This is a genomic window from Terasakiella sediminum, assembly GCF_033100395.1.
GTDB lineage: Bacteria > Pseudomonadota > Alphaproteobacteria > Rhodospirillales > Terasakiellaceae > Terasakiella.
This window is the reverse complement of the sequence record NZ_JAWLVJ010000002.1, coordinates 172236-229906: the sequence shown is the minus strand read 5'-3', so window position 1 is coordinate 229906 and position 57671 is coordinate 172236. Positions and strand designations below refer to the sequence as shown.

Here is a 57671-nt window from a genome sequence, read left to right as displayed (position 1 = left end):
ACCCATTGGGGGCGTTTAAACACAATGATCGGCAGCTGCATCGCATTGGCGACGATATACGCATGTTGGGATATCTTTTCCGCAAACGGATGGGTCGCATCCACCAGATAGTCGATCTTGTTTTCGCGAATATAGGTCATCATGCCTTCCACCCCGCCAAAACCGCCAACCCGCACATTGCAGGGCAATTCCGGTTGATGGCCAGTAACCCCACTGTAAGAGACCGTCACATCCAGTCGATCCTGAAAACAGTCCATAACCAGTTTGGCAAGCTTGGCTGCTTCGCCTGTGCCACCTAAAATCAACAGCTTCTTAGCGGGCATGACCGACAATCTCTCCTTTACGGTTAATGAGGATAATTTCAATTTCACAATGACCGGACACCACGGCACGCGCAACTTCTTTTGCCCGTGTCGCGACCAGATCACCTAGCGGAATATCATGATCTCGTGCCAGTTCAATCACTTCCAGGCCTGTATTTGCCGTTTTCACTCGTTCCACCAGATCAGCGCCCCCAGCCTCCTCCATCCAGCCCGCAAGCTTGGATAAATCCACACGGGATCGGGAAGAATGCAAATCCATCTCGCCTTGAGCCAGCTTGCAGAATTTCGCAAAGCCACCGCACAGCGTCAGTTTGTCAATCGGCTGTTTGCGCAGATATTTCAACACCCCACCTGCAAAATCACCCATATCAATCAGAGCACTTTCTTCAAATCCATACATGGACACAGCAGTCTTTTCCGATGTGGACCCTGTACAGGCAGCGATATGATTAATCCCAGTCGCTTTGGCCACATCAATGCCGCGATGGATAGAATGTATCCAGGCCGCACAGGAATAGGGCACCACAATTCCGGTCGTCCCCAAAACCGATAATCCGCCGATAATCCCCAGGCGCGGGTTCATGGTTTTCTGAGCGAGCTTTTCGCCATTTGTGATGGACACGGTAACTTCCACGTCCGGATTTTCTTTCACCGCATTCAGATTATCCGTGATCATCTGGCGTGGCATGGGGTTGATGGCAGGTTCGCCGACATCCAAAGGCAGGCCCGGCTTGGTGACAACACCGACCCCGTCGCCATTTTTAAAAACAACACCGCTTCCGACAGGGAGTTCTTTAACTGAAACGAGGATTTCTGCGCCATGAGTGATATCCGGATCATCCCCTGCATCCTTGATCACACTGGCCCATGCTGTTTCCCCATCGCGCTCACAACGATTCAACACAAAGGCCGGGGTCTGGCCTTTGGGCAGGTAAATCGTCACGGGATCGGGGAATTCCCCGTTAAGCAAAGCCCGATAAGACGCGGTTGCCGCAGCCGTAGCGCAAGCACCCGTCGTCCAGCCTTTCCTTAAAGTTTTGTTTTCAGCATTCTTTGACATAATTCAAACATAACTATTTTACATAAATTGTCATCGACTCGTTTTTAGTTTAGTACCGCAGTTATGAATATTTCTTTTCCAAATTTTGATGATGGCAGTGTCTGGCTGGTCGGGGCTGGCCCCGGTGATCCCAAACTGCTGACCCTTTATGCCTGGCATGCAATCCAGAAGGCGGACATCATTGTCCACGATGCGTTGGTGGCAGATGAAATTCTGGCCCTTGCCCCTGAAACAGCCGTTCTGGAATCCATGGGCAAACGCGGCGGGGTAAAATCATCACCCAAACAAACCGATATCAGCCTGCGTTTAATCGAACTGGCAAAAACTGGAAAGAAAATTCTGCGCCTTAAAGGTGGTGACCCGTTTGTCTTTGGCCGCGGTGCTGAAGAAGCCAAAATGCTGATTGAACATGGTGTACCCGTGCGCATTGTCCCCGGCGTCACTGCAGGGGTGGCAGGTTCTGCCTATGCAGGCGTTCCGGTTAGTGACGGGGCGTCCAATCAGGTCATAAGTTTTGTGACTGGTCACGATAAAAGCGGGAACGTCCCGGCAGTTGACTGGCAGGCCCTGGCGAAAAGTTCCCCGGTGATTGTCTTTTATATGCCGATGAAACATATCGCCAAAATCCAAAGCGAAATGTTAAAGGCCGGACGCGATCCGAAAGAACAAATTTGTGTGGTATCCAATGCCACAACACCCAAACAAAAACGTTGCCTGACCACTTTGGAAAACTGCTTCGAAGAATTAGCAAAATCTGATATAAAATCCCCTGCCCTGCTTATTCTGGGCCCCACGGTGGGATTGGAAGCGGACTTGCTGGAGTGTTTTAACTAAATGGAACAAGAACTGCTGCTCATGACCATGCTGCAGGCCGGGCTGGCCCATTGCACCGTTGTTGTTGAAGATAACGGCAGCCTGCTGATCAGCCTTTTTGTCGCAGGTCTTCTGGGCAGTGCCACCCATTGTATGAGCATGTGCGCGCCTTTTGTTCTTTCCCAGGTTACGGCCCGGCTTGAAAATATCAAGCTGGACCAGATGTCCGAATTCAAGCGTCTGACGGGGGCGGCCCTGATCCCTTATCATCTGGGGCGCATGACGACTTATATCTTCTTGGGGCTGGCCGTTGGATTGCTGGCACAAGGGGCTATCCAGTTTGGCGGCATGAAATGGATTTCAGCCGCCCTGTTGATGCTGGCCGCGATCTTTTTCCTAGGATATGCGCTGAAACGTCTTGGTGTCAGCTTCCCCAACCTTCCCTTGTTTGGTGCAAACCAGAAACAGGAAAGCACGCTCTCAAATGGCCTTGGTAAAATCCTGAAACCGTTTTTTGCCCGCCCTACCGGAGTAAACGGATATTTTCTTGGCTTAGGACTTGGATTTCTGCCTTGCGGGCTCCTATATGGTGCATTGGCAGCGGCTGGGGCCAGCGCGGATTTTGTTGCGGGGGCCTTTGCCATGGCGGCTTTTGCGCTGGGGACCATTCCGGCCTTAATGGCAGTTGGACTGGCCGGACATATGGCCGGGCAAAAATGGCGCACGGTCATAACCGATCTTGCCCCTATTTTGTTGATTTTAAATTCGGGCGTTTTAGGCTACCTTGCCTGGACGCTGATAAGTTAGACAGGGACATAGAATTATGAATTCACGCGCGCGTATTTTGCTTTACTTCGCTGTTGCTGCCGTTTTCCTGATCGTCGGGATCACGGTCCGCCTGCCGCACTTACTGGAAGACCCTGTCGTCACAAATACGGGCGAAGTCGCCATCGGCGGTGCATTTGAACTGGTTGATCACAAAGGCAACACCGTCACTGATGAAGACCTGCACGGCAGCTACACGCTGGTGAATTTCGGTTACACCTTCTGCCCGGACGTCTGCCCAACGGGTCTACAGACCGCCGCCAGCGCACTTGAACTCCTGCCCATGCGTAAATCCAACAAGGTTATTTCCCTGTTCATCACGGTTGACCCGGAACGTGATACGCCCGAAGTCATGGCTGAATATATCAAACACTTCCATAAAAGCCTGATCGGCTTGACCGGGTCGCTTGATCAGATTAAACAAGCGGCCAAGGCCTATAAGGTCTATTACAAAAAAATCGTCGAAGATGGCAGTCCGGCGGATGAATATCTTATGGATCACAGTGCCTTCCAATATCTGATGGGACCGGATGGTAAATTCGTCACCCACTTCCGCCATGGCATCAGCCCTGAAGACATGGCCCAGAAACTGAAAGACAAAATCCGGTGACCACAAACGGACTGATCATTGCAGCACCTGCCTCCAACAACGGTAAAACCTTTGTAACCCTTGCCACCCTTCATGCGCTGCACCGTCGCGGGATAAATGTGGCGTCCGCCAAGGTTGGCCCGGATTATATCGATCCTGCTTTTCATGCTGCTGCTACCAAACGTATGTGCCCCAATGTGGATGGCTGGGCCATGCGTGATGAGACTTTGTCCAGCATTCTAAGCACCTTGTCTGATGCCTCGGACCTGATCATCTGCGAAGGGGTAATGGGCTTGTTTGACGGTGCAACTTTGCCTGCCAACAGCCGCTCCAACAAAGATGGGTCACCTGCCGATATTGCGCGACGCACGGGCTGGCCCGTCGTTCTGGTGATTGATGCCAACGCGCAAGCCGCATCTGCTGCTGCCCTGATCCACGGCTTTGCAAGTTTTGATAAAGACGTCCATGTCACAGGTGTGATCTTCAACAAAGTGGGTGGGCCCGGCCATATCCAGCTGTTGAAAAATGCCTGTGAAACCCATGTGCCAGACATCAAGGTCTTGGGGTTCATTCCACGTCAAACGGAACTTTCCCTGCCGGAACGTCATCTGGGGTTGGTCCTGGCAGAAGAACACCCGGAACTGGATGCCTTCCTGAACAAGGCCGCCGACTTTATCGAAGAACATCTGGACCTGGATGTGCTCCATCAGCTGGCAAGCGCCTCATCACTCGCCCCCAAACCATCCCCCGACAGTTTTTTTGCCCCCATCGGGCAACGCATTGCGGTGGCGCGTGACAAAGCCTATGCCTTTACCTATCCCGCCCTTCTGGATCATTGGCGAAAGGCGGGCGCTGAACTAACCTTTTTCTCCCCACTGGAAGACGAAACGCCGGACCAGCTGTGTGATGCCATCTATCTGCCCGGTGGTTATCCGGAACTTCATTGCGAAAAACTGGCTGCCAATAAAAACTTCCTAGGATCCTTAAAAGCCTATCACGATATCGGCACCACCATTTTTGGTGAATGCGGGGGCTATATGACATTGGGCAAGACCTTGGAAGACCGCCACGGTAATACCTATGAGATGGCAGGTATTCTTGATCTGGAAACATCTTTTGCCAAACGCAAACTGCATCTGGGCTACCGCGAAATTGAAGTCATGCATGACCTGCCCTTTACCAAGAAAGGGACAACCTTGCGCGGGCATGAATTCCATTATGCAAGCATCCTGTGTGAAAACGGCCAACAACCCTTTCATGCCAAGAATGCATCCGGTATGGATTTAGGCCCCATGGGACTGATGTCCGGCAGAACCACGGCCTCTTTCTTTCATATAATTGACCAGAACTAATCCACAACAAAACTCCGTATTTTCACCTAGGTATTAATACGAAATTAGTAATACTTTATAGCTAAAGTTAGTTCCCCTTCTCTCTCAAAAGTAAGTTACACTTTCTTCCAACAGGGAGAAACAAAATGACCGAGAATAGCTTAATCGAATGGAACCATGCTTTTGATTTGGGCGTCGAAGAACTGGACACGGATCATCAACAGCTGGTCGGTCGGATGAACCAGTTAAATGAACTGATCCGCAGCAATGCTGACACCCATAAAATTGCCGATACACTAGATGAAATTCTGGTTCATCTGCGTGCCCACTTTGGCCGCGAAGAAGCCATCCTGAAGAAAATTCAGGGTACTGACAAACTGCAAATGCATCAGGCCGCCCATGAAGATAGCTTCAATTACCTGAAAGGCATCCGCGAGCGTTATCGCAATGAACCGGACACCATCTCAGGGCAAGAACTGTTGAAGTTTCTGCACAAGTGGGTGATCAACCATATCTTCAATCACGATCATAAAATGCTTCCGGACCTGGAACGTGCAGGTCTAGTCACCAATAAAGAAGCGGAAACCAGCCTGCTGGAACGGCTGCTGGATCGATTTCGTCTCAGTACCCGGATTGCAGCCCTTGCCGTCATTCCCTTGATCGCGCTTTTGTATTTTGCCGGAACTGCCGTTTTGGAAAAGCGCGCAACGATGAGCGAAATGCACAAGATCGAACAGCTTTCTGAAATGGCAAAAGCTTTTAGTAATCTGGTGCATGAACTTCAAAAAGAACGCGGAGCCTCTGCTGGCTTTTTGGGGTCAAAAGGTAAATCCTTTGGTGACAAAGTCATTGCCCAGCGCAAAAACACCGATGAAAAATTAAACCCCATCCCCGATGCTCTGAAACTGGGTGAAAAACTCGGCCTTAAAAATGAGATTGAAAAAATTCGTGATCGTCTGAACCAGATGCCGAATATGCGCAAGAAAGTAGACGCGCAAGCTGTCACCGTTGCCCAGGAAGTTGGATTTTATTCCGCGCTGAATGCCGATTTGCTGAATTCCATCGCTGCCATGAGCAAGATTTCAAACGATCTGTCGCTGTCCAACCGAATTTCCGCCTTTGTAAATTTCCTGCAAAGCAAGGAACGTGCAGGCATTGAACGGGCAAAAGGATCGGTTGGCTTCGGCAGTGGCCAGTTCAACCCCGCCCTGTTGAAAGACCTGATCAGCCTGATCGCCATTCAGGATTCCTACATGAAAGTGGCGAGATCTTTTGCCACACCTGAAACCCTTGCCCTGATGGATAACACTATTTCAGGAGAAGCTGTGGATACGGTTGAAAAAATGCGTGCCATCGCCATTGCCAGCCCAGCCACAAACGATCTGAAAGGCATCACTGGTCCGCAATGGTTTGACACCATTACCCAAAAAATCAACAAGCTTAAGCAGGTTGAAAACACGATGGGTGAAAACCTGATTGAACAGGCGCTTGCGACTGAAGCCAAAGCAGAAACGGCCTTTATGACCTTACTTGTGATCTCATTGATCATTGCGGCCTTTATTGTCATCTTTGCCATGATCCTGATCCACAGTGTGGTCACCCCACTCAAACAATTACGTGCCTCCATTGAACGACTGGAACAAGGCCATACAGAAACCATGATCGCCGGACGTCACAAGTCAGATGAAATTGGTGAAATGGCCCGCGCGATCCAAAGCTTTAAAGAAGCCATCATCCGTCAGAATATGGAACAGGCCCAGCAAGGCATTGAACAAAGTGTCCGCGAACGCACCAGCGTGCGCCGCCTGCGTATCACCGAAGAATTCCGCGAAAATATCGCCCAATCTCTGGAAGGCTTATCCGGTGCAGCTGACAAACTGGAAGAAAATGCCGAAGCCATGTCCGGGGCGACCGAGACCGCGCGCAGCCAGTCTTCCATGGTCGCCTCTGCTGCCACTCAGGCCACCAGCAATGTGGAAACCGTCGCCAGTGCAGCTGAAGAACTTTCCAGCTCCATTCAGGAAATTTCAAGACAGGTGGATCATTCCACCCAGATCGCGACACAAGCAACCCAAAATGCCCATGACGCCCAGACCACCATTCAGGGCCTCGCCGATGGGGCAGAGAAAATTGGTCAGGTGGTTTCCATGATCACCGATATTGCCGAACAGACCAACCTTCTCGCCCTGAACGCAACGATCGAAGCGGCGCGGGCTGGCGAAGCTGGCAAAGGCTTTGCGGTTGTCGCAAGCGAAGTTAAAAACCTCGCCAACCAGACCGCCAAAGCCACCGATGAAATCACAAGCCAGATCAACACCATTCAGGATGACACCATGCGTGCCGTTGAAGTGATCGAAGGGGTGACCCGCACCATCACGGATATCAATGACGTTGCATCAAGCGTAGCTGAAGCTGTAAACCAGCAAGGTAGCGCCACACAAGAAATCAGCACCAATGTCAATGAGGCGGCAACCGGAACCCGCGATGTGTCCAACAATATCGAAGGGGTGGCTGAGGCAACCGAAGAAACCGGGCGGATGTCAGCGGAAGTCTTTAGTTCGGCCAAGCAGGTTTCTGACAATGCCAATGACCTGAATGCGCAGATCGATACTTTCTTGAAAGAAGTCTCAAAGGCTTAAGATAAAGTAGCATAAAAGCTCAGGCAGGCATCCTTGTCTGCCTGACAGCCACCCTCACACCACCAGTTTTCAATTTGTTTTAGCTGCTGACCAAGTTCGGGTCCGGCCACCGCACCCTGTTCAATCAGGTCCTGTCCCTTGATGGGAAACTTAACCGGATTTTCTTCCCAGGCATCAATGGTGCTAAGCACTGCCTGTTCCGCCGGGCCAATGCCACTAAACTGTTTTTCCGCCCAATAGATAAACAACTGATCCCGCGCACAGATCGCGCCATAACGATATAAAAAAGCACGCAATTCTTCCAGCGGCTGGGTCGGGATCAGATTTTCTTTATTGGCACGTGCGGCCATCAGGCGATCTTTTTGTTTATTAGACAGATGCCAGCGTTTAACGACTTCTTCCACTGCGCCAGGTGTTTCAGGAAGCAAAATGGCCAGACGACGCAACGCATCCGGTTTGTCTTCAAACGCACACATCATTTCCAGCGCATGGGAATCTTCAGCATCAGAAATCAAATGGGATAAAATCCCGCCACGTACCATCAGGCGTACCCATTTCGCCGGATTGGGCGCTGCCAGAAGCCTAAGCATTTCCTGTGAGATCCTTTCACCTGACAAGCCATCCAGACCGTCTGCCAGATCAGAACAAACCTGTAAGGTCGCACGACCCGGGGACCCTTTGCCGTAAAAGGCTGTAAAACGGAAGAACCGAAGCAAGCGCAGATAGTCTTCGCGGATACGGCTTTCTGCATCCCCGACAAAGCGCACGATGCCCAAGCGTAAATCCTTTACCCCATCAAACGGGTCATAAATATCCCCGTTGATATCCACACTCATGGCGTTGAAGGTAAAATCCCGGCGCTTGGCATCTTCCAACCAGTCATCACTAAATGCAACGGTTGCGCGGCGTCCATCAGTGGATACATCACTGCGCAAAGTGGTAATTTCAAAGGTACGCCCTTCACATACAGCCGTGATGGTGCCATGTTCAATCCCGGTCGGGATGGCCTTAATCCCCTGACCTTCCAGCAAAGACAAAGTAATTTCTGGCAAACTTGTCGTCGCGATATCGATATCGTGGACAGTGCGGCCACACAGGCTATCGCGCACACACCCGCCGACAAAGCGAGGTTCCGCCCCACCCTGGCGAAGGGCGTGCATCACACGCTGGCTTGCGCTTTCCTGAAACCAGCTTTGTTTAGAAATATCAATCGTCGCGGATAACATGGCCCGGAATTATCTTTCCATCCTGTAGAACAGGGGGTTGATATACACCACCGGGTGCTTCCCCTTCGACCTGGTTCATAATCACCAGACCTGCAGCTGTCAACACGAGACCAGCAGCAAACAGTTTAATCCAGGGGCCTTTTGTGAAATCAACCGTACTGTCTTCGCCTGCCTTGCGCTTGTGATACAAGCCCCAGATCAGATAAAGCGCAGCCGGAAAAGCCAGAGGCAGAATATATTGCAGGAAAATACGCATCGAAACCTCATTCTTCATTCAGAATCATATATAGGTTTCTCAACATCCCGGCGGTAGCCCCCCAGATAAAGTAATCGTGATAAGGCATTGCCCAGAAATGACGTTTCACCCCCTGAAAGATGCGTGAACATTTTTGATGATTGGCCGTATCCAGCAAAAAGGATAAGGGCACTTCGAAAACTTCGGCAACTTCATGCGGGTCCGGTTCAGTCGGATAAGGCACATCGATCAGCCCAACGATGGGAGTGACACGAAAACCTGTGCGCGTCACATAATCATTCATCTGCCCGATCACCTGGATATAGCTTGCAGGCAGGCCAACTTCTTCTTCGGTTTCGCGAAGGGCTGCATGTTCTGCAGTTTCATCCTCTTCTTCCGTATGGCCGCCGGGGAAACTGATTTGACCGGGGTGGTTGGAAAGATGATCTGTGCGTTTGGTAAAAAGAACCGTCAGTTCATCATCACGCTTGATGATCGGGACCAGGACAGCCGCTTCGCGGTTATCCGGTTTGGGTCTAAATCCGTTCAGGTCATGGTCGCCACGAATATCATTGGGGGCAGGTTGGAAATTTGCGAATTTGTCAATTAAACCCGCAGCCGTCAGTCGTCGTCCAGTTGTCCCAGTGGGAAGAATTCGTTGTTGCTCCATACGCCGAAAAAGACCTCATTATCAATTGTTTCTTCAACACCGCGGCTCACCAGTTCGTAAAACACAGCGCGATTTATTTTTGCCTCAATGGGGAACATCCCTTTGCCTGCGCGCAATGTCACATAAGGGGAAGGTTCATCCGTTACTGGATCATGTTCCACCCGGATGGGATTGTCCAGCCCAATAGAGACAACTTCGTCAATATTCGTGCGCACAGACAGTTTCTGATCCGCCCCGCAATCATTGATAAAAAGTTCCACCGCCACAAAAGGGGCATCTTCCACTTCGATACGCGCCTTTTCAACCGGGGTCTGCAACCAATATTCACCGAACTCATCGCGCTTTAAAACACTGGCGAATAAACAGACGAGTTCTTTGCGACCAATAGGACCACCTTCGTGAAACCAGGTCCCGTCCTTGGCAATGCGGATATCAATGTCCCCGCACATCGGTTCAATCGTTGGGGCGCTCGGCTGCGCCATTGCTGTATTCATTTGACCCTATCCTCCCCCGAGTTCAGAGATGTTTACAGGATTTTTAGTATCTTTTTAAAGATAAATGTTTGGTTTTAAGTCATTTCGATCATATCTTTGTCATATGGGTTGGTTACACTTCTCAAAATCAGGTCATAATTCACAAATAGTGTTTTGTTCTGTCTAAACAAGGGTGAATATCATTGAAAGACAATCCAAAAGCCGTCCAGGCACTTGAACAACTCAGCGCGCGCATGGGTAAAATCCATGATGAGGTCAATGGCATTATTTTCGGTCAGGACCGCGTCATCGAAGAAACACTGGTGACCATTCTATCCGGTGGTCATGTGCTGTTAATCGGCCTGCCAGGTCTTGGAAAAACCCGTCTGGTCGAAACGCTTGGCACCGTTCTCGGACTGGATGAACGCCGCGTCCAATTCACCCCGGACCTGATGCCCGGCGACATTATCGGATCAGAAATTCTGGATGAAGATGACGATGGCAAACGTCATTTCCGCTTTGTCAAAGGCCCGCTTTTCACCCAGCTTTTAATGGCAGATGAAATTAACCGGGCAAGCCCGCGTACCCAGTCTGCCCTGTTGCAGGCCATGCAGGAAAAACGAGTGTCGGTTGCCGGACATTACCATGACCTGCCCCAACCCTTCCACGTGCTTGCCACCCAAAACCCGCTGGAACAGGAAGGCACCTACCCTCTGCCGGAAGCCCAGCTGGATCGCTTCTTCATGGAAATCAGTGTGGACTATCCGGATCGCGATGCCGAACGCGATATTCTTTTATCCACCACCGGAAATGAAGAAAAAGTTCCACAGCGTATTTGCACCGCAGACGAACTTCTGGAAGCCCAGGAACTGGTGCGCAATGTCCCTGTCAGTGAAACAGTTTTAGAAGCCATCCTGACCCTGGTGCGCGAAGGACGACCAGAAACAAGCAGCCTCACCAGCATAAAAAAGCATGTTGCCTGGGGGCCAGGACCGCGTGCCAGTCAGGCCTTGATGTCCGGTGTGCGTGCCCGTTGTGTGCTGCATAAACGCTTAAGCCCGTCCATTGATGATGTAATTGCCCTGGCCGCCCCCATCCTGCGCCACCGCATGGCCTTGAATTTTGCAGCTCGCGCCGAAGGGGTATCACTCACCCATATCATTGATGAACTCATTACCCAGATCACAGCTTGAACAGGCGCCCATGAGCCAAAAAACCGCCATACATCTTGCTGAAGAAGCAGCCTCGAAACTTCCGCCTTTATTGGTGGAAGCCGAACGGGTGGCGGCAACGGTAGCCCAAGGGGTCCATGGGCGCAAAAAAAACGGACAAGGTGATAGTTTCTGGCAATTTCGCCCTTACCAACAAGGCGAGTCCACCCGGCGCATCGACTGGCGCCAATCAGCCAAGACCCAACATCATTTTGTGCGCGAGTATGAATGGGAAATCGCCCAGACCATCTGGATGTGGCGCGATGCTTCTGCCTCCATGCATTACAGTGCAGACCGGGCGCGTGAAACCAAAATGTACCGCGCTGAAATCCTGACCCTTGCCTTGGCTGCACTGTTAACTCGCGGCGGTGAACAGATCGCCCTTCTAGGAGACGCCAATCCACCGGGAGGCGGACGCGCCGCCCTTCATCGCCTCGCCAGTATCCTTCGCAACAATCGCATCAGTAACAGTACAACCAGCCTGCCCGCCCATGAGCATTTACCTCGTCATACTGAACTGGTGCTAATCGGCGATTTCCTCTCCCCCCTTGATGACATAAAAGAAGCCCTGAAGCGATACAGCCGCCGACATGTACGCGGTCACTTATTGCAGGTTCTGGACCCGGCAGAAGAAAGCCTGCCATTTGAAGGACGCGTGCAATTTGACGGGCTGGAAAATGAAGGCAGCATTTATTTTGGCAATGTCGCAGCCATTCGCGAAGAATATCAGGATAGGCTTTCCTCACGCCGCGCCGCCTTAAGTGAACTGACTCATGCCCTGGGTTGGAGCTTTCATCGTCATTCAACAGATAAGCCCGCCGAAAGTGCGCTGCTTGCGCTTTATCAGTCCATTACACAAGGGAGAAGTCGATGACAGCTCTTTTGGGTAATCTGTCGTTTGCGGCCCCCTGGGCCTTAGCCGCCTGTTTGTTGCTGCCACTATTATGGCAATTGCTGCGTGTCACCCCGCCCAAACCCATCATCATTCCTTTCCCCGCCATCCGATTGTTGCAGGAACTTTCAACCACACAACAACTGGCAACCAAAACACCCTGGTGGGTCCTGCTGTTACGCACGCTAATCGCGCTATGCCTGATCCTCGCCATGGCCCAGCCCATCCTTAATCAGCATCCCACAACCGAAGGTGATGATCGCCCGCTGGTCATTGTGCTGGATAATGACTGGTCGGTGATGGATCGGTTTGATAAACGCCGAACGGAACTTGGAAACCTGCTGGATCAGGCAAAGCTTTCCGATCAAAACATCCTGCTTGTCCAGACCGCCCTCAATGATTTCCCGGTCTTTGAAAGCGCCAGTGATGTACAGAAAAAACTAACCACCCTGTCAGCACAGCCCTGGCCTGCGGATCGAAAAGCCGCCCTAAACCATCTGACGGCACAGCTGGTCGAGCTGGGTCAACCCGCCAAAATCATCTGGATCAGCAATGGATTGACGGACGGGGAAAATACGTTCATCAACAACCTGCACCAACTGGGCGATGTTGAAATTGTGCGTGATCCAGAAGAAGCCTATCCGCAAGCCATCCGCGCCGTTAAACGCACTGACACTGGCTTTCAGGCGAATTTGTCCCAAGTCGAAGGTTTACCTCCACAAAAAGCCAGCCTGCAAATTCTGGATGATCAGGCCAATGTCCTCTATCAACAGGAACTTGAAGACAGCGATGCACCGCTTGACCTGATCCTGCCCGTGGAACTTCGCAACCGGGCCAGCCAGTTTCGTATCAAGTCAGCGATTAATCCGGCAGCCCAGTATCTGCTGGATGAAAAATGGCGCGACCGCCCGGTCGGGATTATTGATCGAAAAGATGAAAACACAGGCCTTCTGGATCCCGCCCATTATATCCTGAAAGCGCTTCGTCCCCACGCGCCCATCCTGAAAGAAGATTTACAAACCATCCTGTCACGCGACATGTCATTGATCTTTAAGGCAGGGGCAAAAAACCTGTCGTCCGAAGATCAACGCAATCTGGAAAACTGGGTGTCTAAGGGCGGTATCTTCATCCAGTTTGCCAATGCGGAATTGGCTCAAGACATTGATGGCCACCTTAATCCTTTACTGCCCGTGCAACTGCTGCAGGGCCAACGCACCCTTGGCGGTACACTCAGCTGGAAACGACCAACAAGCCTTGCAGGCTTTGCTGAAAACGGCCCCTTCACCGGTTTGAACATCCCGAACGACATCACCATCAAACGTCAAATTCTGGCACGGCCCGAAGCGAACTTAAGTGAAAAAACATGGGCGCGTTTGAAAGACGGCACGCCCTTGATCACCGCCAAACCCATCGGGCGAGGCTGGACCGTCCTGTTCCACGTCACTGCCATTCCCAACTGGTCGAACCTGCCGCTCTCCGGCACCTTTGAATTGATGATGATGCGACTTCTCACCCTATCGGCAGGCCACGCGTTTCCGGGCGAAGAACAGACGCTTTTGCCCTATCGTCTGTTTGATAAAAACGGCCATCTGGTCACCCCTTATGGCGAGACGGAACCCTTAAAACGAAGCAAGCAACAACAGCCCGGGGTAAGCGCAAAAAATCCACCAGGATTTTATGGGCCGGAAAATGCACTTTATGCCCATAACCTGGGTCCAACCCTACCCCCACTCATCGCCTTAAATGATATCCCGCTTGGCATCAGCGAACGGGGTTTTCAAATCCATCCACAGCAGTTGCTGGCACCGTGGTTTATGTTTGCCGCCCTTCTTCTCGCCCTCATCGACTGGGTTCTGTCTGTCAGATGGCTAGGCTTTGCAAAAACCGCCCCTGCCCTGATCGCCCTGATGATCATCAGCAGCACAGCACAGGCAAATGAACCGGATTGGGAAAAGGCATTGGCGGCCGCCAACGACATGCGGCTTGCCTATATGATGACGGGCGATGCGCAGATGGATAAAACGACGGAACGCGGGCTTAATGGCCTTGCGACCATCCTGCGTCATCGAACGGCTGTTGAACTGGCCCCTGCCATGGGGTTTGATCCAGAAAAAGACGATCCATCCCTTTTCCCCATGATCTACTGGCCCATCCACGACAGGCAAAATCGTTTAAGTGAGACAGCCGCCAAACGTCTGAATGATTTTATCAATGCGGGCGGATTTATCCTGATGGATACTATGGGGCAAAAGAACCCGCAACAATTGACCAAACTGACTGAAGGGATCGACATCGGCCCACTGCAACGCGTAGCAGAAAACCATGTTCTGACCCGCTCTTTCTACCTGATGAAGGAATTTCCCGGGCGATATGACTTTGATGATATCTGGGTGGAAGCCGCCGAAGACAGCGCGCGCGACCGGGTGTCATCCGTCCTGATTGGCAATAACGGCTGGGCGCAGGCCTGGGCCCGCGATGACAGTTTACGCCCCCTTTATGCGGTGGTCCCCGGAGGTGAATTGCAGCGCGAACAGGCCTATCGGTTCGGCGTTAATCTGGTAATGTATATCCTCAGTGGCAACTACAAGGGCGATCAGGTCCACCTGCCCGCCATTTTGCAAAGGTTGGGGTTATGAACGCCATTACCCTTGATCCCATCCTTGATGTTTACATCCTCCTGGCCTTAGGGGTGGTTATCCTGGTCCTTGGGGTGGATGCGGTTTTAAAAGCACCGCGCGGGGCGTGGTTTCGCCTGTCTGCGGCGCTTATCGTTTGGGCCAGTCTGTTTAATCCACAAGTCACCACAAAAGACACCCAGCCCTTAAAAGACATTGTCCTTGTACTGGTCGATAAATCTTCCAGCCAAAACCTTCAGGACCGGATGGATCAAACCGAACAAGCCCTTGCCCATATCAAGGAACAGACCGCGCTTTATTCTGATTTGGATATCCGCTTTATCGATATCACGGCAGACGGTAAAGAAGACAAGCTTGGCACCCGCGCCATCCGTTCGTTAAAACAGGCGTTGTCTGGCATTGATCCCAAACGGTACGGCGGGGCCATCCTGATCAGTGACGGACAGATCCATGATATGGATGAAACCACCGCCCTGCCCGGACCGCTTCATGTGTTATTGAGCGGTCACAAGAAAGATCAGGACCGCCGCCTTGAAATCATCGATGCGCCCCGTTATGGTCTGGTCGATCAAAACCTGAAAATTCGCGTGCGGGTACTGGATAACGGCGTAGTCAATCCAACCGCTCCGGTGCGCCTCGTAAAACCGGATGGCAGCCGGGTTGCCTTTAAAGCTGCAAAAGACGGCATTTTCGAAAGCAACTTCATCCCCAAACATGCAGGCGATACAGTTCTGGTTGTAGAAACCGATCCCATGGCAGGTGAGATCAGCCTCACCAACAACAAGTTTGCCCTCAGCATCAATGGGGTGCGGGATCGTCTGCGGGTCTTGCTGGTGTCCGGCCTGCCCCATCAGGGTCAACGTACCTGGCGTAATATCTTGCGATCTGACCCGGCTGTTGATCTGGTCCATTTTACCATTCTACGCCCGTCTGAAAAAGAAGATTTCACCCCGCTGACAGAACTGTCTCTCATCGCTTTTCCCGTGCGTGAACTGTTTGAAGAAAAGCTGCATGATTTCGATCTGATCATCTTTGATCGCTATTACAAACATAACGTCCTAAGCGAAGGCTATTTTGAAAATATCAATGACTATGTGCGTGAAGGCGGGGCGCTTTTGATCTCTGCCGGACCTGACTTTTCAGGGCCGCGCAGTCTGGCCCACACCAAACTGGCAAACCTTCTGCCCGTCAAATCCACAGGTCAGGTACAGCAGGATACGCCCTATCGCATCAAACGCACCCAAATAGGAAAACGCCATCCCATCACATCACAACTGGCAGGCAGCGAAAAAGACTGGGGGCGCTGGATGCGGCTGATCCAAACCGGGGAATTTGAAGGCCAAACCATTCTGGAAAGCGATGACAAACAACCGCTCCTCATCGTCAACCGGATTGAAGAAGGCCGGGTTGCCATGTTAATGAGCGATCACGTCTGGCTGTGGGCGCGTGGCTTTGACGGCGGTGGCCCCCACAGCGGGCTGGTGCGCCATGTGGTCCATTGGTTGATGAAAGAACCTGACCTGGATGAAGAAAAACTGACCCTTCAGGCGGCCGACAATGCCAAGCTCGCCATCAACCGTCAGAGCCTGTCTGGCACAGCGCCCGACGTTACCCTGACCCGCCCGGATGACACAGAAGAAACCATTAAGCTGAAACCCAAAGGCAATGGGCAATCTCATCTGCTGGTCGATGCCGCTATGCCGGGGATTTACCGTGCCAGTGACGGGGATCAAAGTGCCGTCACGACGGTTGGCAGTGCCAATCCCAAAGAGTTTCTCGACCCACGCGCGACCGAACAACCACTTAAAAACCTGATTGACCAAACGGGTGGCAGCCTCCATTGGATTGATGATGGACTGCCGCTGGTGAAACGCGTTTCTTCCAAAGGGAATCTATCGGGCAAAGGCTGGCTGGGCCTGCCGCAAAACCGGGCCGAGGCTGTGATTGGCAGCAAACAAACGCCACTTCTGCCCGCCTGGCTGATATTCCTTACCGCCATGGGGTTGTGGTCACTAGGGTGGTGGCGCGAAAGCCGATAGAATTATAATTTGGTATCCCAGGATGGGCATTGGTCAAACCAGCTTTTCAGGAAATCCACAAACAGGCGCACCTTGGCGGATAGATGTCGGTTATGGGGATAGACCGCATAGATATTCACAGGTTCTGGCTCATAGTCTTCAAGGATCAGTTCCAGATTGCCATCTGCTACATCGGGTCCAATAATAAAGGCAGGCGATACACCCACACCAGCACCCGCCAAAGTCATATGACGCCCCAGGTCACCATTGTTCATCTTGATATAACCATCAATTTTGACGCTTAGGTCCTTGCCATTTTCCTGAAAATGCCAATAGCCCACATCGCGCGACAGCGTATAGCCAATACAGCGGTGATTTTCCAGTTCACGCGGATGGGTCGGGCGGCCATGTTTATCCAGATAATCAGGTGATGCCGCAATCATCAGGCGGGATGATCCGATTTTTTTGGCAATCAATGATGAATCCGGCAAGCGCCCGATGCGGATCGCCATATCAAACCCTTCATCCACAATATCAACAAAACGGTCGTTCAAAGACACATCCACGCTCAGGTCATCATACTGCCCCATAAAGGTCGCAAGCGGCTTGCCCAGATGTTTGATCCCAAAGCTCATGGGCGCACTGATTTTTAAATGCCCGCGTGGTTCATCCTGAAGGCGTGTAATGGCAAGTTCGGCTTCCTCGGCCTCACTCATGATGCGTTCACAGCGTTCATAAAACACCTGCCCGATCTCGGTCAGGCTCAGCTTCCGAGTGGTGCGGTTGAGCAGGCGAACACCAAGGCGGTCTTCCAGATACGTGACCTTTTTACTGACCGAGGATTTCGACATACCCAGCGCATCTGCGGCCTTGGAAAAGCTGCCGGACTGGACCACCTGGGCAAAAACCATCATCCCTGTCAGATTATTCATTGTTCGCCTCGTGAAACAAATATTTTCAAAAAAACATCATTATCACTATACAGAAAACAGTGCATCCTACAACCATCACAAATTCAAAATGAAAGATCGACTTATGGGATTACTGGTAGACGGCACATGGCAGGACCAATGGTATGACACCAAGACATCCGGCGGAAAATTCAAACGTCAGGAAAGCCAGTTCAGAAACTGGATCAAAGCTGATGGTTCCACAGGCTTTACACCGGATATCGGGCGCTATCGCCTTTATGTGTCACTGGCTTGTCCCTGGGCGCACCGCACACTGATCTTTCGCAAATTAAAAGGACTGGAAAACGCCATTGATGTTGTCATTGTGCAAGCCCTCATGGGCGATAAGGGATGGATTTTACCCAACGGCGATCCGCTTCATACCATCTATACATCGGTTGATCCCCATATCACCACCCGCGTCACCGTGCCCATCCTATGGGATAAACAGACCGACCAAATTGTCAGTAATGAAAGCGCGGAAATCATCCGCATGCTTAATTCTGAATTTGGCGAGCATGGTACGGACTACTATCCAGAACATCTACGTCCCCAAATCGATGAGATCAACACTTTGATTTATAACAACATCAACAACGGCGTCTATAAAACCGGCTTTGCGACAACCCAGGAAGCCTATGAAGAAGCTTACACCAACCTGTTCAATGCCCTGGACCGTGTGGAAGAAATCTTATCTGAAAACCGCTATCTGGTCGGCGATCAGATCACCGAAGCCGACTGGCGTTTGTTCACTACACTCGTGCGGTTTGATGCGGTCTATGTCGGGCATTTCAAATGCAACAAAAAACGCATCATCGACTATCCCAACATCTGGAGCTACCTGCGTGAACTCTATCAGGTTGAAGGTGTGGCTGAGACTCTGGATATGGATCACATCAAAACGCATTATTACGGCAGCCACAAAACCATCAACCCCACAGGCATCATACCCGTGGGGCCGGAAATTGATTTTATGTCACCGCATGGACGGGGATAGTTTTCACCCTTTATCGTCATCCCGCACCCGTTGCGGGATAATGGTGGGACGCCGGAGCTCCTGCCCTTTCCCATTGCCCCGCAACGAGTGCGGGGTGACGGATTTATTTGAACAATTGAGGATATAAATCATCCCAATGCGGATTGGCCCGGGCGATTAAATTAAATTTCCAGTCACGCTTCCATCTTTTAAGCTTTTTCTCATGCGAAATGGCGTCTTCGGCGCGATCAAACGTCTCGTAATAAACTAGACGATGGATATCCTTTTGTTTGGTATATCCCTCAACTGCTTTTGATCGATGTTCATAGGCACGTTTTACCAAATCCGATGTCACACCGACATAGAGGGAACCAAACGGGCGATTACAAAGCATATAAACAAAAAACCTTTTCATAGTGCCATCTATGAAAAGGTCTGATGCATTTTTCTTACCAAGAAAACCGTCATCCCGCACATGTTGCGGGATAATGGTTGGACGCCGGAGCTCCTGCCCTTCCCCATTGCCCCGCAACGCGTGCGGGGTGACGGATGGTTTTATTCGGCCGCCTCATCGTCTATTTCATCGAGGCCGACGTCATCAGGTGGCGGCAACATCTTCTTTTGCTCTTCCGCCTCCTCATCAGCTTTACTGAGGGCATTGTTCATTTTTCCAAGCAAAGTGCCTACTGGCAGAAGATTCTTTGCACCTTCGCCAACATAGCTCGTGACTGTGAGCCACAAGTCACCGATACGTTCCAGCTTTATTTTTTCCGTATTCAATTCCTCTTCAAGAAGCTGAATTTTCTTTAGAATAGCTTCTTTCTTTGGGCTATCTGGAATATTGTTTCGAACAGTTGTCTTGATATGTTCAACATAAGTGAACAAACGATCTCGCCAAGGGCCATCAACAGTTAAAGAACCGCTTTCCATAAATTCAACAACTTCAAAATGGGCAGCCAATCGTTTCTCCGCTCTTTCCAAGTTTCTTATGGTGCTGTTAACACTCGCCCAATTAATGCCAACTTTACCTATTTCTGGTATCTGAAGTTTTTCAGCAAAGTAAACAATTTGATCAAGACCTTCATTACTATTTCTCGGAATATCCTTCGTCTTCTCAAGAAAAAACTCATACCGCTGACGTTCATTCATTCTTATTTTTATCCTTCAAGTTAAAACAAAAACCGTCATCCCGCACCTGTTGCGGGATAATGGGTGGATGCCAGAGCTCCTGCCCTTCCCCATCGCCCCGCAACACGTGCGGGGTGGCGGGTTTATGTGCGGGGCGACAGTTTTAAGTGTAAGCCTAGTTATCATTCGCCCTTGGTGTTTTATCCAAAGACGTACTCACCGGACAAGTGTTACAGCCGCAGACGGAGCCTTCCTGTGCGGCCGGGTACTGGTTGGTCCATTGGCCGTTCCAGCCGCCATGATCGGCACAAGTTTGGTTGCAGATGGCAGGTGCCTGACTGTTATCGGGAATGCTTTGTGTCGCCTGAATATCGCAGCCGCACGGGTAATTCTCCCGCGTGCCTGCCAAAATCTGATCTTGCATGGCGTCAAACCAATTGCGTGAATTTGAATCCAGTGCAAAAAGCGTCGCGTTGGAGTTTTCCACCATTTCCTTCATTTCCTGATACTTCGGGAAGGTCTGGCTGAGTTCATCAAATACGCTGGGGCGCACAGGCATCAAATACTGTGGATAGGCTGACCCATCGCCGGGGCCGATACTGTCGATAATCGTCTGACTATCGGCAATCACGTTGGACAATTGCACTGCCAAAGCCCGGTTGCCGCGCCCATTGGCAGATGGGTTCACCGCGATCAGATCGGAATAAAACATGGTTGGTGCATCCGCGTTATCAGAAGCCGGGAACGGTTTGATATGGGTGTCTGCGCGGGTAGCGGCATCCATGGCAGAAAAAGTTTCCGTATAACCCACAAAAATCCGGCCATAACCTTCGCTGTACCAGGTGCCCCGGTTATAGGTGTTGTCACCGGCTTCAGTGGCGTTTTCAAAGCTCGCCATATTCATCATGTTTTTCAGAAAACCCATGGCGGTCGGATCAATTTCTTCGGGCAGGCTGATGGGCCAGGTGTTCTGAATACCGGCCTCTGACTCAATATAACGACAGGCCGCGGTGGAAGCCCCCTGCATATCAATCATCAAGCCGCGTGCATCCGGCGGGATCATGCTGGTGTAGGTGCAAGTATTCAGCGTTTGACGCAGTTCCGTCTGTGTATTTGCATTCGCAATCGCCGTGTCATCCTTGTGATAGAAGATGATATTGGCGCAGCCCAGCATAGGCACGGCCAGATAAGTCCCATCCGGGTTCTTCACCCCGTCAATGGCGTAAGAAAAGAAATCCTGCGGGTTGCTGACTTCATTTGCGGCAAGCGTTTCAACCGAGCCAATGCTGTTGAAATAGTTCAGGAACATGGCGTCCATCACATAAACATCCGCATTGGATGGCGGGTTCATGTGATAGCCCCCGTCCCATTCTTCAGATGTCAGGAACACCAATTCCACATCGGGTTGGACTTTCGACCAATTTTCCCGGATGGAATCCTGAAACTGTTCAATTCTGGGCACCCATGGATAAAGCCCCACGGTTAGGCTTGAATTGGCTGCATAAGCGGGTACAGCTACGGCCGCGACCATCATGAGCCCGAGCAGGGCAAACACGCCCTGTTTGATCTTCCCTGTCATTACCGACCTCCCAATCAACATCTTTTTGATTTATTGATTGAGTATTACACGCTTTATAAGAGCTTTCAAGGTAGCAGGGGTTACGATGCTATTCACGCTCCGCCGTAAAGACCCAGTCGTTGCCTCTCGATAAGTCTTCGCGATAGACATAGCCGCTTTCCGTGAAATCTTTGATGGCTTCAGGCTGGTCAATGCGGTTCTGGATGATGTAGCGCGCCATTGTACCACGCGCGCGTTTTGCCATCAGGCCAATGGTCTTGGCCACACCGGATTTGATTTCTTTAAAGACCGGAGTGATGACCTCGCCTTTCAATGCTTTTTTATCGACAGCCTTGAAATATTCGTTGGATGCACAGTTAATCAACGCACCATCACCGTTCATCTCGTTAATCCGTTCTGCAATTTGGCTTCCCCAGAACTCATAAAGATTATTGCCGCGCGGGTTTTCCAAACGGGTCCCCATTTCCAGACGATAGGGTTGCATCAGATCAAGGGGGCGCAACAGACCATAAAAGCCGGACAGAATACCAAAATGATCCTGGGCGAAAGCAAAGTCATCCTTATCCAAGGTCTTTGCATCCAGCCCCACATAGGTATCCCCGCTAAAGGCAAGGGCCGCCTGTTTGGCATTTTCCGTATCGAAAGGAACGGAAAAGCCCTGGAAACGCGCATGGTTCAGATCGGCCAGTTTGTCGCTGATTTTCATCAGACGTGACAGGTCGGCGCGGCTCAGGTTTTTGGTTGTCTTTGAAAGCTCGACCGTATCATCCAGAAAGACCGGACCGGTATGATCCAATGCAGGGGCCGGGGTATCGTAATCGAGTTTTTTGGCAGGCGAGACAACGCAGAACATAAATGAATCCTAATTAGAAAAATCTTTAGACTTCTTCTAAATTATCGGCTTTCATCATTTTTGCAAGTCTCAGGTCTTCTTCTAATTGTTTCTGTTTGTGCTGGGCGTCCTGCAGACGTTCCAGCTTACCCAAAAGTTCCTGCGTTGGGCCTTCTTCTTCGAACCGCTTTTTAAGCTTCATCGCTTTGACTTCCAGGCCTTTCCTGCGTTCCTGAAGTTCTTCTTCGCTCAGTTGCGGTTTCATGGCATGCAGTTCGGCAATCTCTTCCTGAGCCAACGGTTCGGTCGGGCGTGCGCTATTGAGCGTATCCTTGGTCATCAGGATTGAGATATTAGAGATTTTGCCATTGACCTTCACATCCAGAATGGCCACAGAAAACCTTTCCCCATCCATGATCCCCAGCATACAGGGATGCGCCTTGGTATTCTTGAAATCAATAATGGCATTTATCATATGCAGCTGATGGCCCTGACGGTCGAGCCGTTCAAAGGTGCCGATGCAGCGATGCATGATCTGGTTCACGCCCACAATGGTCGGCTGGCTTTGACGCACAAAACAGACATCATCGGGACACAACATCTCTTCGATAGTTTTCAAGTCCCGGCGATTAAAAGCGTCGATATAGCTCTTTGTGACCTCTAGGGTTTTGACCCTGCTTTTCATTCTTTTCTCATGTACGTAGTTATCCGTATATACTTACAGATTTTATAATATTTTTCAAGAACATCCATTGCGTGCAAGGGCGTATAAAAAAAACGCCCTGCACATTTCCATGCAGGGCGCCTTTAAAGAAAGTCTGGTGTCTGACTTAAAGTGCCGGACCAGCAGCAACCAGATTTTTACCTTCTTCGTTGTCTGTGAAACGCTCGAAGTTTTCAACAAACATAGAAGCAAGCTTCTTGGCTTTTTCTTCCCATTCGGCCACATCAGCATATGTGTCTTGTGGGTTCATGATGCCTGGGTCGCAATTTGGCAGAGACTGAGGAACTGCCAGATTGAAGAATGGCAGCGCTTTGAATTCTGCATCTTCAATGGACCCATCCAGAATACCGTCAATGATTGCGCGTGTATCTTTAATGGAGATACGCTTGCCAGTGCCGTTCCAACCTGTGTTGACCAGGTAAGCTTCTGCACCAGATGCATTCATGCGTTCCACCAGAACTTTAGAGTAAGTCGTTGGGTGAAGTGTCAGGAATGCTGCACCGAAACAAGAAGAGAATGTTGGTGTTGGTTCTGTGATACCACGCTCAGTACCAGCCAGTTTCGCTGTGAAACCTGACAGGAAGTAATACTGAGTTTGCTCAGGCGTCAGTTTGGAAACCGGAGGCAGAACACCGAACGCATCAGCCGTCAGGAAGATCACTTTTTTGGCGTGACCAGCTTTAGAGACAGGCTTGACGATGTTATCAATGTGGTAGATCGGATAAGAAACACGGGTGTTTTCTGTTTTTGAGTTGTCGTCAAAATCGATCTTGCCATCTTCAGAAACAGTTACGTTTTCCAGCAGTGCATCACGACGGATTGCGTTGTAGATGTCTGGCTCGTTCTCTTTGGACAGGTTGATTGTTTTCGCATAACAACCACCTTCAAAGTTAAAGACGCCATTGTCGTCCCAGCCATGTTCGTCATCACCGATCAGCTCACGCTTTGGATCAGCAGACAGGGTTGTTTTACCAGTCCCGGAAAGACCGAAGAAGACAGCTGTGTCACCGTCTTTGCCAACGTTGGCAGAGCAGTGCATGGACGCGATGCCTTGCAGGGGCAGCAGGTAGTTCATCATGGAGAACATACCTTTTTTCATCTCGCCACCGTACCAGGTGCCGCCGATCAGCTGCATTTTTTCAGTCACGTTGAATGCAACGAAGTTTTCAGAGTTCAGACCTTGTGCTTCCCAGTTCGGGTTCACAGTCTTTGCACCATTCATAACGATGAAGTCAGGCTCGTAAGACGCCAGTTCTTCGTCCGTTGGACGGATGAACATGTTTTTAACGAAGTGTGCCTGCCATGCAACTTCTGTGATGAAACGCACTTTCAAACGTGTGTCTTCATTTGCCCCACAGAAAGTATCAACAACAAACAGACGCTTGCCGGACAGCTGTTCTGTCACAAGACCTTTCAGGTCATTCCATACGTCTTGTGTGATGGCTTTGTTATCGTTTTTGCCCTGATCAGCCCACCAAACCGTGTCTTTGGTGGTCTCATCTTTAACGATATATTTGTCTTTTGGGGAGCGACCAGTAAAAATGCCCGTGTCCACAGAAACAGCACCCAGTTCGGTGACAATTCCTTTTTCAAAGCCTTCGAGACCAGCTTTGGTTTCTTCTTCAAACAGTAGGTCGTAAGAAGGGTTGTAGACAATTTCTTGGGCGTTTTCGATACCGTATTTGGATAGGTCGATAGTCGTTTGTGTAGGGCTACTTTGAACAGCTCCAGCGTTTTGCACCGTCGTTCTCCTAGTGGGGCTTGTGTTGCAACTCCTGTTTGCACGCAAGCAGATTTATGATCCGGCTAATAAATACTTCACGACACGAACTGCTCAAAAAGCAAGCACCCCTGCCTTAAAGTGAGGCGGAGAATACTCCTAGAATCCCTTCAAAACAACCGCCTCATTGCATTTTTATTTCGTTTTTTTTGCAACTAAGAATTTAGGCACATATTTCGGCTGCTAAATTCAGCATTTCTTCTGGAGTTTTAAGCGGATTTTCAAAAGGATAGCGCAGGGTTTTAGAGGCCAGTTTCAGAACCATCCCATCAGCGTCAATACGCAACAGTTGCCAATTCTTCCCCCGTTGTTTGAGTAATTTTGTTGCGCAAATACGGGCAAGGTCGGGGAAATCGGCATTCAAATGCGTAATTAATTCCCCCTGCAGTTTAAAAAAGTTCAAGGAAGCTGCGGAGTCGCCCATATAGATTTCCCGTTCAACCCAAATTGCCCGGCCAAAACCGCCCACATAGTGCGCCTTTTCGACGTTCAGGCGATAAAAATTAAAATCACCAAAAGCTGCATACATTTTAGCCGATGGATGCTGCTGCAAAAATAATGTGCAAATTTCGTCATCCGTGATTTTTTCCACCCTCCCAACCAGGGTGACGCGAGGTCCAGCTTGCGGGTTTGAAAGGTGCGAGGCTTGTTCGCACAGAAACGAGACACCATCATCGATAGCGATATTCTGGGTGTGATCTGCCAGATCGGAAAACAGAAAAATCGGTTGCCCAAAAGCATCAGTGGCGAAAGCGCAAAAAGACACATAAGGCGTCTGTGCCTCCCGATCCATAGTCGCCAGCGCCCCGCTTTGACAGGCACGTGCGATCTTGCGGCATTCAAACCCAACATCGATGCCATCCAGATTTGCACGTCTCTGTTTTTCGATATCGCTCACGGCTATCCTCATGCTTGATCTTTAAATAATTGTCAGAAATCCTACATCTTTTACAACGGCATCGCATCTGGAAACTTGAACCATTTTTGCTGCAATGCTATCGCTTAAACAGAAACGTTTTTAATGACTGACCCAGGATAAATCTCGTGGCACATACGATTGCACTTGTGGATGATGATCGCAATATCATCACTTCTGTTTCCATCCTTCTTGAAGCCGAAGGCTATAGCGTTCGCACGTACCGCGACGGGGAAGAAGGCCTCGCCGGGATCATGAATAATCCACCGGACCTTGTGGTTTTGGACATCAAAATGCCACGTATGGATGGCATGGAAATGCTGGGACAGTTGCGCAAAGAAAGCCAGGTTCCGGTGATCTTTCTGACGTCAAAGGATGATGAGATTGACGAGCTTTTGGGCCTGCGCATGGGCGCAGATGACTTTATCCGCAAGCCCTTTTCCCAGCGGCTATTGCTGGAACGTATCCGCGTCCTAATCCGTCGTCAGGATGCCATGCGTCAGGACAAGAACAATTCCAACAACTCAGAAGATGTCATGCAGCGCGGACCGCTTTTGCTGGATGCAGGACGTCATCTGTGTGCCTGGAAAAAGGAACATGTCAATCTGACTGTAACTGAATTCCTGATCGTTGAATCGCTGGCACGCCACCCCGGTCACGTGAAAAGCCGCGATCAGTTGATTGATGCAGCTTACGGCGAACATATCTATGTGGATGATCGCACCATCGACAGCCATATCAAACGGGTGCGCAAGAAATTCAAACTGGTGGATAATGACTTCAACCAGATCGAAACCCTCTATGGTGTGGGCTATCGCTATAAGGAGACCGTAGAGTCCTAAGACGGGCTTTACCACATTGAAATGAACCTTCCCCTTAGCAATCGTTCTACCCGCATGTTCTCCCCCATAACGTTGCGTATTCTGGCCGTGAATATGCTGGCCCTTGGTATTCTTGTGGTCGGCATCCTTTATCTGGGGGAATATCGTCGCGGCCTGATCCTTTCAGAAATCACAAGCCTTGAAACACAGGGCGAGATGTTTGCCGCAGCCCTGGGTGAAGGCGCCTCTGCCAGTCACATCAATGAAAACAAGCAACTGGTCTTCAGTGCCGCGCGCCAAATGGTGCGCCGCCTGGTGCAGAAAGGCACCCGTGCCCGTCTGTTCGCCCTGGATGGATCGCTGATGGCTGATAGTGGGGAATTGATCCGAAGGTCGGCTGAAAATTCCATCCATGCCGATGAAAGCCTGATTGAAAAAGGCCTGCGTCTGGCACAGGAGTTTAGCTCCCGTGTGATTTTTGGTGAAGAAGACCTGCCGCTTTATATCGACCCGCCCATCCAGCGTGCCCAGCATTTCCCCGAAGCCGTCATGGCCTTGCAAGGTGAATATAGCGGCATGATCCGCGAAACGGTTGATGGTGGCATCATGACCAGTGTAGCTGTCCCTGTGACGCGCGAAGACCACGTGCTGGGGGCCTTGCTACTGTCCAAGGGATCAGAAGATATCGAAGCCGCCTTGTTTGACGTGCGCATCCATATCTTCAAAGTCTTTTTGATCTCATTTGCTGTGACCATCCTGCTGTCGCTTTATTTCGCCGGAACCATCGCCCGGCCATTGCGCAAGCTGTCCAAAGCTGCCCATACCATGCGCAAAGGGATGAACCAGCGTGATGAAATCCCGGATCTGACAAACCGCAAAGATGAAATCGGCGACCTGTCCCTTGCCATGCGCCAGATGACAGACGCGCTTTGGCACCGGATGGATGCAATTGAAAGCTTCGCTGCTGATGTTTCCCACGAATTGAAAAATCCACTAACGTCAATGCGCAGTGCGGTTGAAACAGCCGCGCGCGTGGATAACCCGGATGCGCAAAAACGACTGATGGATATTATCCAGCATGATGTGTCACGCTTGGATCGACTGATCAGTGACATTTCCGAAGCATCTCGCGTCGATGCTGAAATGTCGCGGGCGAAATCAGAAACCGTCGACCTGCATGCCATGCTCAACACCCTGGTTGATATTCACCAGACCCCACTGGAAGCAGACGGCAAAACCTCAAGCGCCCCACAGTTGGTGCTGAAAACAGATGGCGGGACAAACTTCAAAGTCGCAGGCATGGAAAGCCGCTTGGTCCAGGTCTTCCAGAACCTGATTGGTAATGCGGTCACCTTCTCGCCGGAAGGCGGGACCATTACCTTGTCGGCCAAACTGGAAAACAGCATCGTTACCATTGCTGTAGAAGATGAAGGACCAGGCATTCCGCCTGGCAATGAAGAAAAAATCTTTAAGCGGTTTTATACAGAACGCCCCGAAGCAGACGAATTCGGCAACCATTCCGGTCTGGGGCTTGCCATTTCCAAACAAATCATCGAAGCCCATGGCGGCACCATTGCTGCACAAAATATCATGGGTCCGAACAACACCATTAAAGGGGCACGTTTTAGCGTCGCCATGCCAATTACATGAGCCAACTTCACGCCACAGCCATCGCCGTTGACCAACAAGGTATCCTTTTGCGCGGCCCAAGCGGGGCGGGTAAATCCGACCTTGCCCTGCGCCTGATTGAACAAGGCGCCCAACTGATCAGCGACGACCGGGTCGAAGTCATGAAAAAGGGGGCAGACCTGATCGCCTTTGCGCCCCCCACCATCGCAGGTCTTTTTGAAGTGCGCCATCTGGGTATCATCAAGCTGCAACATTTGGATGCTACAGCTATCAAACTGGTAATTGATCTGTCGTCAGCACAAGAACTGGAACGCATGCCAGAAGACGAAACAACAGAAATTGACGACGTAACCTTACCTGTCGTGCGCCTCAATCCCTTTGAAGCAAGTGCAGCGGCCAAGGTCTCCCTCGCACTTGCGGTGAAACTGGGACACATTGAACGGGTTGAATGATGCAGAAAATCTTAATCGTAACAGGCCTGTCCGGTGCCGGGATCACAACCAGCCTGAAAATCCTGGAAGATATGGGCTATGAAACCATCGACGGGGTGCCGCTGTCCCTGTTGCCGCAACTGGTTGGCAGCGACAAGCCCATGGCTGTCGGCATCGACATCCGCACCCGCGGCTTTGGTGTTGATCCGTTACTGGTGGAACTGGATAAAATCAAAGAAGATAAAGCCCTTGATCTGTCTGTCGTCTTTCTGGATTGCGAAGATGAAATCATTGAACGCCGTTATGTAGAAACACGACATCGCCACCCGCTTGCTGATGAACGTCCGGTATCAGACGGCATTCGACACGAACGCCAAATTCTTGCACCGCTGCAGGATCGCTGCGATCTGGTGATCGATACCACCAATATGGCGATCAAGGACTGCAAGCGTATTTTGCAGGGTCATTTTTCGTTAGATGACAAAAAACCGCTGAGCATTTTTGTGACGTCTTTTTCCTTCAAAAAAGGAATCCCGCGCGAAGCTGATCTGGTGTTTGACGTGCGTTTCCTGCGCAATCCCTATTATGACCAGTCTTTGCGTGCCCTGACAGGCGAAGACGATAAAGTCGGGGCATATGTCAGCAAGGATGAAGGGTTCGACAGCTTTTTTAAGAATTTAAAAACCCTTATTCAACCTTTGCTTCCGCGCTACGCCGCAGAAGGCAAAAGTTACCTGACCATTGCCATTGGCTGTACAGGCGGGCAACACAGATCAGTTTTCATTGCCCGAAAACTCAATGAATGGCTGGAAAAAATCGGGGAAAATGCGCAATTGCAACATCGTGAGTTGACGAAAAGCTCTCACTGAACCAAGATAGCCAGCTTACAATTTTATGACGACCTAGGGGAAGAGAACGAATGATCGGTATGGTGCTGGTTACGCACGGACGTCTCGCTGATGAACTTATTGCTGCGCTAGAGCATGTTGTCGGCCCACAAGAAAATGTCTCATCTGTCTGTATTGGACCGGATGATGATATGGAACAACGCAGAAGCGACATTCTGGAACAAGTCTCCAACTGTGACAGCGGCGACGGTGTTATTCTCCTGACCGACATGTTCGGCGGGACTCCTTCCAACCTTGCGATTTCCATCATGGATAAAGCCACGGTCGAAGTCATCGCCGGGGTCAACCTGCCCATGCTGGTGAAACTGGCAAGTGTGCGTAAAAACGAAAGTCTTGCAGAAACGGCCGCACAGGGTCAGGACGCAGGTCGCAAATATATCAACATCGCCTCACATCTGCTGGGCCAAGACTAAGTACCAAATCTATGACGACTCCCCTTTCCCAGACCTTGGAAATCCAGAACCAGCGCGGCCTGCATGCCCGCGCAGCTGCCAAATTTGTCAAAACCGTTGCCGAATATGAAGGCACGACCATTCTTGTCTCCAAAGGCGGACAGGAAGTTTCCGGCAATTCCATCATGGGCCTTTTGATGCTGGCAGCTTCCATCGGCACCTCGATTGATGTCAAAACCGACGGGCCACGTGCCGAAGAAGCCATGGATGCCATTGCAACATTGGTAAATGATAAATTTGGCGAAGACTAAATCAGAACAAATCCTTGTGGGCCTTGGTGTTGCCCCGGGCATTGGATTTGGTGTCGCCCAGGTCCGTGAAAACGGATCTGTGGATATCGCTGAATATTTCATCAGGGAAGATGAGATTCAAAACGAAATCCAACGTTTTGAAGAAGCACTGAACCAGTCCATTGACCAGCTGGAAGCCCTGAAAGCCAAATCCAAAGGCTTGCCGGATGCGGCCGCTGAAGAACTTGGCTTCATGCTGGATGCGCATGTCCATATGCTCAAAGGGTCGCGCCTTGTGCGCGGGATTGAAACCTATATCCAGAACAATGCGGTCAATGCGGAAAGTTCTGTTCAGCATGTACTGCAAGAAATCGTGCAGGGTTTCAAAGCGCTTGATGATGCCTATATTGCATCACGTCAGTCAGATATCCATCAGGTCGCTGAACGTATTTTACGCAACCTCAGCAACACCGCCCCGCCCTTGCTACAGGACCTGGATAAAGATGCCATCGTCATCGCCGAAGAACTGACACCTGCAGATACGGCGCTGATGCACCCGGATACGGTTTTTGGTTTCTGTACTGCCCTTGGCGGACCGGAAAGCCACACCGCCATTATGGCACGTGCCCTTGGCATTCCGGCGGTCTTGGGAATTGCAGGTATTCTGGGCAAAGTATCCAACGGCGATGCACTGATCATTGATGGCACAGCCGGAAAGATCATCATTAATCCGACCCAGAAAACAAAAAACCATTATCAGGCCCTTGCCAAAACCAATCAGGAAAACCTAGCCGAACTAAATCATTTGCGTGACCGCCAGGCCATTACCAACGACGGGCTGAAAGTCAGCCTGATGGCGAACGTTGAACTGCCTTTAGAAGTCGATCTGGTCAAGAAAAATGGTGGAGAAGGCATTGGCCTGCTGCGCAGTGAATTCATGTATATGAACTGCGAAGATTTGCCCAGTGAAGAAGACCAGTATCAAACCTTCAAATCTTTGGTCACCGCCATGGACGGCAAGCCCGTCACTGTGCGCACGCTTGATATCGGCGGGGAAAAGACGGCGCGTTCCCTGATCGAAGATTTTGGCGATAGCATCTGTTCGCCTCTTGGTATGCGTGGTATTCGTCTGTCGCTGAACCGTCCGGACCTGCTGGAAACCCAATATCGCGCCATTTTGCGCGCGGCTGTTCATGGACCCATCCGTATTCTGCTGCCCATGGTCACCAGCGTGAATGATGTGCGCCAAGCCCGGCGTATCCTGCATAGTGTGGCGCATCGCATGCGCAATGACGGCATTGACCTGCCAGAATATCTTCCGCCCCTTGGTGCCATGATTGAAGTCCCCGGTGCTGCTTTGGCGGCGGACAGCCTCGCCCAGGTCTGTGAATTTTTCGCCATCGGATCGAACGATCTGACCATGTATACACTCGCCACCGACCGGGCCGATGAAACGGTTGCCCATCTTTATGAACCGCTGCACCCCGCTGTGCTGCGCTTGATCCAGTTTACCACTCAGGCGGCGAAGAAAAACAACATCCCCATCAGTGTCTGCGGGGAAATTGCGGGTAATCCAAAGTATACCGGGCTACTGATTGGGCTGGGCATCCGTGACCTTTCCATGGGGGCGTCCAGCATCCCCTGGGTGAAACAACGCCTTCTGGAAATGGATGGTACGGTTGAAACCGCGCGGGCCACAGAAATCATGGAACAAACCGACAGCGAACGTATCGGCATGCTGCTTGATAAAAACTGATCCGCCTTTTACGTATTTGCCCTAATAGACGCGCATATAAGATCAGTTCATACATTTTAAGTCATGTTATTTCGTGTTTTATCCATCCCTGGTTTTCACGTCATGATATAGATGAGTTCCTTTCTTCATCAATTTCGTGCGTTTATGATGTCCAAAATAATAAACATATTCGTTATTGGATTATTCCTGGTCGGTTTTTCCTCAGAAAGCCAGGCACAGGATAACGCGCAATCAGTCAAAGTTGCCGTCCCGCACATCAGCCAACTGGTGAAAAGATCAGACACAAATGGCTGGCATGGTCCCTTGATTGAGGCTTTAAACAAAATCGAATCGCACGCTGGGCTCACCTTTGAAAAAAGGGTCGTTCCCTTTAAACGCGCTGTTGCCATGACCAAAGAAGGGGCGGCCGACTTCGGTGTCTTTATGGAAAGCCCGAAACGTAACCAGATGGCCATGCCAGTTCTAAAAATCGGGGATGCGGTTTATGTGGTGGTCTCTTTAAAAGAAACGCCGATCACCTCCCTTGATCAATTATCGGGTAAGACCATCGCGCGCATCCGTGGTGGTGCCGGGATCAAATCGTTATCGGCCATTCCTGATTTGCACTACCATCAATTCAATAAACATGAAGACGGCATGCGCCTGTTGTTGGGTAAACGGGTTGATGCCCTGGTGACAGCCGATTTCCGCGTTCTGGAATCCATTGAAACACTGAAACTGTCTATTGATTCTTTTGCCAAAACAGTTCCCATTGAAAAACGTGAACTCTGGCTCTATTGGTCATGGAAATCCAAGGTGGATTTCAATCACATCCGCACCATCAAACAAACCCCGGATGTCCAGCTGGACTTCACCTCCGGACATGGCCTCTTTTAATTATTCATGAAAATGATCGTAGATGGTCTTGGCGATGGACTTGCTGATGCCATCGACATTTTCCAAGTCCGTTAACCCGGCCTGGGCCACGGCCTTTGCTGACCCAAAGTGATGCAGCAAAGCTTTTTTACGTTTTGCCCCGATCCCACCGATATTATCCAGAATGGACTGTTTCACTGCCTTACCGCGCTTGGCCCGATGTGTGCCGATGGCAAAACGATGGGCTTCATCGCGCAGGCGTTGGATGAAATGGTTCACAGGATCCGTATGACCCAACTGGAACGGGTCCTGGCCCGGCACCACAATTTTATCAAACCCGGCATTTCGATCCGGCCCTTTTGAAATCCCGGCCAGTGTCACATCATCAATGCCCAGTTCTTCAAAAACCTCAACCGCCACATTCAATTGCCCCATGCCGCCATCAACAATGATCAGGTCCGGCCATTGTCCCTTTTCCTTATCCGGGTCTTCTTTCATGGCACGGGTCAATCGTCGGCTCAGGACTTCGCGCATCATGGCGTAATCATCATCGCTTTGCGCCGTCTTGATGTTGAATTTACGATAGGCGTTCTTGATAAACCCTTCCGGCCCGGCAGCAATCATCGCCCCGACCGAATTGGTCCCTTGGGTGTGGGAGTTATCGTAGACTTCAACCCGTTCCGGCATATTTTCCATCTGCAGAACGCGCGCCAGCTCTTTCAACAGTTTGCGTTGGGAGGCACTTTCCGCCATGCGACGGCTTAAGGCTTCACGAGCATTGTTCAGCGCATGCGAAATCAGCTTGGTTTTATCGCCCCGCTTCGGGCACTGTACCTGCACTTTGCGTTCTGCCTTCACGCTTAAGGCTTCCTGCAAAATGGCAAGTCCGGTCAGATCGTGACTGACCAAGATGTTCTTGGGCGGATGCTTATCCGCATAGAACTGCCCCATGAAAGCTTCGATAATATCCGGCAGTTCTTCTTTCGATCCGTGGCTGGGATAATAAGCCCGGTTACCAAAATTGGCCCCGGCGCGGAAGAAAAACACCTGCACACAGGTTTGTCCGCCTTCCTGATATCCGGCGATCACATCAGCTTCTTCCAGACCGGCCACATTGATATCCTGCTTTTGTTGAATGCGCGCCATGGCGTTGATGCGATCACGATACATGGCGGCTTCTTCGAATTCCAATTCCTCACTGGCAATCGCCATTTTCTCGGCCAGTTCTTCCTGCAAGCCTTTGCTATCGCCACGCAGAAAACGTTCAGCCTCTTTCACCAGTACGCCATATTCCTTTTGCGAAATCCGATCCACGCAAGGTGCACTGCAACGTTTGATCTGATACTGCAAACAAGGACGCGTGCGCGCAGAAAAGATACTGTCCGAACAAGGACGCAACAGGAAGGCACGCTGTAAGGTATTCAACGTTTCATTCACCGCCCAGGCCGAGGCAAAGGGGCCAAAATATTTGCCTTTCCGGTTCTTGGCCCCGCGATGTTTCAGCACTTGCGGAAAGTCATGATCCCCCGTTACCAAAATCATCGGAAAGGATTTGTCGTCACGCAGCAGAATATTATAGCGCGGCTTCAGCTTCTTGATCAGATTGGCTTCTAAAAGCAACGCTTCAGCTTCGGTATGGGTGGTGATGAATTCCATGGCATGGGTTTCCGACACCATGCGCTGAATACGGATGGTCAGGCGCTGCGGCGTGGTGTAATTCGCCACCCGTTTATTCAGGTATTTGGCCTTGCCCACATAAAGCACATCGCCCTTTTCATTGAACATGCGATAGACGCCAGGCTTGGCTTCCAGCGTCTTGAGATAGCCCTTGATGACCTCCATCCCGCGAATGAGCGAGCCTTTGGGCGCACTTGTCGGGATTTCCAGACCGCTTTTCTGTTCATGGCGAATTTCATTCATGCTTGTTATTTGGAACATCTATTTACATTCGTCAACCAATGTTCATTGGCGGATGGATAAATGTCGGTTATAACATCTAAAAATTTCTTTCAGCGAAGAGCTTTAGCACCCATGGCGCGCGTCCCCCATCCCATCAAAAAACACCCGGCAATGACCTATAAGGAACCATTGCTCGTACGTGCGGGACGTTATTCCATGACCGGTTTGCTGATCCTGACCGTCCTGATCGTTCTTTACGTGATCGCATGGTTTGTCACCTCCATGAGCTTGCGCTCTGGCGTGCAGGACTGGTTTGAAGCACGAAAGGCGGAAGGGTACCTTGCAAGCTTTGATGAAAAGAAAGCCCGTATCAGCGGCTTTCCCTTTAGTGTCAAAGCGACCTTAAGCGGCGTCACCTTTGCCCCGCCTAAAGACGATCAGGGCAAACGCCCATGGATCTGGTCCCATCGCACGGTTGATTTCTCGGTTGTGCCTTTGCCGTGGTCTCTGCGCACCTTGAAGATTAACCTCGCCAAACAACAGAGTTTCCGTTCCGGCAAAGTCAGCTTCAACGGAACAGCGAAAGAATTCAATATTGAACTGGACTGGATGTCTGACGGATTGCCAGATCATCTGGACGTTAAGGTAAAAGACCTGAACCTGGAACCACAGACAACAGGGCGCGGCTTTGTTATCAAAGACTTCAGCCTAGGCGGTGAGCGCCTTTCCAGCGGCAATTATGATTATAACCTCCAAGGATCAAATATCACCCTGCCTGTCAGCATTGCGGGGCTGGGGCGTAAACTGGATGAAGTGGTTTTGCGCGGCTATTTCGATCAGAATTTTGCCCAGTCCGGACTTACAACAAACGATCTTGAAACATGGCGCGATGCAGGTGGCACACTGGAAGCCAAACGTGTTCAGCTGTCTTATGGAACCTTGTCTTTACAGGGGAATGGCACAATCGCCCTGGATGGAGAATTACAACCCGTCGGTGCCTTTACCGCCCGCATAAAAGGCTTCTTTGAAACGGTGGAGCGCATGCGCCGTGTCGGGATTATCCGTGGCCCCAACGCCAGTATGGCAAAAGTCGTTCTGGGTGGTCTCGCCAAACCTGCGACAAGTGGTGGTCCGTCAACCATCAGCCTCCCCCTGACCCTGCAGGATAAGGCCCTTTTTGCGGGACAGGTGCGCTTGGTAGAAATGCCCACAATTGAATGGTGACAATTCTCGGCTTGACGCTGTGCCCAGAATACCGTTTGATCAAATTAACAAGAACATTTCAAACGTCTGGATCAATCCATGTCCTTCAAGCCAAATTCCACCTCTGCCATTGATACGACCTATCATCTACACCCTTATACCAATCTGAAAGTTCATGAAGAACAAGGCCCTTTGGTGATCAGCCGGGGGGACGGTGTGCGCGTTTATGGTGAAGACGGCAAGGAATATATCGAAGGACTATCCGGTCTATGGTGTGCGTCGCTGGGTTTCAGTGAACCGCGTCTTGTGGCGGCTGCGCAAAAGCAGATGGAAACCCTGCCGTTTTATCACAGTTTCTCCAGCAAAGTGCCGGACATCACGGCCAAACTGTCGCAAAAGCTGGTCGAAGTGACACCAGAGGGACTAGACCGCGCGTTGTTCTGTAATTCAGGGTCTGAAGCCAACGATACCGCCATAAAGCTGGTCTGGTATTATAACAATGCACGCGGCAAGCCGGAAAAAAAGAAGATTATCGCGCGCAACAAAGCATATCACGGCGTCACCATTGCTGCTGGCAGCATGACCGGGCTGGCCTATGCCCAAAACGGGTTTGACCTGCCCGCGAGTGAACGCATCCTTCAGACCAACTGCCCGCATTATTATCGCTATGGCAAAGATGGGGAAAGCGAAGAAGACTTCGCCACCCGCATGGCTGAAGAACTGGAAGAGTTGATCATCGCAGAAGGCGCAGAGACCATCGGGGCGATGTTTGCAGAACCCATCCAGGGCGCGGGCGGTGTGATCCTGCCACCAAAAGATTACTTCCCGAAAATTCAGGCTGTTCTTAAGAAATACGATATCCTGTTAATCGCTGACGAAGTCATCTGTGGCTTTGGCCGTACAGGTAAAATGTTTGGATCTGAACTGCTGGGGGCAAAGCCGGACATGATGACACTGGCAAAACAGATGTCATCGGGCTATCTTCCCATATCAGCACTGATGGTTTCGGACCACCTTTATCAAACGGTGAAAGAACGCAGTCATGAACTGGGTGTCTTCGGTCATGGCCTGACCTATGGTGGGCATCCGGTGCCTTGCGCCGTTGCCCTTGAAGTGCTGAATATCTATGAAGAACGTGACATTTTGGGTCAGGTTAATGCCGTCAGTCCTTATTTTCAGGATCGCCTGCAATCCTATGCCAACCATCCGCTGGTCGGCGAAGTGCGTGGCGTCGGACTGATCGGGGCGCTTGAACTGTCAGCGGATAAAGCGACCAAAACACCGTTTGACCCGGCGCAAGCCATGGGACCAACGCTGGTTAAAAAATGTGAAAATCATGGTGTCATCCTGCGCGCCATGCCCGGTGACTGTATTGCCTTCTGTCCCCCACTGATCAGTGAACAGGGTGATCTGGAAGAACTCTTCAACCGCTTTGATAAAGCTTTGGCGGAGATGACATAAATGAAATGTATCGGCATGCTCGGCGGGATGAGCTGGGAATCTACACAAAGCTATTACAAAGGGCTGAACAAAGGGGTTAAGGACCGTCTGGGCGGCCTGCATTCCGCACGCATCAGCCTGCATAGTGTAGATTTTGCAGAGATTGAAAAACTGCAACACGCAGGGGATTGGGATAAAACTGCAAAAATCCTGACAGAAGCCGCCGTCGGTGTTGAAAAATCCGGTGCGGATTTCCTGATGATCTGCACCAACACCATGCATAAAGTGGCCCCTGCGATTGAAGAGGCCCTGACCATTCCGCTGTTGCATATTGCCGATGCGACGGGGCAGAAGCTTAAAGAAGACGGTATCAAACGTGTCGGTCTTTTGGGCACCAAGTTCACCATGGAACAGGATTTCTACAAAGGGTATCTGACCCAGCATCATGGGATTGAAGTCATGGTCCCAGATGAAGCCCAACGCGAATGGGTCCATCAGATCATTTATGATGAACTCTGCCTGGGTGAGATCAAGGAAGATTCCCGCAAACTTTACCTCGCCATCATCGAGGATATGGCCGAAGAAGGCTGTGAGGCGGTCATTCTGGGCTGCACCGAAATCGCATTGCTCGTGCAGCAGGATCAAACGGATGTACCCCTTTATGACACCACACAAATTCATGTAGAAAAAGCAATCGACTGGGCGCTAGACAATGGATAAATACATCATCAAAAAAGCAGAAATCGACGCGATGGAAGGGCTGCAAAAGACCCATTTCCTGAACGATAATGCCGTTCGCACAAATAAATCTTTAGGCGACCTGACAGGCCTTAAAGGTCTGGGCTTTCATATTATTGAGCTGGAACCGGGCCGGGAATCCACTGAATGCCATGTGCATTATTTTGAAGATGAATGTACTTACATTCTGGAAGGCACAGGCCAGGTCATTATTGATGAAGAACCCCACGATATCGGCCCCGGTGATTTTATTGGGTACCGCGCAGGCGGTCTGCCTCATACAATGGTGAATACAGGGAAAGAAACCTTAAAATGCATCGTGGTTGGTCAGCGTCTGGACCATGATGTGGCTGATTATACCCGTCTAAACAAACGGATTTTCCGCAACGAAGGCATGAGCTGGGACGTGGTCAATCACGACCAGATCCACAATCCCAAAAATGCGGGCAAGAAATAGAAGTTAAGATTATTTCCCGGCAATCCAGGCGTTCGCCGCAGCCAGACCTTCTTCCAGCAAAGCTGGAAGGGTGGGAACGATCGGTGCCACATCCGGGCCTTCGCCAGTAACAAGCTTGCGTTCAATAATCGCTGCATTTTCAGAAACGACTTTCAGACCAAGCGTACCGGAAGATGACTTCAGCGTATGAGCTTCCTTGCGCAATTCATCCATTTCACCCTGTGCCAGCAGGTCCTGCATGCGTGTTACACGTCCGCCTGCGTCATCGGCCAAATCACCGAGAAGCGTTTCAACAAGTTCGCTGCCCACTTGTTCGACCAATTCATTCAATGTGTCTTCGCAAAGAATATCCGACATCAACCTGTCTGCCCCATTTGTATGTTTTCCATACTATGAACCATAGGGCCAATTAATGCAATGTCGGTTTGTCAGTTTCTTCCTGCAGACCCGGCACCCGATCAAGGGGTGGCATCTGAATTTCAATAAAGGCTGTAGCCATCTTTTCAGGTTCCACATCATCCAGATGCAGGATCATGGCGCGACCAATTTGCAGCGATGCCGCCACCGCCCATTCCAGCTGGCTCAACGCATTTTGATCCCCATGAGCCTGAGCTTCTGGCAGGATGCGGTGCTGCAAAAATTGCGCAACCCCTGCAAAGCCGCGCGACGCCGCCTGCGCGCGACTTGCCAGCAAGGTAAAGGTACTGCCATGGTCCAATTGGTCTGCCGCTTGTGCCAGTTCTGCCATCATTGCATTGACTGTAACATCGCTTTTGTCCGTCTTGTTCGCGACAAAACGCAGAAACCCTGCGTAAAATTTGTAGTCTTTAGAAATTATCGTCATCGTCTAAATCGTCTTCATCATCTTCTATTTCGGTGCCGGGCAGTACGTTTGGCAAATCAAGCCAGTGCCAGTGACGGTAGGCCATTTCACGCGCACCTTCCAACTGATCCAGCAGGTCATCATCTTCCCCGCAGATGACATAACTGTCACCGTCTTCATTTTCAACCGCACAGGCCAGAAGCGTTTCCATCCCCATCGGCCCCTTTTCCACCTGGATCAGGGTGAATACCTCTTCATCCTCGCTATAGCCGCTGCCGTCGATATTCACAATCAAAATATAAGGGCCAACCTCAAACTGATCCTGAACGTCTTCACCTTCGCGATCAATAATGATATCGCGAATGCCAGCCAGCTTTTCAGCAACTTCTTCGATGTTCAATTCAGTCATCTCAATTTCCCTTTAGTGGCAGTCGGCACGTCACCACGGTTCCTTTCTGCGGAATGGAATCAAGTGTCACCGTCCCGCCATGTAATTCAATAAAGCGTTTCACCAGTGTCAAACCAAGACCAGCCCCGCCTTCACCCGTGCCATGGGTTTCGCCACGCTCAAAACTTCCGAAGATACGATCCTGATCGGCACGTGCAATGCCCTGCCCGGTATCGCCCACACTAAAGATCAACTGATCATTTTCCCTGAACGCACTTAAGGTCACGCTTCCTCCCGGCGGTGTATAGCGAATGGCGTTGGTAAGCAAGTTGAACATGACCTGCTTGAGCCTTTTTTCATCCGCCGTGATCCAGCCGATATCCTGCGGACATTCAAAATCAAGCGCGATTCGATTACGTTTGGCACTTTCTTTCACCAGAGAAAGGACGCTCACCATCATTGTCTGAACATCAATATTATCCAGTTCCAGGGCGACCTGCCCAGCCTCAATCGTTGCCAGATCAAGAATGTCAGATACCAATGTGCTGAGCTGACCCGCACTTTTCTGAATCCCTTGGGCATATTCCATCTGGCGCTTGTTCAGCTCGCCAAAATATTCTTCACACAGCAAATCAGCAAAGCCCACAAGGGTGGTCAGTGGCGTTCTGATTTCATAAGACACATTGGCAATAAATTCGGATTTCAACACGTCTGCTTCATGCTGCGCGTCCGATCGTTCGCGCAAGGCCTGTTCCACCACTGCACTGTCGGTCACATCCAGATAGGACAAAAGCGATCCGCCATCAGGCAAGGGAACGGAGGCAAATTCAAGGATGGAGCCATCACTGCGCATCAAACGTTGGGAGTTGGGTTCACGCATCATGATGCGCGCAACCAGTTGTTCTTTAAAACTCGCCCAGTCCTCGACGCCCTGATAAAAATCCTTACATTGTTCCACCACGGTCGTGATGCGCGGGGCACCGGATAGGAATTCGTGGGACAATTGCCAGATATTTGCAAAGGCTGGATTAAACAGACGGACCTTACCATCCGGGCCAAACACCACGACCCCTTCAAACAGATTGTCCAGCGTTTCACGTTGAACGGCGGCCAAGGCTTTGTTGGAACTTTCAAGTGCCAATGTATCACTGACATCTTCAAAAGTCATGACCAGACCACTGACCGGGTGTGGACTGACAATGGCACGCAGGGTCGAATTATCCGGTAAATGCAGACTGCTTTCTTCGGGGCGTTCCAGTTCAACAAACAGAGCCAGCTGTTCCTGACGGAACGCTTTGAAGTTGGCATATTCCGGTAGTTTCCGTGTTTCGCGCAGGCGATCCAGAATTTCCCCATATGACGGATGACTATCCAGCCAGCGCGGATCCAACCCCCATAGTCTTGCATACGCGGTGTTATAAAAGCTAAGCCGGGTATCGCCGTTAAAGATTGCGATGGCGGTAACCAGATTTTCAAGGGCAGCGCGCAACAGGCTTTCGCCACGTTTGGCGACCTCAATCTGCGCTTCGGTGGAAGAAACGTCATCAGCCAGACCAATAAAGCCTTCCCCCCCTGCCAGTGGGATTTCACAGACTTCAAACAAATGCGCATCCTGCCCCACAGGCAGACTTAGACGTTCGCGCACTTCCCGCCCGGCTTCCATCGCGCGTTGGGCGATGGTCTGACTGTGATCCCCATCTGGGGCGGCAGCATTGCGATAAATTATATGTCCGGCTGCATCACGCATCCAGATAGGTAAAGGCAAAGCATCCAAAACAGAAAGAAGACGATTACGTTCATGGGTCATGACGTTTAAGGATTTCGCCATAGGGCCATTGGCAACCACGGCTTCATTTGCCAGACGCATCCACAGCAAATCCACCAACGGTTGGCCGTCTTCGCTCAAGACCCGTTGGCCAACTGCCTGCACCACCCGGTCATCCCCACCTTTTAGAGGCAGGATCAGATCAAAACTTAGACCTTCGCGGTGAAGCTGATTAACCGATCCATCCAGCGTGCGCGCCGCGTCATCATCAAAACACTGCAAGATTTCACCATATCGTGACTGCGTACCCTTGGCGAGATCCAGCATCACAGCCATACGGGCAGAACAATTTTCCACCCCATTGACCACATTCCAGCGATAAAGCCCATCGGGCATGCCGACCAGTACTTCCTGCAACTGAATAATCTGCTGACCGAGTTTCTCACGTTCTTCAATAGCCGCCTTGTCTTTACGCCACAGCCAGACGATGGCCGGGATAGCCAACCCCGCCATTGCAATCACGCCCAACAGAAATGCGCCAAGAGAATTCATTTAAAACCAAGAAATAAGATAGAGAACAGATGCGATTCTACGCACTTTATATGCGATGCACAACCGTTTGAATATAGGCCAGATCAGCCATATGGGAAGCGTACCTTGCACTTTTAAATCACAAGTAGGACAACCTTTTCAAAATATAATACCAGAGTAGCCATCACACACTCGCGAAAAAGTGATGATTTTATTCGATAAATTTCCATTTCTGACATTGAAATACAAAAATTCAGCCTCACTTATATAAAAGAACATACCGAGGAAATGAGGCGTGCAAGCGTTCGACTAGGCCCATCGAAAAACGGTTCACGCCGAGAAAAGGAGCCTGATATGGAAGTGTTTGATCTATATTCGGAAATTTATGCTAAAGAACGCCAGGAAGAGATGTCCCTGCAGGAATATCTGCTGGGCTGTCGCGAAGACAAAATGATGTTCGCCACCGCGCCTGAACGTATGGTTCATGCCATGGGCGAACCGGAATTTTTAGACACGAATAACGACCCTGTTCTGGGCCGGATATACCAAAATCGAACGCTTAAAATCTATCCCTCTTTCAAAGATTTTTACGGGATGGAAGATACGATTGAACGGATCGCCGGATATTTCAATTATGCAGCACAAGGCCTGGAAGAAAGAAAACAGGTGCTTTATCTGCTTGGGCCTGTGGGCGGTGGTAAATCATCCATTGCAGAACGGCTGAAAAGCCTGATGGAAGAATGCCCGATTTACGTTTTAAAAGCGGGTAATGCCATCAGTCCGGTCTTTGAATCCCCCCTTGGTCTGTTCAATCCATCCAAATTCGGTGATCTGTTTGAAGATAAATATAATATCGCCCGACGTCGCCTAAGCGGCCTGATGTCGCCCTGGGCGTCCAAGCGGATGCAGGAATTTGATGGCGACATTTCAAAATTCAGCGTGGTGCGCCTGATGCCGTCCAAGCTGCATCAACGCTGTGTCGCCAAGGTGGAACCGGGCGACGAAAACAACCAGGATATCTCTACCCTTGTCGGTAAAGTCGATATCCGCCAACTCGAACATTTCAGTCAACATGACCCCGACGCCTATAGCTTTAGTGGCGGCCTAAACCGCACCACCCAAGGCATCATGGAATTTGTCGAAATGTTCAAGGCCCCGATCAAGGTTCTGCACCCGCTGTTGACCGCGACACAGGAAGAAAACTATCTGGGCACCGAAAGTTTTGGGGCGTTTCCTTATCAGGGGATCGTGCTTGCCCATTCGAATGAAAGTGAATGGACCCAGTTTAAAAACAACAAAAACAACGAAGCCTTCCTGGATCGGATTTGCATCGTTAAGGTGCCTTACTGTCTGCGGGTCAGTGAAGAAACCAAAATCTATGAAAAACTGCTGCAGTCTTCCAAGCTCAATGAAGCCACCTGCGCACCAGAAACCTTGCGTCTGATGGCTCAGTTCTCGGTCCTGACACGGCTTAAAGCCCATGATAATTCCACCCTATTTTCCAAAATGCGGGTCTATGACGGGGAAAACCTGAAAGATACCGACCCGAAAGCCAGAAGCGTGCAGGAATATCGCGATATGGCAGGCGTGGATGAAGGCATGACCGGGATTTCCACCCGCTTTGCCTTTAAGGTGCTGTCTCAAACTTTCAACTATGACACCGCAGAGATTGCTGCCGATCCAGTTCATCTGATGTATGTGCTGGAAATGGCGATCAAGCGCGAACAATTCCCGAAAGAACAGGAAGAAGAATATCTGGATTTCATCAAATCCGAACTGGCCCCGCGCTATGCTGAATTTATCGGTAATGAAATTCAACGTGCCTATCTGGAATCCTATTCCGAATATGGGCAAAACCTGTTTGACCGTTACATCGCCTATGCAGATGCCTGGATTGAAGAACAGGATTTCAAAGACCCGGATACAGGCCAGATGTTTGAACGCGAAATTCTGGATGGGGAATTGTCCAAGATCGAAAAACCAGCAGGCATCGCCAACCCCAAAGATTTCCGCAACGAAGTGGTCAAATTCGTGCTGCGTGCACGTGCCAACAACAAAGGCAAAAACCCCAACTGGGCATCTTATGAAAAACTGCGCGATGTCATTGAAAAACATATGTTCAATCAAGTGGAAGACTTGCTGCCGGTCATCAGTTTCGGATCGAAGAAAGATGGCGAGACCGAAGCCAAACATGGCGAGTTCGTCGAACGCATGAAAGAACATGGATATTCAGAACGGCAAGTCCGTCGGTTGGTGGAATGGTATATGCGCGTCAATAAAGCCGGATAAGAAAGGGGGCCTACATGCGCTATTTTGTGGACCGCCGCGAAAATCCAAAAGGCAAGAGCATGGGGAACAGACAACGGTTTGTTCACCGTGCCCGTGCCCGCATCAAGGAAGTCGTCAATAAATCGCTGAAAGACCGCAGCATCAAAGATTTGGCCAGTGGCGAAACCATCACCATTCCATCCAAAGGGATTGAAGAACCCAAATTCTTAAAAGATCCGCGTTCCGGCAAAAAAGACCGGGTCTTTCCGGGCAATAAAGAATTTGTGCCCGGCGATACCATCAACCGCCCACAACAAGGGGCTGGGGGACAGGGGAAGAAAGCGTCCGAAGATGGCGGTGGGGAAGATAATTTCAGCTTCACCCTGACGCGCGATGAATTCCTTGATCTGTTTTTTGAAGATCTGGAACTGCCCGCCCTTGTCAAGAAATCCCTGACCGATACCAAGAACTTCCAAACCAAACATGCAGGCTATCGCACCACGGGCAGTACTTCTAACATCACCCTTGTGCGCACCATGCGCCAATCCCTTGCCCGGCGCATGGCCTTGAAACGCCCCAAAAAGGATGAGATTGAAGAGCTGGAAGCAAAAATTGCAGAACTGGAAGCCAAAAAACGTCTGGGCCCGCGCCAGCAGGAACGGCTGGAAGAATTAAAGGCCGAGCTTGAAAAGCTGATGCGCAAACGCCAGGTGGTCGGTTTTATTGATCCCATCGATGTGCGCTACCACGCTTTTGAAAAAGTGCCGCAACCCAATTCCAAAGCCGTCATGTTCTGCCTGATGGATGTATCCGGATCCATGGGGGAACGGGAAAAAGAACTGGCCAAACGGTTCTTCCTGTTGCTCCACCTGTTTCTGGATCGCAAATATGAATATACCGAGATTGTCTTTATCCGTCACACCCATGTGGCTTCCGAAGTGGATGAAGAAACCTTCTTTTACGGACGTGAAAGTGGTGGCACAGTCGTCAGTCGCGCATTGGAAGAAATGATCAAGGTGCAGAAAAAACGTTATCCGGCAGATATCTGGAACATCTATGGCGCACAAGTGTCAGACGGGGACAATATCAATGGGGATTCCGAGGCCTGCATCAAGATGCTGAATGACGATATTTTACCGCTTTTACAATATTACACTTACATCGAAGTGGTTGATGAACGCGAAATGGACATTGTACGTAATGGTGAGGGAGGCTCCGCACTCTGGCGGTCATACCGTCAGGTGCGCGACGCCTGGTCCCTGTTTAAAATGGGCAAAATTTCTGAGCCCGGCGACATCTATGGCGTGTTCCGCGACCTCTTTGCCAAAGATATAAACGGGGTATCATAATGAGCAAAAAAACAAAGCCCCTTTTTGAAAGGTCCGAATGGACATTTGATCTGATGTCCAAGGCCTATGACGCCATTGAAGAGATTGCGCGCGAAGAACTGCATCTGGATACCTACCCCAATCAGATCGAGATCATATCGTCTGAACAAATGCTGGATGCTTATTCTGCCATTGGTCTGCCGTTGATGTATAAACACTGGTCGTTCGGCAAACGGTTTGTCCAGGACGAACATAGTTATCGGCGCGGCTATTCAGGTCTGGCCTATGAAATCGTCATCAATTCCAGTCCCTGTATCAGCTATAATATGGAAGACAGTTCCATGGCGATGCAGACCCTTGTCATGGCGCACGCTGCCTTCGGCCATAACCATTTCTTTAAGAACAACTATCTTTTTCAGCAATGGACCGATGCGGAAGGCATTCTGGAATATCTGTCTTTTGCCCGTGACTATATCGCCAAATGCGAAGAACGCCATGGCCGCGAACGGGTGGAAGACATTCTGGATGCTGCCCATGCCTTGATGGATCAAGGCGTCTTTCGCTACCGCCGCCCACCCAAACTGTCCAAAGAAGCGCTTCATAAAAAGAATAAAGAGCGCGAGGAATATGAAGAACATACCTATAACGATCTCTGGCGCACAGTGCCCATCAATGAAGAAGACGACACTGAACCATCCGAAGACGAGATCGAAAAGAAAAAACGCCGCGACACCTTCAAACTGCCGGAAGAGAATCTGCTTTATTTCCTGGAAAAGAACAGCCCGATCCTGTCAACGTGGGAACGCGAAATTTTACGGATCGTGCGCAATATCTCGCAGTATTTCTATCCGCAAAAACAAACCAAAGTGATGAATGAAGGCTGCGCCACCTTCGTTCATTACACCATCTTCAACCGCCTGTATGACAAGGGATTGATTACCGAAGGGGCCATGCTGGAAATGCTCCACAGCCATACCAGTGTGGTCTTCCAGCCGGAATTTGATGATCCCCGCTACAACGGCATCAACCCTTATGCCCTTGGGTTTAACATGATGATGGATATCAAACGCATGTGTATGGACCCGACCGACGAAGACCGTGAATGGTTCCCGGACATTGCAGGCAATGGGGAATGGCGCGACACCTTGCTGGACGCCTGGGCGAATTACCGCGATGAAAGCTTCATCCTGCAATATCTCAGCCCCCATCTGATGCGTAAAATGCGACTCTTTTCCATTCATGACGATGCGAGGAAGTCTGCTCTGGAAGTCAACGCTATCCATAATAATGCAGGCTATCGCGATGTGCGCAACGCCTTGGCTGATACCTATAACCTGTCCTTGCAAGAACCGGACATTCAGGTCGTCGATGTGAATATGCGCGGTAATCGCACCCTCTATTTGCGCCATCGCATCAAAAACGATGTGACACTGCATGAACCCTACTGCGATGAGGTGCTGAAACATCTCAAAGTGCTCTGGGGCTACGACATTGTGCTGAAGGGTCGCGACCAACAGACGGACGAACTGCTCTACAGCTTCACCACCAAGGTAAAGAAAGAAAAGGAAGTCCACGAATTGGCTTGAGAGACGATATTCTTCTAGTGTCAGCCCGCAGACGCGCTGTGGGCTAATGGGTTAAAACCATCCTTCGACATAAACCCATTATGACGCAACGCGTGCGTCATGGCACTCAATAGGATTGAATGCGCCGCCACACAAGCTCATGCCAAGCATTGCTGCCATAAGCCGCGACTAAATTGTTATTAACCTTTTTCCAATATTCATCGCAATCTTGATCAAGCCCAATCACTTTGATGAAATCATCCTTCACCACCATAAACTGGCGCTTATATGGGAGCAGATACATATCAGGATTTTCTGCCAGATAAATTTGAGCCTCATCATAATCTGCAAACCAGTTATTTAACAAAGCCGTACATTGACCAGAATACCACATTTTACCCATGTCACTGTCCGGTGTCGACATACCCGACAATGTAATTTTGGCGTGGTTCCAATCGATAAATCCGACCTGTTTGGCAATTTGGTTCAAACAGGTTTTACGCCTTAGATCTTGTGCGGCAGACACATCTAATTTAAAAGCAGACAAGATTTCAGACTCGCCAGCATTCAATCGTTTTTGCAATTTTTTTGCACGGATTTTCAGTTCATCAATTGATCTATACATGATCAAAAATACTCCTAAATCTATCGACAGACCCGCTTGCCAACTTAAAAGTAATTTTGAAAATTTAATCTATATTTCGTTAGATCATTAAGGGTGACACCGTCTTTTGCGGGAAGGCAGCCCTGACTACCTGTCAAAGAGATATCATTGTCAGCCTGGGATTTCAAGCATATGCTTTACTCAATGAATGCATGTTTCTCCAGCGCAGCAATCAATTGATCACGCGTATAGGGTTTAGTCAGGATATCGTTGATGCCAACACTGAAGAACGTATTTTTCTGTTCTTCAAAAGCTTCAGCTGTCAGCGCGATAATGGGAATTTCCGCCCCGCCATTTTCCCGGATCAGCTTTGTTGCCGTGATCCCGTCCATTTCCGGCATCTGAATATCCATCAAGATCAGATCGTAGGTCTGTTCGCTTGCCGATTGCACAGCCGCACAGCCGGTTTTGACCAGATTATGGGTGCAGCCGAGCTTGTCCAGATAGTTCATAATGACTTGCGCATTTATGTGATTATCTTCAGCTACAAGGATGTTCAGCTTGGCGAAATCTTTTTCACTCTCTTTACCTTTTTGGAACGGCAAGGCCTGTGAATAGGCTTGCGAGATCGCCAGATCAAATGTCATGGCAAAGGTGGTGCCACATTCCTGCTGGCTTTCAACCTTCAAACTCCCCTCCATCAATGAACAGAGTTTGTTCACGATGGACAACCCTAACCCACTGCCGCCATACTTACGGCTGATGGAATTATCTTCCTGCGTGAAAGGTTCAAAGATACTGTCCAGTTTATCCGAAGCAATCCCGATCCCGGTATCGGAAACAGAAAGGTTTACACGTACACGCTCGCCCCCATCCAGAACCCGCCCGGAAACAGTCACTTTGATCTCGCCTTCCTGGGTAAATTTAATCGCATTACTGACCAGATTCCAAAGCACCTGAGAGATGCGCAACTGATCGCCAACAAAAAACTGCGTTGATAGCCCGGTGATATCCGTCCTGAGTTTCACCTTACTTTCGTTGATAGAATGTCTCGCATTATCGACTACGCTATTGACCAGTTCAATCAGGTCGAAATCGGCATATTCCAGTTCCAGATGATCGCTTTCGATCTTTCCCATATCCAGAATATTGTTCAGGATGCTTTGTAACACATCACCGGAATGCAAGATCGTCTGCACATATTTACGCTGAGTTTGATCCAGCACCGTGTCGTTCAAATGGTTCGCAATCCCCAAAATGCCGTTAAGCGGCGTGCGGATTTCATGGCTCATGGTCGATAAAAACTGGGTCTTGGCCGCATTGGCTTTATCGGCCAGCACCTTTGCGTCAAAGGCCGCTTTCTCGGCCGCTACCCGTTCAGTGATATTGGTTGCGACCCCCAGATAGCCCTTCAACTCCCCTTCTTCATCACGGATGGGGGTGACACCCAGATTGACTTGAATGTGCGTTCCGTCTTTACAGATATAGGTCCATTCGCGTTCCTCATAGCCACAGCGGAGAGCTTCGACAACGAAGACCTCAAACCCTTCGATAGGGCGACCATATTGTTCGGTGAGTTCTGCCCCGCGTTCAATGACTTCATCAAGCAAATGAATGATCGCAGGCGTCTGCTTGCACACCATTTCTTCGGCAGAATATCCCAGCATCCGTTCTGCACCAGGGTTAAATACGGTGATCACCCCGTCAATATCCGTTGAGATAATAGACACCAGCGAGGCCGCATCCAGCAGGCGACTCAGATGTTCATATGTAATATATTGCTTGGACATTTATGCGACATGCTTCCTGAAGTGAAGTCCCTGTTCTACCTTATATTGGGTCGCATTTCAAAATATCCAGCGATTGAATAAGGTTGTATGCCACATAAACGATAAGGCGCATTTAGTTTCTTTTGAAATTATTTCACTTGAAATTAATTTGGAATTCCTCCAAACTATCTGAATTAGATTTAGAAACTGAGGATTATTGTGTATCTAACCATCGCACAGTGGCTTTCAAAAAGCATCAGAGGAATTTCCGGGTCCCCGCCTGCATGAATGGCTGTTTTACAACCATTCACGACATATTAACGGAGATCTCTAAATGACTGATCTATTTGAAAACCCAATGGGGTTAGAAGGCTTTGAGTTTGTGGAATTCGCAGCACCCGAAGCAAACGTAATCGAGCCTGTTTTCGAAATGATGGGCTTTACCAAAGTCGCAACACATCGCTCAAAAGACGTGGATTTGTATCGTCAGGGCGATATCAATTTTATTCTGAATAAAGAACCCAAAAGCCTGGCTGCCTATTTTGCCGAAGAACATGGCCCCTCCCCCTGTGGCCTGGCATTCCGTGTACGTGATTCTCACAAAGCCTACGCACGCGCGCTAGAACTGGGTGCACAACCCATTGATATCCCGGCAGGCCCCATGGAGCTGAAACTCCCTGCCATCAAAGGTATTGGTGGTGCCCCGATCTACCTGATTGATCGCTATGAAGAAGGCGTATCCATTTACGATATTGATTTCGAATTCATCGAAGGGGTAGATCGCAAACCGGAAGGATGCGGCTTCCACGTCATTGATCACCTGACCCACAATGTCTATCGCGGTCGTATGGAATTCTGGGCCAATTATTATGAGAAACTGTTCAATTTCAAAGAACTGCGTTATTTCGACATCAAGGGTGAATATACCGGGCTGAAATCAAAAGCCATGACCGCACCGGATGGCAAAATTCGTATCCCCCTCAATGAAGAAGCAACGGGCGGCACAGGCCAGATCGAAGAATATCTGATGGCATTTAACGGAGAAGGCATCCAGCACATTGCGCTTTTGTGTGACGATCTGATCGCCTGCTGGGACAAGCTGAAAGAAAAAGGCGTGCCCTTTATGACCGCCCCACCTGATGCTTATTATGAAATGCTGGACGAACGCCTGCCCGGTCATGGCGAACCTGTTGGTGAACTGCAAAGTCGTGGCATTCTGCTGGATGGATCCACCAAGGATGACGATCCGCGTTTGCTCTTGCAGATTTTCTCAAACACCCTGATGGGACCTGTCTTCTTTGAATTTATTCAACGCAAAAAAGATGAAGGGTTCGGGGAAGGTAATTTCAAAGCCCTGTTTGAATCCATTGAACGCGACCAGCTGAGCCGTGGTGTCATTGCTGCTGATTAAACCAGGCAAAAAAGCCCTGCATCTTCCAATGCAGGGCTTTTTCTAACTGCAAACCGTCTGAAACTTAGTAACGATAAGCTTCTGGTTTGAACGGACCATTGACGGAAACGCCGATGTAGTCTGCTTGTTCCTGTGACAGTTTGGTCAGCTTCACGCCCAGTTTTTCCAGGTGCAGAGCAGCCACTTTTTCGTCCAGGTGTTTCGGCAGGACGTAAACTTGCTTTTCGTATTTGCCGTCTTCGTTGTTTTTGAACAGTTCGATCTGCGCCAGAACCTGGTTGGTGAAGGAGGCAGACATCACGAATGATGGGTGACCTGTTGCACAACCGAGGTTAACCAAGCGACCTTCTGCCAGCATGATGATCTTGTGGCCATCCGGGAATTCAATCTGGTCAACTTGTGGCTTGATGTTTGTCCACTTGTAGTTTTTCAGCGCAGCAATCTGAATTTCGTTATCGAAGTGACCGATGTTACAAACGATCGCGCCGTCTTTCATGCCATCCATATGTTCTTTACGGATGATGTCGAAGTTACCAGTTGTTGTTACGTAAATGTCACCTTCTGGCAGGGCATCTTCAACAGTTACAACCTCGAAACCTTCCATGGCAGCTTGCAGCGCACAGATTGGGTCGATTTCAGTAACCAGTACACGACAACCGGACGCACGCAGAGATTCCGCAGAACCTTTACCAACGTCACCATAACCACAAACAACAGCAACTTTACCAGCCATCATCACGTCAGTTGCACGGCGGATACCGTCAACCAGGGATTCACGACAGCCGTATTTGTTGTCGAACTTGGACTTGGTTACAGAATCGTTTACGTTGATCGCAGGGAACAGCAGTGTTTCTTTCTGCGCCATTTCGATCAGACGGTGAACACCTGTTGTTGTTTCTTCGGTCACACCCATGATGTCTTTAGCGGCTTTTGTGTACCACTGTGGGTCAATTTCGATATGCTTTTTAATCGCAGCAAACAGAACTTCTTCTTCTTCAGAACCTGGATTATCCAGAACGGACAGGTCTTTTTCAGCGTCTTGACCAAGGTGCAGCAACAATGTCGCATCGCCACCATCATCCAGGATCATGTTTGGTGTTGTGCCGTCGTGCCAAGCAAACAGACGGTGTGTGAAATCCCAGTATTCTTCCAGTGTTTCGCCTTTATGTGCAAAAACAGGAATACCAGCCGCAGCGATTGCAGCCGCAGCGTGGTCCTGTGTCGAAAAGATGTTACAGGAAACCCATCGCACTTCTGCACCCAGCGCAACCAGTGTTTCAATCAGGCAAGCTGTTTGAATGGTCATATGCAGGGAACCGGCGATTTTCGCGCCTTTCAGTGGCTGTGATGCGCCGAACTCCTCGCGCAGAGCCATCAGGCCTGGCATTTCAGCTTCCGCCAGTGTCAGTTCTTTACGGCCCCAGTCGGCCAAGCTCATATCAGCAACCTGATAATCGGTAAATTCACTCATATTGAGTTTCTCCACTTTGTACTGCGCTTGTTCAGCGCGTCTAAAAAACAAGCAGCCCGACGGATCGCCAAGATGCCCTATAAAACCTGAATTACAATATAAAGAAATCTTTATATGTTTATCAAGTAGTATTTTTAGAAATCTTCATTTTTCTGGCACGGCTCCTGCTTAACTAATTGGTAATACCAATTTCATATACTGTCTTATAGACGAGGAGAAATGCCATGACTTACGCACAACAACGCACCTATCGCAACCGGGACTACCAGGCCGATTTCGCCAAACGCCTTGTAAAAGCAGTGGGTTTTGATGACGCCATCAAGGAATGCTACGAAAACCAGTGGCTCGGCACCCTAATCCATATCCAGCATCTAAGGCACCTGCACCAATTATAAGAAGCGGCAATAAATGCCTAAGCTTTGCTCTCTAGCTGTTTCAGCAAAGCTTCCAATGTGCGCGTCAGGCGCTCAAGGTCGTGATCTTCGCTGAGACGGTGATCGCCATTTTTGATAAATGTGGTTTCCACATCATCGGATGTAATCATCTGTTCAATCTTTAAGGCTGTCGCCCAAGGCACATCTTCGTCTTTTTTGCCATGAAGCAGGCGCACCGGAACATCCAGCGGGATGGGTTTGCGCAAAACCAGATTTTCCCGGCCGTTATCCAGCAGCGTTTTTGAGATCACATAAGGTTCATCCCCATAATCGGACGGGATTTCCACATAGCCCTGTTCCTGAATGGTGTGATGCTGTTCATGCGTCAGATCATCCATCATCAGGTCTTCGGTAAAATCAGGCGCTGCAGCAATGCCGATCAATCCGGCGATTTTTTCCGGGCGTTTCATGGCAGAAAGCAGCATATTCCAGCCCCCCATAGAGGATCCGATCAGGATTTGCGGACCTTCGCAGACCTTATCCAGCATATCCACGGTATCATTGGACCATCTTTCAATCGTTCCGTCCTTGAAATCGCCATCTGACTGGCCGTGGCCCTGACAATCAAAGCGCAAAAAAGCCTGACCACGTTTTTTGCAATATTCTTCAACGGCTAAGGCCTTGCCGCCATCCATATCTGACATTAAACCATGAAGAAAAACTACACCGGGTGCTGCCCCTGCGCTATAGTGATACGCGATTCTTTCACCATTTTCTTGTGTTAAGAAGGATGGTGCGCTATTTCCTGTAGGAAGATCGGTTGTCATAGGTTAGAACCACCAAATAAGAAGCCATAAAAAGATAAGAAGCATGATTGATAGCACCAATCCCACAGACCCGCAAACCCCCGAGTTATCCAGCCGCCGCGCAACCGTTTTACAGGTGCTGCCCGCGATGGTGACAGGTGGTGTTGAACGTGGCACCGTTGAAATGGCCGAAGCCATCGTCAATGCCGGGGGACGTGCCCTTGTGGCCTCTGCTGGTGGACCCATGGTTCATGAACTGACCCGCGTGGGCGCAGAACATATCGAACTGCCCGTGGATTCGAAAAACTTCTTCATCATGCGCAAAAATGCAACGCGTCTGGCCAGACTGATCCGAAAAGAACGCGTTGATCTGGTTCATGCACGATCGCGTGCCCCGGCCTGGAGTGCTTATTGGGCAGCCAAACGCACCAACCGTCCGTTTGTCACCACATTCCATGGCACATACAGCCACGGTAATCCTTTTAAACGCTGGTATAACTCGGTTATGACCAAGGGTGACCGTGTGATTGCCATTTCCAGCTTTATTGCCGGACATATGCGCAAAATCTATGGCGTGCGCCGCGAAATCATCCGCCTGATCCACCGTGGTGTCGATCTGTTCCGTTTTGATCCAGACAAGGTCACAGCCGAGCGTCTGGTCAAGCTGACCACCCAATGGAATATCCCGGACGGTGTGCCCGTGATCGCCTTGCCCGGTCGTTTGACGCGATGGAAAGGCCAATTGGTCTTTATTGATGCAATTGCCAAGCTGAACCGGACCGATATCTGCTGTCTGTTGATCGGGTCTGATCAGGGTCGCACAGAATATCGCAAACTGCTGGAACGCAAGATCAAGGAAAACAATCTACAAGGCATCGTTACCATTGTGGATGAATGTAATGACATGCCGACAGCCTATATGTTGACTGATCTTGTTGTTTCTGCTTCCACCGATCCGGAAGCTTTCGGTCGCGTGGTCTGCGAGGCCCAGGCCATGGGCCGCCCGGTTGTAGCAACCGATCATGGTGGGGCGCGCGAAACCGTGATTGAAGATGAAACAGGCTGGCTCTGTAAACCGGGGGATGCTGGTTCCATGGCAAAAGCCATTGAAAAAGGCCTGAACCTGTCAGCTGACAAGCGTGAAAAAATGGCCCAGAAAGCCAAGGCACATATTGAAACAGAATTTTCAAAAGAAGCCATGTGCGCAAAAACCCTTGAAGTCTATAACGAAGTTCTAACCATCGGCTCCTGACCCTAATGCCCAATTCAAACGACAAGCAGGAACGTATCCTCGTCATCAAGCTAAGTGCCCTTGGTGATTTTGTGCAGGCCTTGGGCCCAATGAAAGCCATTCGCGATCATCACCCCGAAGCCCACATTACGTTACTGACGACCAAACCCTATATGTCTTTGGGTAAGGCTTGTGGCTATTTTGATGCCGTCTGGCAGGATGCGCGCCCCAAGGCTTGGCAGGTTCGGCGCACGTTGAAACTTCGCCAACAGTTAAAAAGCGGCAATTTTGATCGGGTCTATGACCTACAGACCTCTGATCGCTCTTCCGGCTATTTCAAGCTGATGGGATCAAAGGTCAAATGGTCGGGCATTGCACGTGGCTGTTCCCATCCCCATGCCAATCCTCAACGTGATTTTATGCACACCATTGATCGTCAGGCGGAACAGCTGGAAATGGCAGGCATCTTTACAACACCGCTGCCTGATCTTTCCTGGGCTGAGGCAGACCTGTCGCGTTTTGACCTGGATAGCCATTTCGCCCTGCTCGTCCCGGGTGGTGCGCCACACCGTCCCGACAAACGCTGGCCTGCTGAAAAATACGCTGATCTCGCCCATTGCCTGATTGAACGCAATATCCAGCCTGTCATGCTGGGCACGGCCAAAGAAGGCGACGTGTTGGATGCGATTCTGGATCGTTGCCCGCAGGTTTGTGATTTATCCAGCCAGACAGATTTCATCGAGATCGCAGCGTTAGCAAAAAAAGCCCGTGTTGCAATCGGCAATGATACAGGGCCGATGCATATCATTTCACTGGCCGGATGTCCTTCCATTGCGCTTTATTCCAATGCGTCTGATCCACAATTATGTGGACAGCGAGGTCCAAATGTTACGATATTACGAGAAGACAGTCTAAATACGTTAGACGTTGATCGTGTTCTTGCTGCAATCGAGTAAAAGCCATGCTGACATTCATGGACTGGCTGATGTTTATTCCAGCCTCTATCCTTATCTCTCTGAGCTTCGGGCCAAATAACTTTATGAGTGTGGTCAATGGCATGCGTTTTGGCCCTGTGGCTGCGACCAAAGCCTGCACAGGCCGCGTCATCGTTTTTGCCGCCATGGTTGTCATTACGGCGGCCGGACTTGGCATTCTTCTTGCCACCTCGAAAACAGCTTTTGAAGTGATCAAATGGTGCGGAGTTGCCTACCTTGCCTATCTCGGGATCAAAATCTTTATGGCAAAAAGCGATGAGTCACTTTTGCCGTCAAACGGTGAGAAGTCCGTTTATCGCGGCTCCCTACCCCTTATGAAAAAAGAATTTATGATCGCTGCGGCCAATCCCAAGGCAATCCTTGTTATGACCGCTGTTCTGCCGCAGTTTATCAGCATGGATGGCGACTATTTCCAGCAATTCATGATCATCGGCGTAACATTTCTGGCTACCGAATTTATTGCGGCCTGGACCTACGGGATGGCTGGACATTTTGTTGGTACCCGTAATTTTGGCGCTGCCATGCAGCAGAAAATCAACCATGCAACAGGCGGAATGTTTCTGATTTTTGCAGCATTGCTTGCTTTTGCCGAACAGGAAAGCTAAGACCATCATATGCTTTGGAACGTACCAAATATCCTGACCGCCTCGCGCATTCTGATCATCCCTGTGTTGATCGGTCTTTATATGGTGGGTGAACCGGAAGGCAACTGGATGGCCTTCTCGTTGTATGTCTATGCCTGTATCACCGATTTCTTCGATGGCTGGCTGGCGCGCAAGATGGATTTGCAGTCCGCCCTTGGTCGTTTCATGGACCCTATCGCTGATAAATTATTGATCGCGACCCTGATCGTGATGCTGATCGGCTTTGGTCCCATCGATGGCATCCATGTGCTGGCGGCAGGTATTATTCTGGTGCGTGAACTGCTGGTCTCAGGCCTGCGGGAATTTTTGGCAGAAACCAAAATCAGTGTGCCTGTCACCCTGCTTGCCAAATGGAAAACCACCATTCAAATGCTGGCTCTGGGTTTCCTGATCGTGGGCAATGCCGGTCCATATCTGTGGATTGCAGAAACCGTGACGGTGGGCTATGTCGGATTGTGGATAGCCGCCATTTTGACCCTGATTACCGGGTACGACTATTTGCGGACTGGACTTAAACATATGGTGGATTAAACTACCGCCCATGAAACAGATTTTTGGCATCGTCGGTAAAAGCGGCAGCGGTAAAACCACCCTTCTGGAAAAGCTCATCCCGGCCCTTCGCGCCCATGGATTGACCATCTCCACCATCAAACATACCCATCATCAATTTGATATGGATAAACCGGGCAAAGACTCCTTTCGTCAGCGCGAAGCAGGCGCAGGTGAAGTCATGCTGGCTTCCAGCCATCGCTGGGCATTACTCCATGAAAATAATGGCGCGGATGAGCCAGAGATCGAAGAATTGCTGACACATATGAGCGATGTTGACCTGGTTTTGGTGGAAGGGTTCAAATTCCACAAACACCCGAAACTGGAAGTCCATCGCCCCGCCCACGGCCGCCCGCCCCTCTGGCCCAATGATGACACGATCCTTGCAATTGCCAGCGATGAACAAATTGATTGTGGCGGGCGAAACTTGATCGACCTCAATGACGTTGAGGCCATCGCAGACCTAATTATTTCACACCTGAAACTGGAGATCACAACATGACA

At 50.2% G+C, this 57671-nt stretch carries 56 protein-coding genes (2 of these 56 cut by a window edge); 33 read left to right on the top strand and 23 right to left on the bottom strand.

The features are described 5' to 3' along the window. Nucleotides 1-323: the start of a cobalt-precorrin-6A reductase gene (locus RYZ26_RS02385; protein WP_317681539.1), read on the bottom strand. The gene continues 433 nt to the left of window position 1, outside the view; only the first 323 of its 756 coding nucleotides appear in the window; it begins with the start codon at nucleotides 321-323; the stop codon falls past the left edge of the window. Next, nucleotides 313-1383, bottom strand: a complete 1071-nt coding sequence (locus tag RYZ26_RS02380) for a cobalt-precorrin-5B (C(1))-methyltransferase (protein WP_317681538.1) — start codon at nucleotides 1381-1383, stop codon at nucleotides 313-315. Before RYZ26_RS02380 ends, RYZ26_RS02385 begins: the two co-directional genes overlap by 11 nt. 63 nt (nucleotides 1384-1446) lie before the next feature. Here RYZ26_RS02380 and cobA point away from each other — a divergent pair, with 63 nt between their 5' ends. The 5 genes from cobA to RYZ26_RS02355 all read left to right on the top strand — a co-directional run bounded on the left by cobA (nucleotide 1447) and on the right by RYZ26_RS02355 (nucleotide 7580). Continuing rightward, nucleotides 1447-2217, top strand: a complete 771-nt coding sequence (gene cobA / locus RYZ26_RS02375; RefSeq protein ID WP_317681537.1) for a uroporphyrinogen-III C-methyltransferase — start codon at nucleotides 1447-1449, stop codon at nucleotides 2215-2217. Further along, on the top strand, nucleotides 2218-3003 hold the full coding sequence (locus tag RYZ26_RS02370) for a sulfite exporter TauE/SafE family protein (RefSeq protein ID WP_317681536.1): 786 nt from the start codon (nucleotides 2218-2220) through the stop codon (nucleotides 3001-3003). Between the two features lie 16 nt (nucleotides 3004-3019). Next, nucleotides 3020-3631, top strand: coding sequence for an SCO family protein (locus RYZ26_RS02365; RefSeq protein WP_317681535.1), 612 nt, complete (start codon nucleotides 3020-3022; stop codon nucleotides 3629-3631). Beyond that, nucleotides 3628-4962 (top strand): cobyrinic acid a,c-diamide synthase CobB, encoded by a 1335-nt coding sequence (locus RYZ26_RS02360; RefSeq protein ID WP_317681534.1) that lies wholly within the window; start codon nucleotides 3628-3630, stop codon nucleotides 4960-4962. Before RYZ26_RS02365 ends, RYZ26_RS02360 begins: the two co-directional genes overlap by 4 nt. Before the next feature lie 125 nt (nucleotides 4963-5087). Beyond that, entirely contained in the window at nucleotides 5088-7580 is a 2493-nt protein-coding gene (locus RYZ26_RS02355) for a nitrate- and nitrite sensing domain-containing protein (RefSeq protein WP_317681533.1), read from the top strand. Here RYZ26_RS02355 and RYZ26_RS02350 read toward each other — a convergent pair. From RYZ26_RS02350 to RYZ26_RS02335, 4 genes are read right to left on the bottom strand one after another with little or no spacing between them, the layout of a single operon-like run. Beyond that, nucleotides 7577-8806 (bottom strand): CCA tRNA nucleotidyltransferase, encoded by a 1230-nt coding sequence (locus RYZ26_RS02350; protein WP_317681532.1) that lies wholly within the window; start codon nucleotides 8804-8806, stop codon nucleotides 7577-7579. The genes RYZ26_RS02355 and RYZ26_RS02350 overlap by 4 nt on opposite strands. Further along, nucleotides 8787-9062, bottom strand: coding sequence for a DUF6111 family protein (locus tag RYZ26_RS02345; RefSeq protein ID WP_317681531.1), 276 nt, complete (start codon nucleotides 9060-9062; stop codon nucleotides 8787-8789). Before RYZ26_RS02345 ends, RYZ26_RS02350 begins: the two co-directional genes overlap by 20 nt. A gap of 7 nt (nucleotides 9063-9069) precedes the next feature. Next, the gene (locus tag RYZ26_RS02340) at nucleotides 9070-9711 is read right to left on the bottom strand and encodes a CoA pyrophosphatase (protein ID WP_317681530.1); all 642 of its coding nucleotides are present in this window, start codon (nucleotides 9709-9711) and stop codon (nucleotides 9070-9072) included. Continuing rightward, nucleotides 9663-10205: a DUF1285 domain-containing protein gene (locus RYZ26_RS02335; protein WP_317681529.1), complete on the bottom strand. Its 543-nt coding sequence runs from the start codon at nucleotides 10203-10205 to the stop codon at nucleotides 9663-9665. The genes RYZ26_RS02340 and RYZ26_RS02335 overlap by 49 nt, the downstream gene beginning before the upstream one ends. Before the next feature lie 233 nt (nucleotides 10206-10438). Between RYZ26_RS02335 and RYZ26_RS02330 the strand changes: the two genes are divergently transcribed. Genes RYZ26_RS02330 through RYZ26_RS02315 form a run of 4 tightly spaced genes read left to right on the top strand, consistent with a single transcriptional unit; the run spans nucleotide 10439 to nucleotide 16962 of the window. Beyond that, the gene (locus tag RYZ26_RS02330; protein WP_317681564.1) at nucleotides 10439-11377 is read left to right on the top strand and encodes an AAA family ATPase; all 939 of its coding nucleotides are present in this window, start codon (nucleotides 10439-10441) and stop codon (nucleotides 11375-11377) included. A 10-nt stretch (nucleotides 11378-11387) separates the two neighbouring features. After that, nucleotides 11388-12269 (top strand): DUF58 domain-containing protein, encoded by an 882-nt coding sequence (locus RYZ26_RS02325; protein WP_317681528.1) that lies wholly within the window; start codon nucleotides 11388-11390, stop codon nucleotides 12267-12269. Continuing rightward, nucleotides 12266-14923 carry a DUF4159 domain-containing protein gene (locus RYZ26_RS02320; protein ID WP_317681527.1) on the top strand — a complete coding sequence of 886 codons (2658 nt, stop codon included), beginning with the start codon at nucleotides 12266-12268 and terminating at the stop codon, nucleotides 14921-14923. The genes RYZ26_RS02325 and RYZ26_RS02320 overlap by 4 nt, the downstream gene beginning before the upstream one ends. Then, complete coding sequence (locus RYZ26_RS02315) at nucleotides 14920-16962, top strand: DUF7408 domain-containing protein (RefSeq protein WP_317681526.1); 2043 nt, start codon at nucleotides 14920-14922, stop codon at nucleotides 16960-16962. The genes RYZ26_RS02320 and RYZ26_RS02315 overlap by 4 nt, the downstream gene beginning before the upstream one ends. 2 nt (nucleotides 16963-16964) lie before the next feature. Here RYZ26_RS02315 and RYZ26_RS02310 read toward each other — a convergent pair whose 3' ends face one another. After that, the gene (locus RYZ26_RS02310) at nucleotides 16965-17873 is read right to left on the bottom strand and encodes a LysR family transcriptional regulator (protein ID WP_317681525.1); all 909 of its coding nucleotides are present in this window, start codon (nucleotides 17871-17873) and stop codon (nucleotides 16965-16967) included. 103 nt (nucleotides 17874-17976) lie between these two features. Between RYZ26_RS02310 and RYZ26_RS02305 the strand changes: the two genes are divergently transcribed. After that, entirely contained in the window at nucleotides 17977-18888 is a 912-nt protein-coding gene (locus RYZ26_RS02305; protein ID WP_317681524.1) for a glutathione S-transferase family protein, read from the top strand. A 103-nt stretch (nucleotides 18889-18991) separates the two neighbouring features. Here the strand turns inward: RYZ26_RS02305 and RYZ26_RS02300 are convergent, their stop codons facing one another. The 7 genes from RYZ26_RS02300 to RYZ26_RS02270 form a co-directional block, all read right to left on the bottom strand. After that, the gene (locus tag RYZ26_RS02300) at nucleotides 18992-19342 is read right to left on the bottom strand and encodes a GIY-YIG nuclease family protein (RefSeq protein ID WP_317681523.1); all 351 of its coding nucleotides are present in this window, start codon (nucleotides 19340-19342) and stop codon (nucleotides 18992-18994) included. 80 nt (nucleotides 19343-19422) lie between these two features. Beyond that, complete coding sequence (locus RYZ26_RS02295) at nucleotides 19423-20016, bottom strand: hypothetical protein (protein ID WP_317681522.1); 594 nt, start codon at nucleotides 20014-20016, stop codon at nucleotides 19423-19425. 154 nt (nucleotides 20017-20170) lie between these two features. Further along, the gene (gene bcmE, locus RYZ26_RS02290) at nucleotides 20171-21574 is read right to left on the bottom strand and encodes a thiamine pyridinylase (RefSeq protein ID WP_317681521.1); all 1404 of its coding nucleotides are present in this window, start codon (nucleotides 21572-21574) and stop codon (nucleotides 20171-20173) included. 88 nt (nucleotides 21575-21662) lie between these two features. Next, nucleotides 21663-22427, bottom strand: coding sequence for a peroxide stress protein YaaA (yaaA, locus tag RYZ26_RS02285; protein ID WP_317681520.1), 765 nt, complete (start codon nucleotides 22425-22427; stop codon nucleotides 21663-21665). Nucleotides 22428-22452: 25 nt separating this feature from the next. Then, nucleotides 22453-23091, bottom strand: a complete 639-nt coding sequence (locus tag RYZ26_RS02280; RefSeq protein WP_317681519.1) for a hypothetical protein — start codon at nucleotides 23089-23091, stop codon at nucleotides 22453-22455. A gap of 145 nt (nucleotides 23092-23236) precedes the next feature. Next, nucleotides 23237-24871: a phosphoenolpyruvate carboxykinase (ATP) gene (gene pckA / locus RYZ26_RS02275; RefSeq protein WP_317681518.1), complete on the bottom strand. Its 1635-nt coding sequence runs from the start codon at nucleotides 24869-24871 to the stop codon at nucleotides 23237-23239. A gap of 202 nt (nucleotides 24872-25073) precedes the next feature. Next, nucleotides 25074-25808: a HugZ family pyridoxamine 5'-phosphate oxidase gene (locus RYZ26_RS02270; protein ID WP_317681517.1), complete on the bottom strand. Its 735-nt coding sequence runs from the start codon at nucleotides 25806-25808 to the stop codon at nucleotides 25074-25076. A 146-nt stretch (nucleotides 25809-25954) separates the two neighbouring features. Here RYZ26_RS02270 and RYZ26_RS02265 point away from each other — a divergent pair, with 146 nt between their 5' ends. The 8 genes from RYZ26_RS02265 to RYZ26_RS02230 all read left to right on the top strand — a co-directional run bounded on the left by RYZ26_RS02265 (nucleotide 25955) and on the right by RYZ26_RS02230 (nucleotide 32929). Further along, nucleotides 25955-26668, top strand: a complete 714-nt coding sequence (locus tag RYZ26_RS02265; protein ID WP_317681516.1) for a response regulator transcription factor — start codon at nucleotides 25955-25957, stop codon at nucleotides 26666-26668. Between the two features lie 21 nt (nucleotides 26669-26689). Then, the gene (locus tag RYZ26_RS02260; RefSeq protein ID WP_317681515.1) at nucleotides 26690-28297 is read left to right on the top strand and encodes a stimulus-sensing domain-containing protein; all 1608 of its coding nucleotides are present in this window, start codon (nucleotides 26690-26692) and stop codon (nucleotides 28295-28297) included. Next, nucleotides 28294-28728, top strand: a complete 435-nt coding sequence (locus RYZ26_RS02255) for an HPr kinase/phosphorylase (protein WP_317681514.1) — start codon at nucleotides 28294-28296, stop codon at nucleotides 28726-28728. Before RYZ26_RS02260 ends, RYZ26_RS02255 begins: the two co-directional genes overlap by 4 nt. After that, on the top strand, nucleotides 28725-29576 hold the full coding sequence (rapZ, locus tag RYZ26_RS02250; protein WP_317681513.1) for an RNase adapter RapZ: 852 nt from the start codon (nucleotides 28725-28727) through the stop codon (nucleotides 29574-29576). Before RYZ26_RS02255 ends, rapZ begins: the two co-directional genes overlap by 4 nt. Nucleotides 29577-29626: 50 nt before the next feature. Further along, nucleotides 29627-30028, top strand: coding sequence for a PTS sugar transporter subunit IIA (locus tag RYZ26_RS02245; RefSeq protein ID WP_317681512.1), 402 nt, complete (start codon nucleotides 29627-29629; stop codon nucleotides 30026-30028). A gap of 11 nt (nucleotides 30029-30039) precedes the next feature. Beyond that, a complete protein-coding gene (locus RYZ26_RS02240; protein ID WP_317681511.1) occupies nucleotides 30040-30318 on the top strand; it encodes an HPr family phosphocarrier protein in 279 nt (92 codons plus the stop codon). Continuing rightward, complete coding sequence (ptsP, locus tag RYZ26_RS02235) at nucleotides 30305-32053, top strand: phosphoenolpyruvate--protein phosphotransferase (RefSeq protein WP_317681510.1); 1749 nt, start codon at nucleotides 30305-30307, stop codon at nucleotides 32051-32053. Before RYZ26_RS02240 ends, ptsP begins: the two co-directional genes overlap by 14 nt. 147 nt (nucleotides 32054-32200) lie before the next feature. Then, nucleotides 32201-32929 carry a substrate-binding periplasmic protein gene (locus tag RYZ26_RS02230; protein ID WP_317681509.1) on the top strand — a complete coding sequence of 243 codons (729 nt, stop codon included), beginning with the start codon at nucleotides 32201-32203 and terminating at the stop codon, nucleotides 32927-32929. Here RYZ26_RS02230 and uvrC read toward each other — a convergent pair whose 3' ends face one another. Further along, nucleotides 32930-34750, bottom strand: coding sequence for an excinuclease ABC subunit UvrC (gene uvrC, locus RYZ26_RS02225; protein WP_317681563.1), 1821 nt, complete (start codon nucleotides 34748-34750; stop codon nucleotides 32930-32932). A gap of 189 nt (nucleotides 34751-34939) precedes the next feature. Between uvrC and RYZ26_RS02220 the strand changes: the two genes are divergently transcribed. The 4 genes from RYZ26_RS02220 to RYZ26_RS02205 all read left to right on the top strand — a co-directional run bounded on the left by RYZ26_RS02220 (nucleotide 34940) and on the right by RYZ26_RS02205 (nucleotide 38645). Beyond that, nucleotides 34940-36031 (top strand): DUF2125 domain-containing protein, encoded by a 1092-nt coding sequence (locus RYZ26_RS02220; protein WP_317681508.1) that lies wholly within the window; start codon nucleotides 34940-34942, stop codon nucleotides 36029-36031. 78 nt (nucleotides 36032-36109) lie between these two features. Next, nucleotides 36110-37471, top strand: coding sequence for an aminotransferase (locus RYZ26_RS02215; protein WP_317681507.1), 1362 nt, complete (start codon nucleotides 36110-36112; stop codon nucleotides 37469-37471). Continuing rightward, nucleotides 37472-38170 (top strand): aspartate/glutamate racemase family protein, encoded by a 699-nt coding sequence (locus RYZ26_RS02210; protein ID WP_317681506.1) that lies wholly within the window; start codon nucleotides 37472-37474, stop codon nucleotides 38168-38170. Continuing rightward, complete coding sequence (locus RYZ26_RS02205) at nucleotides 38163-38645, top strand: cupin domain-containing protein (protein WP_317681505.1); 483 nt, start codon at nucleotides 38163-38165, stop codon at nucleotides 38643-38645. Before RYZ26_RS02210 ends, RYZ26_RS02205 begins: the two co-directional genes overlap by 8 nt. A gap of 9 nt (nucleotides 38646-38654) precedes the next feature. Here the strand turns inward: RYZ26_RS02205 and RYZ26_RS02200 are convergent, their stop codons facing one another. From RYZ26_RS02200 to RYZ26_RS02185, 4 genes are read right to left on the bottom strand one after another with little or no spacing between them, the layout of a single operon-like run. After that, complete coding sequence (locus RYZ26_RS02200) at nucleotides 38655-39002, bottom strand: Hpt domain-containing protein (RefSeq protein WP_317681504.1); 348 nt, start codon at nucleotides 39000-39002, stop codon at nucleotides 38655-38657. Between the two features lie 52 nt (nucleotides 39003-39054). Continuing rightward, nucleotides 39055-39489, bottom strand: coding sequence for a hypothetical protein (locus RYZ26_RS02195; RefSeq protein WP_317681503.1), 435 nt, complete (start codon nucleotides 39487-39489; stop codon nucleotides 39055-39057). After that, nucleotides 39473-39877: a hypothetical protein gene (locus RYZ26_RS02190; RefSeq protein WP_317681502.1), complete on the bottom strand. Its 405-nt coding sequence runs from the start codon at nucleotides 39875-39877 to the stop codon at nucleotides 39473-39475. Before RYZ26_RS02190 ends, RYZ26_RS02195 begins: the two co-directional genes overlap by 17 nt. A 1-nt stretch (nucleotide 39878) precedes the next feature. Further along, nucleotides 39879-42173: a sensor histidine kinase gene (locus tag RYZ26_RS02185; protein WP_317681501.1), complete on the bottom strand. Its 2295-nt coding sequence runs from the start codon at nucleotides 42171-42173 to the stop codon at nucleotides 39879-39881. A gap of 333 nt (nucleotides 42174-42506) precedes the next feature. Between RYZ26_RS02185 and RYZ26_RS02180 the strand changes: the two genes are divergently transcribed. From RYZ26_RS02180 to RYZ26_RS02170, 3 genes are read left to right on the top strand one after another with little or no spacing between them, the layout of a single operon-like run. Continuing rightward, nucleotides 42507-44441 (top strand): PrkA family serine protein kinase, encoded by a 1935-nt coding sequence (locus RYZ26_RS02180; RefSeq protein ID WP_317681500.1) that lies wholly within the window; start codon nucleotides 42507-42509, stop codon nucleotides 44439-44441. A 14-nt stretch (nucleotides 44442-44455) separates the two neighbouring features. Continuing rightward, nucleotides 44456-45769 (top strand): YeaH/YhbH family protein, encoded by a 1314-nt coding sequence (locus RYZ26_RS02175; protein ID WP_317681499.1) that lies wholly within the window; start codon nucleotides 44456-44458, stop codon nucleotides 45767-45769. Beyond that, entirely contained in the window at nucleotides 45769-47334 is a 1566-nt protein-coding gene (locus tag RYZ26_RS02170; RefSeq protein WP_317681498.1) for a SpoVR family protein, read from the top strand. The genes RYZ26_RS02175 and RYZ26_RS02170 overlap by 1 nt, the downstream gene beginning before the upstream one ends. Nucleotides 47335-47440: 106 nt before the next feature. On the opposite strand, the gene RYZ26_RS02165 is transcribed toward RYZ26_RS02170, so the two are convergent. Continuing rightward, on the bottom strand, nucleotides 47441-47938 hold the full coding sequence (locus tag RYZ26_RS02165; RefSeq protein WP_317681497.1) for a hypothetical protein: 498 nt from the start codon (nucleotides 47936-47938) through the stop codon (nucleotides 47441-47443). 176 nt (nucleotides 47939-48114) lie between these two features. After that, nucleotides 48115-49707, bottom strand: coding sequence for an ATP-binding protein (locus RYZ26_RS02160; protein WP_317681496.1), 1593 nt, complete (start codon nucleotides 49705-49707; stop codon nucleotides 48115-48117). A 313-nt stretch (nucleotides 49708-50020) separates the two neighbouring features. On the opposite strand from RYZ26_RS02160, the gene hppD reads away from it, so the two are divergent. Then, on the top strand, nucleotides 50021-51097 hold the full coding sequence (hppD, locus tag RYZ26_RS02155; RefSeq protein WP_317681495.1) for a 4-hydroxyphenylpyruvate dioxygenase: 1077 nt from the start codon (nucleotides 50021-50023) through the stop codon (nucleotides 51095-51097). 64 nt (nucleotides 51098-51161) lie between these two features. Here hppD and ahcY read toward each other — a convergent pair whose 3' ends face one another. Then, on the bottom strand, nucleotides 51162-52568 hold the full coding sequence (gene ahcY / locus RYZ26_RS02150; protein WP_317681494.1) for an adenosylhomocysteinase: 1407 nt from the start codon (nucleotides 52566-52568) through the stop codon (nucleotides 51162-51164). Between the two features lie 224 nt (nucleotides 52569-52792). Here ahcY and RYZ26_RS02145 point away from each other — a divergent pair, with 224 nt between their 5' ends. Then, the gene (locus tag RYZ26_RS02145; RefSeq protein WP_317681493.1) at nucleotides 52793-52963 is read left to right on the top strand and encodes a hypothetical protein; all 171 of its coding nucleotides are present in this window, start codon (nucleotides 52793-52795) and stop codon (nucleotides 52961-52963) included. Nucleotides 52964-52980: 17 nt separating this feature from the next. Here RYZ26_RS02145 and RYZ26_RS02140 read toward each other — a convergent pair whose 3' ends face one another. Beyond that, a complete protein-coding gene (locus RYZ26_RS02140; RefSeq protein WP_317681492.1) occupies nucleotides 52981-53769 on the bottom strand; it encodes an alpha/beta hydrolase in 789 nt (262 codons plus the stop codon). Between the two features lie 43 nt (nucleotides 53770-53812). Between RYZ26_RS02140 and RYZ26_RS02135 the strand changes: the two genes are divergently transcribed. The 6 genes in view from RYZ26_RS02135 to moeA are tightly spaced (at most 10 nt apart) and all read left to right on the top strand, a layout consistent with a single transcriptional unit that may run on beyond the window. Then, nucleotides 53813-55000, top strand: a complete 1188-nt coding sequence (locus RYZ26_RS02135) for a glycosyltransferase family 4 protein (RefSeq protein WP_317681491.1) — start codon at nucleotides 53813-53815, stop codon at nucleotides 54998-55000. 5 nt (nucleotides 55001-55005) lie between these two features. Continuing rightward, nucleotides 55006-55935 (top strand): glycosyltransferase family 9 protein, encoded by a 930-nt coding sequence (locus tag RYZ26_RS02130; protein WP_317681490.1) that lies wholly within the window; start codon nucleotides 55006-55008, stop codon nucleotides 55933-55935. 5 nt (nucleotides 55936-55940) lie between these two features. Continuing rightward, complete coding sequence (locus RYZ26_RS02125) at nucleotides 55941-56579, top strand: LysE family translocator (RefSeq protein WP_317681489.1); 639 nt, start codon at nucleotides 55941-55943, stop codon at nucleotides 56577-56579. A 9-nt stretch (nucleotides 56580-56588) separates the two neighbouring features. Further along, nucleotides 56589-57149, top strand: a complete 561-nt coding sequence (gene pgsA / locus RYZ26_RS02120) for a CDP-diacylglycerol--glycerol-3-phosphate 3-phosphatidyltransferase (protein ID WP_317681488.1) — start codon at nucleotides 56589-56591, stop codon at nucleotides 57147-57149. 10 nt (nucleotides 57150-57159) lie between these two features. Then, a complete protein-coding gene (mobB, locus tag RYZ26_RS02115) occupies nucleotides 57160-57669 on the top strand; it encodes a molybdopterin-guanine dinucleotide biosynthesis protein B (protein ID WP_317681487.1) in 510 nt (169 codons plus the stop codon). After that, a protein-coding gene (moeA, locus tag RYZ26_RS02110) for a molybdopterin molybdotransferase MoeA (RefSeq protein ID WP_317681486.1) crosses the window boundary here: on the top strand, nucleotides 57666-57671 show its 5' end (the start). 1254 nt of this gene lie beyond the right edge of the window; 6 of the gene's 1260 nt are visible here — the first part of the coding sequence; it begins with the start codon at nucleotides 57666-57668; its stop codon lies beyond the right edge, outside the window. Before mobB ends, moeA begins: the two co-directional genes overlap by 4 nt.

Coding starts and splice junctions, on each gene's coding strand:
- RYZ26_RS02380 (WP_317681538.1), bottom strand. CDS start 1,383: ATGTCAAAGAATGCTGAAAACAAAACTTTAAGGAAAGGCTGGACGACG.
- cobA (WP_317681537.1), top strand. CDS start 1,447: ATGAATATTTCTTTTCCAAATTTTGATGATGGCAGTGTCTGGCTGGTC.
- RYZ26_RS02370 (WP_317681536.1), top strand. CDS start 2,218: ATGGAACAAGAACTGCTGCTCATGACCATGCTGCAGGCCGGGCTGGCC.
- RYZ26_RS02365 (WP_317681535.1), top strand. CDS start 3,020: ATGAATTCACGCGCGCGTATTTTGCTTTACTTCGCTGTTGCTGCCGTT.
- RYZ26_RS02355 (WP_317681533.1), top strand. CDS start 5,088: ATGACCGAGAATAGCTTAATCGAATGGAACCATGCTTTTGATTTGGGC.
- RYZ26_RS02350 (WP_317681532.1), bottom strand. CDS start 8,806: ATGTTATCCGCGACGATTGATATTTCTAAACAAAGCTGGTTTCAGGAA.
- RYZ26_RS02345 (WP_317681531.1), bottom strand. CDS start 9,062: ATGCGTATTTTCCTGCAATATATTCTGCCTCTGGCTTTTCCGGCTGCG.
- RYZ26_RS02340 (WP_317681530.1), bottom strand. CDS start 9,711: ATGGAGCAACAACGAATTCTTCCCACTGGGACAACTGGACGACGACTG.
- RYZ26_RS02335 (WP_317681529.1), bottom strand. CDS start 10,205: ATGAATACAGCAATGGCGCAGCCGAGCGCCCCAACGATTGAACCGATG.
- RYZ26_RS02330 (WP_317681564.1), top strand. CDS start 10,439: ATGGGTAAAATCCATGATGAGGTCAATGGCATTATTTTCGGTCAGGAC.
- RYZ26_RS02325 (WP_317681528.1), top strand. CDS start 11,388: ATGAGCCAAAAAACCGCCATACATCTTGCTGAAGAAGCAGCCTCGAAA.
- RYZ26_RS02320 (WP_317681527.1), top strand. CDS start 12,266: ATGACAGCTCTTTTGGGTAATCTGTCGTTTGCGGCCCCCTGGGCCTTA.
- RYZ26_RS02315 (WP_317681526.1), top strand. CDS start 14,920: ATGAACGCCATTACCCTTGATCCCATCCTTGATGTTTACATCCTCCTG.
- RYZ26_RS02310 (WP_317681525.1), bottom strand. CDS start 17,873: ATGAATAATCTGACAGGGATGATGGTTTTTGCCCAGGTGGTCCAGTCC.
- RYZ26_RS02305 (WP_317681524.1), top strand. CDS start 17,977: ATGGGATTACTGGTAGACGGCACATGGCAGGACCAATGGTATGACACC.
- RYZ26_RS02295 (WP_317681522.1), bottom strand. CDS start 20,016: ATGAATGAACGTCAGCGGTATGAGTTTTTTCTTGAGAAGACGAAGGAT.
- bcmE (WP_317681521.1), bottom strand. CDS start 21,574: ATGACAGGGAAGATCAAACAGGGCGTGTTTGCCCTGCTCGGGCTCATG.
- yaaA (WP_317681520.1), bottom strand. CDS start 22,427: ATGTTCTGCGTTGTCTCGCCTGCCAAAAAACTCGATTACGATACCCCG.
- RYZ26_RS02280 (WP_317681519.1), bottom strand. CDS start 23,091: ATGAAAAGCAGGGTCAAAACCCTAGAGGTCACAAAGAGCTATATCGAC.
- RYZ26_RS02260 (WP_317681515.1), top strand. CDS start 26,690: ATGAACCTTCCCCTTAGCAATCGTTCTACCCGCATGTTCTCCCCCATA.
- RYZ26_RS02255 (WP_317681514.1), top strand. CDS start 28,294: ATGAGCCAACTTCACGCCACAGCCATCGCCGTTGACCAACAAGGTATC.
- rapZ (WP_317681513.1), top strand. CDS start 28,725: ATGATGCAGAAAATCTTAATCGTAACAGGCCTGTCCGGTGCCGGGATC.
- RYZ26_RS02245 (WP_317681512.1), top strand. CDS start 29,627: ATGATCGGTATGGTGCTGGTTACGCACGGACGTCTCGCTGATGAACTT.
- RYZ26_RS02240 (WP_317681511.1), top strand. CDS start 30,040: ATGACGACTCCCCTTTCCCAGACCTTGGAAATCCAGAACCAGCGCGGC.
- RYZ26_RS02230 (WP_317681509.1), top strand. CDS start 32,201: ATGTCCAAAATAATAAACATATTCGTTATTGGATTATTCCTGGTCGGT.
- uvrC (WP_317681563.1), bottom strand. CDS start 34,750: ATGGAGGTCATCAAGGGCTATCTCAAGACGCTGGAAGCCAAGCCTGGC.
- RYZ26_RS02220 (WP_317681508.1), top strand. CDS start 34,940: ATGGCGCGCGTCCCCCATCCCATCAAAAAACACCCGGCAATGACCTAT.
- RYZ26_RS02215 (WP_317681507.1), top strand. CDS start 36,110: ATGTCCTTCAAGCCAAATTCCACCTCTGCCATTGATACGACCTATCAT.
- RYZ26_RS02210 (WP_317681506.1), top strand. CDS start 37,472: ATGAAATGTATCGGCATGCTCGGCGGGATGAGCTGGGAATCTACACAA.
- RYZ26_RS02205 (WP_317681505.1), top strand. CDS start 38,163: ATGGATAAATACATCATCAAAAAAGCAGAAATCGACGCGATGGAAGGG.
- RYZ26_RS02200 (WP_317681504.1), bottom strand. CDS start 39,002: ATGTCGGATATTCTTTGCGAAGACACATTGAATGAATTGGTCGAACAA.
- RYZ26_RS02195 (WP_317681503.1), bottom strand. CDS start 39,489: ATGACGATAATTTCTAAAGACTACAAATTTTACGCAGGGTTTCTGCGT.
- RYZ26_RS02190 (WP_317681502.1), bottom strand. CDS start 39,877: ATGACTGAATTGAACATCGAAGAAGTTGCTGAAAAGCTGGCTGGCATT.
- RYZ26_RS02185 (WP_317681501.1), bottom strand. CDS start 42,173: ATGAATTCTCTTGGCGCATTTCTGTTGGGCGTGATTGCAATGGCGGGG.
- RYZ26_RS02180 (WP_317681500.1), top strand. CDS start 42,507: ATGGAAGTGTTTGATCTATATTCGGAAATTTATGCTAAAGAACGCCAG.
- RYZ26_RS02175 (WP_317681499.1), top strand. CDS start 44,456: ATGCGCTATTTTGTGGACCGCCGCGAAAATCCAAAAGGCAAGAGCATG.
- RYZ26_RS02170 (WP_317681498.1), top strand. CDS start 45,769: ATGAGCAAAAAAACAAAGCCCCTTTTTGAAAGGTCCGAATGGACATTT.
- RYZ26_RS02165 (WP_317681497.1), bottom strand. CDS start 47,938: ATGTATAGATCAATTGATGAACTGAAAATCCGTGCAAAAAAATTGCAA.
- RYZ26_RS02160 (WP_317681496.1), bottom strand. CDS start 49,707: ATGTCCAAGCAATATATTACATATGAACATCTGAGTCGCCTGCTGGAT.
- hppD (WP_317681495.1), top strand. CDS start 50,021: ATGACTGATCTATTTGAAAACCCAATGGGGTTAGAAGGCTTTGAGTTT.
- ahcY (WP_317681494.1), bottom strand. CDS start 52,568: ATGAGTGAATTTACCGATTATCAGGTTGCTGATATGAGCTTGGCCGAC.
- RYZ26_RS02145 (WP_317681493.1), top strand. CDS start 52,793: ATGACTTACGCACAACAACGCACCTATCGCAACCGGGACTACCAGGCC.
- RYZ26_RS02140 (WP_317681492.1), bottom strand. CDS start 53,769: ATGACAACCGATCTTCCTACAGGAAATAGCGCACCATCCTTCTTAACA.
- RYZ26_RS02135 (WP_317681491.1), top strand. CDS start 53,813: ATGATTGATAGCACCAATCCCACAGACCCGCAAACCCCCGAGTTATCC.
- RYZ26_RS02130 (WP_317681490.1), top strand. CDS start 55,006: ATGCCCAATTCAAACGACAAGCAGGAACGTATCCTCGTCATCAAGCTA.
- RYZ26_RS02125 (WP_317681489.1), top strand. CDS start 55,941: ATGCTGACATTCATGGACTGGCTGATGTTTATTCCAGCCTCTATCCTT.
- pgsA (WP_317681488.1), top strand. CDS start 56,589: ATGCTTTGGAACGTACCAAATATCCTGACCGCCTCGCGCATTCTGATC.
- mobB (WP_317681487.1), top strand. CDS start 57,160: ATGAAACAGATTTTTGGCATCGTCGGTAAAAGCGGCAGCGGTAAAACC.